52 protein-coding genes, 1 tRNA gene and 2 rRNA genes (1 of these 55 running past the window's edge) are annotated in these 57671 nt (G+C 51.6%); 26 read left to right on the forward strand and 29 right to left on the reverse strand.

The features are described from left to right. The first annotated feature begins 143 nt into the window (after window positions 1-143). The 3 genes from rrf (EHN13_RS21190) to rrf (EHN13_RS21200) all read left to right on the forward strand — a co-directional run bounded on the left by rrf (EHN13_RS21190) (window position 144) and on the right by rrf (EHN13_RS21200) (window position 503). A 5S ribosomal RNA gene (gene rrf, locus EHN13_RS21190) occupies window positions 144-259 on the forward strand. A 14-nt stretch (window positions 260-273) separates the two neighbouring features. After that, window positions 274-349 (forward strand) — tRNA-Thr (locus EHN13_RS21195). A gap of 38 nt (window positions 350-387) precedes the next feature. Further along, a 5S ribosomal RNA gene (gene rrf, locus EHN13_RS21200) occupies window positions 388-503 on the forward strand. Window positions 504-733: 230 nt separating this feature from the next. On the opposite strand, the gene EHN13_RS21205 is transcribed toward rrf (EHN13_RS21200), so the two are convergent. From EHN13_RS21205 to EHN13_RS21235, 7 genes are all read right to left on the reverse strand, one after another. Beyond that, window positions 734-1492: an amino acid ABC transporter ATP-binding protein gene (locus EHN13_RS21205; RefSeq protein WP_124022044.1), complete on the reverse strand. Its 759-nt coding sequence runs from the start codon at window positions 1490-1492 to the stop codon at window positions 734-736. Between the two features lie 7 nt (window positions 1493-1499). After that, complete coding sequence (locus tag EHN13_RS21210) at window positions 1500-2603, reverse strand: amino acid ABC transporter permease (protein WP_124022062.1); 1104 nt, start codon at window positions 2601-2603, stop codon at window positions 1500-1502. Window positions 2604-2612: 9 nt separating this feature from the next. Further along, the gene (locus tag EHN13_RS21215) at window positions 2613-3794 is read right to left on the reverse strand and encodes an amino acid ABC transporter permease (protein WP_101741933.1); all 1182 of its coding nucleotides are present in this window, start codon (window positions 3792-3794) and stop codon (window positions 2613-2615) included. A 69-nt stretch (window positions 3795-3863) separates the two neighbouring features. After that, entirely contained in the window at window positions 3864-4889 is a 1026-nt protein-coding gene (locus EHN13_RS21220; RefSeq protein ID WP_061068712.1) for an amino acid ABC transporter substrate-binding protein, read from the reverse strand. A 460-nt stretch (window positions 4890-5349) separates the two neighbouring features. Beyond that, window positions 5350-5571: a putative periplasmic lipoprotein gene (locus EHN13_RS21225; protein ID WP_048213468.1), complete on the reverse strand. Its 222-nt coding sequence runs from the start codon at window positions 5569-5571 to the stop codon at window positions 5350-5352. Between the two features lie 269 nt (window positions 5572-5840). Continuing rightward, on the reverse strand, window positions 5841-8954 hold the full coding sequence (locus EHN13_RS21230) for an efflux RND transporter permease subunit (RefSeq protein WP_124022045.1): 3114 nt from the start codon (window positions 8952-8954) through the stop codon (window positions 5841-5843). A gap of 11 nt (window positions 8955-8965) precedes the next feature. Continuing rightward, on the reverse strand, window positions 8966-10126 hold the full coding sequence (locus EHN13_RS21235) for an efflux RND transporter periplasmic adaptor subunit (RefSeq protein WP_124022046.1): 1161 nt from the start codon (window positions 10124-10126) through the stop codon (window positions 8966-8968). Window positions 10127-10538: 412 nt separating this feature from the next. Here EHN13_RS21235 and envR point away from each other — a divergent pair, with 412 nt between their 5' ends. Beyond that, window positions 10539-11195, forward strand: coding sequence for an acrEF/envCD operon transcriptional regulator (gene envR, locus EHN13_RS21240; RefSeq protein ID WP_061068709.1), 657 nt, complete (start codon window positions 10539-10541; stop codon window positions 11193-11195). Between the two features lie 53 nt (window positions 11196-11248). On the opposite strand, the gene EHN13_RS21245 is transcribed toward envR, so the two are convergent. The 12 genes from EHN13_RS21245 to acuI form a co-directional block, all read right to left on the reverse strand. Beyond that, window positions 11249-11413 carry a DUF2556 family protein gene (locus EHN13_RS21245; protein WP_048213464.1) on the reverse strand — a complete coding sequence of 55 codons (165 nt, stop codon included), beginning with the start codon at window positions 11411-11413 and terminating at the stop codon, window positions 11249-11251. An 82-nt stretch (window positions 11414-11495) separates the two neighbouring features. Beyond that, the gene (yhdJ, locus tag EHN13_RS21250) at window positions 11496-12380 is read right to left on the reverse strand and encodes an adenine-specific DNA-methyltransferase (protein ID WP_048213509.1); all 885 of its coding nucleotides are present in this window, start codon (window positions 12378-12380) and stop codon (window positions 11496-11498) included. Between the two features lie 87 nt (window positions 12381-12467). Continuing rightward, the gene (gene fis, locus EHN13_RS21255) at window positions 12468-12764 is read right to left on the reverse strand and encodes a DNA-binding transcriptional regulator Fis (protein WP_000462905.1); all 297 of its coding nucleotides are present in this window, start codon (window positions 12762-12764) and stop codon (window positions 12468-12470) included. A 25-nt stretch (window positions 12765-12789) separates the two neighbouring features. Next, window positions 12790-13755 (reverse strand): tRNA dihydrouridine synthase DusB, encoded by a 966-nt coding sequence (dusB, locus tag EHN13_RS21260; RefSeq protein ID WP_124022047.1) that lies wholly within the window; start codon window positions 13753-13755, stop codon window positions 12790-12792. A 360-nt stretch (window positions 13756-14115) separates the two neighbouring features. Beyond that, window positions 14116-14997, reverse strand: coding sequence for a 50S ribosomal protein L11 methyltransferase (prmA, locus tag EHN13_RS21265; protein WP_003025221.1), 882 nt, complete (start codon window positions 14995-14997; stop codon window positions 14116-14118). Between the two features lie 11 nt (window positions 14998-15008). Then, a complete protein-coding gene (gene panF, locus EHN13_RS21270) occupies window positions 15009-16460 on the reverse strand; it encodes a sodium/pantothenate symporter (protein ID WP_048213463.1) in 1452 nt (483 codons plus the stop codon). After that, window positions 16450-16692 (reverse strand): YhdT family protein, encoded by a 243-nt coding sequence (locus EHN13_RS21275; protein WP_124022048.1) that lies wholly within the window; start codon window positions 16690-16692, stop codon window positions 16450-16452. The genes panF and EHN13_RS21275 overlap by 11 nt, the downstream gene beginning before the upstream one ends. 107 nt (window positions 16693-16799) lie before the next feature. Beyond that, the gene (gene accC, locus EHN13_RS21280) at window positions 16800-18149 is read right to left on the reverse strand and encodes an acetyl-CoA carboxylase biotin carboxylase subunit (RefSeq protein ID WP_003025213.1); all 1350 of its coding nucleotides are present in this window, start codon (window positions 18147-18149) and stop codon (window positions 16800-16802) included. 10 nt (window positions 18150-18159) lie between these two features. Then, the gene (accB, locus tag EHN13_RS21285; RefSeq protein ID WP_005121378.1) at window positions 18160-18630 is read right to left on the reverse strand and encodes an acetyl-CoA carboxylase biotin carboxyl carrier protein; all 471 of its coding nucleotides are present in this window, start codon (window positions 18628-18630) and stop codon (window positions 18160-18162) included. A 392-nt stretch (window positions 18631-19022) separates the two neighbouring features. Continuing rightward, window positions 19023-19622 carry a protein-methionine-sulfoxide reductase heme-binding subunit MsrQ gene (gene msrQ, locus EHN13_RS21290; RefSeq protein WP_124022049.1) on the reverse strand — a complete coding sequence of 200 codons (600 nt, stop codon included), beginning with the start codon at window positions 19620-19622 and terminating at the stop codon, window positions 19023-19025. Then, complete coding sequence (gene msrP, locus EHN13_RS21295; protein WP_124022050.1) at window positions 19623-20627, reverse strand: protein-methionine-sulfoxide reductase catalytic subunit MsrP; 1005 nt, start codon at window positions 20625-20627, stop codon at window positions 19623-19625. A 119-nt stretch (window positions 20628-20746) separates the two neighbouring features. After that, the gene (gene acuI / locus EHN13_RS21300) at window positions 20747-21721 is read right to left on the reverse strand and encodes an acrylyl-CoA reductase (NADPH) (RefSeq protein WP_124022051.1); all 975 of its coding nucleotides are present in this window, start codon (window positions 21719-21721) and stop codon (window positions 20747-20749) included. Between the two features lie 225 nt (window positions 21722-21946). Here acuI and csrD point away from each other — a divergent pair, with 225 nt between their 5' ends. The 8 genes from csrD to tldD all read left to right on the forward strand — a co-directional run bounded on the left by csrD (window position 21947) and on the right by tldD (window position 34393). Next, on the forward strand, window positions 21947-23887 hold the full coding sequence (csrD, locus tag EHN13_RS21305; RefSeq protein WP_048213458.1) for an RNase E specificity factor CsrD: 1941 nt from the start codon (window positions 21947-21949) through the stop codon (window positions 23885-23887). Between the two features lie 306 nt (window positions 23888-24193). Continuing rightward, window positions 24194-25237 (forward strand): rod shape-determining protein MreB, encoded by a 1044-nt coding sequence (gene mreB, locus EHN13_RS21315; RefSeq protein WP_000913396.1) that lies wholly within the window; start codon window positions 24194-24196, stop codon window positions 25235-25237. A gap of 63 nt (window positions 25238-25300) precedes the next feature. Then, window positions 25301-26323 (forward strand): rod shape-determining protein MreC, encoded by a 1023-nt coding sequence (gene mreC, locus EHN13_RS21320; protein ID WP_040234170.1) that lies wholly within the window; start codon window positions 25301-25303, stop codon window positions 26321-26323. Then, complete coding sequence (gene mreD, locus EHN13_RS21325) at window positions 26324-26812, forward strand: rod shape-determining protein MreD (RefSeq protein ID WP_040234168.1); 489 nt, start codon at window positions 26324-26326, stop codon at window positions 26810-26812. It begins immediately after the preceding gene. 8 nt (window positions 26813-26820) lie between these two features. Next, window positions 26821-27414: a Maf family protein gene (locus tag EHN13_RS21330; protein WP_061068704.1), complete on the forward strand. Its 594-nt coding sequence runs from the start codon at window positions 26821-26823 to the stop codon at window positions 27412-27414. Continuing rightward, window positions 27404-28873: a ribonuclease G gene (gene rng / locus EHN13_RS21335; RefSeq protein ID WP_124022052.1), complete on the forward strand. Its 1470-nt coding sequence runs from the start codon at window positions 27404-27406 to the stop codon at window positions 28871-28873. Before EHN13_RS21330 ends, rng begins: the two co-directional genes overlap by 11 nt. 111 nt (window positions 28874-28984) lie before the next feature. Further along, complete coding sequence (gene yhdP / locus EHN13_RS21340) at window positions 28985-32785, forward strand: AsmA2 domain-containing protein YhdP (protein ID WP_124022053.1); 3801 nt, start codon at window positions 28985-28987, stop codon at window positions 32783-32785. 162 nt (window positions 32786-32947) lie between these two features. Beyond that, window positions 32948-34393, forward strand: coding sequence for a metalloprotease TldD (gene tldD, locus EHN13_RS21345; RefSeq protein WP_003025183.1), 1446 nt, complete (start codon window positions 32948-32950; stop codon window positions 34391-34393). Window positions 34394-34479: 86 nt separating this feature from the next. Here tldD and aaeR read toward each other — a convergent pair whose 3' ends face one another. Beyond that, entirely contained in the window at window positions 34480-35409 is a 930-nt protein-coding gene (gene aaeR / locus EHN13_RS21350) for an HTH-type transcriptional activator AaeR (RefSeq protein WP_038634351.1), read from the reverse strand. A gap of 184 nt (window positions 35410-35593) precedes the next feature. On the opposite strand from aaeR, the gene aaeX reads away from it, so the two are divergent. Genes aaeX through aaeB form a run of 3 tightly spaced genes read left to right on the forward strand, consistent with a single transcriptional unit; the run spans window position 35594 to window position 38713 of the window. Continuing rightward, entirely contained in the window at window positions 35594-35797 is a 204-nt protein-coding gene (gene aaeX, locus EHN13_RS21355) for a p-hydroxybenzoic acid efflux pump operon protein AaeX (RefSeq protein WP_003025177.1), read from the forward strand. A gap of 7 nt (window positions 35798-35804) precedes the next feature. After that, window positions 35805-36737 carry a p-hydroxybenzoic acid efflux pump subunit AaeA gene (gene aaeA / locus EHN13_RS21360; RefSeq protein WP_003025174.1) on the forward strand — a complete coding sequence of 311 codons (933 nt, stop codon included), beginning with the start codon at window positions 35805-35807 and terminating at the stop codon, window positions 36735-36737. Between the two features lie 5 nt (window positions 36738-36742). Next, a complete protein-coding gene (gene aaeB / locus EHN13_RS21365; protein ID WP_048213453.1) occupies window positions 36743-38713 on the forward strand; it encodes a p-hydroxybenzoic acid efflux pump subunit AaeB in 1971 nt (656 codons plus the stop codon). A gap of 40 nt (window positions 38714-38753) precedes the next feature. On the opposite strand, the gene EHN13_RS21370 is transcribed toward aaeB, so the two are convergent. From EHN13_RS21370 to xapA, 3 genes are read right to left on the reverse strand one after another with little or no spacing between them, the layout of a single operon-like run. Further along, on the reverse strand, window positions 38754-39656 hold the full coding sequence (locus EHN13_RS21370; protein ID WP_061068702.1) for a LysR family transcriptional regulator: 903 nt from the start codon (window positions 39654-39656) through the stop codon (window positions 38754-38756). 58 nt (window positions 39657-39714) lie between these two features. Beyond that, window positions 39715-40920: an MFS transporter TsgA gene (gene tsgA, locus EHN13_RS21375; RefSeq protein WP_061068701.1), complete on the reverse strand. Its 1206-nt coding sequence runs from the start codon at window positions 40918-40920 to the stop codon at window positions 39715-39717. A 50-nt stretch (window positions 40921-40970) separates the two neighbouring features. Next, entirely contained in the window at window positions 40971-41804 is an 834-nt protein-coding gene (gene xapA / locus EHN13_RS21380) for a xanthosine phosphorylase (protein ID WP_124022054.1), read from the reverse strand. Between the two features lie 418 nt (window positions 41805-42222). On the opposite strand from xapA, the gene EHN13_RS21385 reads away from it, so the two are divergent. Next, entirely contained in the window at window positions 42223-42507 is a 285-nt protein-coding gene (locus EHN13_RS21385; protein WP_048213449.1) for a barstar family protein, read from the forward strand. Between the two features lie 49 nt (window positions 42508-42556). Here the strand turns inward: EHN13_RS21385 and yhcN are convergent, their stop codons facing one another. Together yhcN and argR are read right to left on the reverse strand one after the other, a co-directional pair. Then, the gene (gene yhcN / locus EHN13_RS21390) at window positions 42557-42823 is read right to left on the reverse strand and encodes a peroxide/acid stress response protein YhcN (RefSeq protein ID WP_101741926.1); all 267 of its coding nucleotides are present in this window, start codon (window positions 42821-42823) and stop codon (window positions 42557-42559) included. A 377-nt stretch (window positions 42824-43200) separates the two neighbouring features. Further along, on the reverse strand, window positions 43201-43671 hold the full coding sequence (gene argR, locus EHN13_RS21395) for a transcriptional regulator ArgR (protein WP_003025162.1): 471 nt from the start codon (window positions 43669-43671) through the stop codon (window positions 43201-43203). A gap of 436 nt (window positions 43672-44107) precedes the next feature. On the opposite strand from argR, the gene mdh reads away from it, so the two are divergent. Further along, window positions 44108-45043, forward strand: a complete 936-nt coding sequence (gene mdh, locus EHN13_RS21405; RefSeq protein ID WP_040234161.1) for a malate dehydrogenase — start codon at window positions 44108-44110, stop codon at window positions 45041-45043. 142 nt (window positions 45044-45185) lie between these two features. On the opposite strand, the gene degS is transcribed toward mdh, so the two are convergent. The 3 genes from degS to zapG all read right to left on the reverse strand — a co-directional run bounded on the left by degS (window position 45186) and on the right by zapG (window position 48275). Beyond that, window positions 45186-46253, reverse strand: coding sequence for an outer membrane-stress sensor serine endopeptidase DegS (degS, locus tag EHN13_RS21410; RefSeq protein WP_005121354.1), 1068 nt, complete (start codon window positions 46251-46253; stop codon window positions 45186-45188). An 87-nt stretch (window positions 46254-46340) separates the two neighbouring features. Next, window positions 46341-47708 carry a serine endoprotease DegQ gene (gene degQ / locus EHN13_RS21415; protein WP_124022055.1) on the reverse strand — a complete coding sequence of 456 codons (1368 nt, stop codon included), beginning with the start codon at window positions 47706-47708 and terminating at the stop codon, window positions 46341-46343. Window positions 47709-47876: 168 nt separating this feature from the next. Further along, a complete protein-coding gene (zapG, locus tag EHN13_RS21420; protein WP_048213446.1) occupies window positions 47877-48275 on the reverse strand; it encodes a Z-ring associated protein ZapG in 399 nt (132 codons plus the stop codon). A 192-nt stretch (window positions 48276-48467) separates the two neighbouring features. On the opposite strand from zapG, the gene zapE reads away from it, so the two are divergent. The 5 genes from zapE (at window position 48468) to sspB (ending at window position 52108) form a co-directional block, all read left to right on the forward strand. Next, window positions 48468-49595, forward strand: a complete 1128-nt coding sequence (gene zapE, locus EHN13_RS21425) for a cell division protein ZapE (protein ID WP_124022056.1) — start codon at window positions 48468-48470, stop codon at window positions 49593-49595. A 218-nt stretch (window positions 49596-49813) separates the two neighbouring features. Beyond that, window positions 49814-50242 (forward strand): 50S ribosomal protein L13, encoded by a 429-nt coding sequence (gene rplM / locus EHN13_RS21430; RefSeq protein ID WP_003025141.1) that lies wholly within the window; start codon window positions 49814-49816, stop codon window positions 50240-50242. Window positions 50243-50257: 15 nt separating this feature from the next. Then, complete coding sequence (gene rpsI / locus EHN13_RS21435; RefSeq protein WP_003025138.1) at window positions 50258-50650, forward strand: 30S ribosomal protein S9; 393 nt, start codon at window positions 50258-50260, stop codon at window positions 50648-50650. A 316-nt stretch (window positions 50651-50966) separates the two neighbouring features. After that, window positions 50967-51605 (forward strand): stringent starvation protein SspA, encoded by a 639-nt coding sequence (gene sspA / locus EHN13_RS21445; RefSeq protein ID WP_048213444.1) that lies wholly within the window; start codon window positions 50967-50969, stop codon window positions 51603-51605. A gap of 5 nt (window positions 51606-51610) precedes the next feature. Continuing rightward, on the forward strand, window positions 51611-52108 hold the full coding sequence (gene sspB / locus EHN13_RS21450; RefSeq protein WP_124022057.1) for a ClpXP protease specificity-enhancing factor: 498 nt from the start codon (window positions 51611-51613) through the stop codon (window positions 52106-52108). 44 nt (window positions 52109-52152) lie between these two features. On the opposite strand, the gene dcuC is transcribed toward sspB, so the two are convergent. Further along, window positions 52153-53520 carry an anaerobic C4-dicarboxylate transporter DcuC gene (gene dcuC, locus EHN13_RS21455; protein WP_124022058.1) on the reverse strand — a complete coding sequence of 456 codons (1368 nt, stop codon included), beginning with the start codon at window positions 53518-53520 and terminating at the stop codon, window positions 52153-52155. 360 nt (window positions 53521-53880) lie between these two features. Between dcuC and nanR the strand changes: the two genes are divergently transcribed. The 4 genes from nanR to EHN13_RS21475 form a co-directional block, all read left to right on the forward strand. Beyond that, on the forward strand, window positions 53881-54672 hold the full coding sequence (gene nanR, locus EHN13_RS21460; protein WP_048213441.1) for a transcriptional regulator NanR: 792 nt from the start codon (window positions 53881-53883) through the stop codon (window positions 54670-54672). A gap of 134 nt (window positions 54673-54806) precedes the next feature. Then, entirely contained in the window at window positions 54807-55700 is an 894-nt protein-coding gene (nanA, locus tag EHN13_RS21465; RefSeq protein ID WP_124022059.1) for an N-acetylneuraminate lyase, read from the forward strand. 110 nt (window positions 55701-55810) lie between these two features. Beyond that, on the forward strand, window positions 55811-57301 hold the full coding sequence (gene nanT, locus EHN13_RS21470; protein ID WP_124022060.1) for a sialic acid transporter NanT: 1491 nt from the start codon (window positions 55811-55813) through the stop codon (window positions 57299-57301). A gap of 47 nt (window positions 57302-57348) precedes the next feature. Continuing rightward, a protein-coding gene (locus tag EHN13_RS21475; RefSeq protein ID WP_124022061.1) for an N-acetylmannosamine-6-phosphate 2-epimerase crosses the window boundary here: on the forward strand, window positions 57349-57671 show its 5' end (the start). Its footprint extends 367 nt past the window's final position; 323 of the gene's 690 nt are visible here — the first part of the coding sequence; its start codon is at window positions 57349-57351; the stop codon falls past the right edge of the window.

The following is a 57671-nucleotide window of genomic DNA, read 5'->3' on the forward strand; positions in this document are numbered from 1 at the left end:
AGCGATACATTGAGCTAACCGATACTAATGAACCGTGAGGCTTAACCTTACAACGCCGAAGGTGTTTTGGCGGAATTGAGACGATTTTCAGCATTGATTACAGATGACATCAGAACGCAGAAGCGGTCTGATAACAGAATTTGCCTGGCGGCTGTAGCGCGGTGGTCCCACCTGACCCCATGCCGAACTCAGAAGTGAAACGCCGTAGCGCCGATGGTAGTGTGGGGTCTCCCCATGCGAGAGTAGGGAACTGCCAGGCATCAAATTTAGTGTGCTGATATGGCTCAGTTGGTAGAGCGCACCCTTGGTAAGGGTGAGGTCCCCAGTTCGACTCTGGGTATCAGCACCAGTTTTTCGGTTAAAGTTCGGCACTTAGAAAAGAATTTGTCTGGCGGCTGTAGCGCGGTGGTCCCACCTGACCCCATGCCGAACTCAGAAGTGAAACGCCGTAGCGCCGATGGTAGTGTGGGGTCTCCCCATGCGAGAGTAGGGAACTGCCAGACATCAAATAAAAACAAAAGGCTCAGTCGAAAGACTGGGCCTTTTGTTTTATCTGTTGTTTGTCGGCGAGCGCTCTCCTGAGGAGGACAAATCCGCCGGGAGCGGATTTGAACGTTGCGCAGCAACGGCCCGGAGGGTGGCGGGCAGGACGCCCGCCATAAACTGCCAGACATCAAATCAAACAAAAAGGCCATCCGTTAGGGGGGCCTTTTTGCTTTCAGTTCGTTGAAATTTAATGGATAACCTGCGACAAGAAGGCGCGTGTGCGTTCAGATTTGGGATGAGCAAAAAACTCATCCGGTGGCGCCTGTTCAACAATCTCACCAAGATCCATAAAGATCACCCGGTCAGCCACTGTGCGGGCAAAGCCCATTTCATGGGTTACACACAGCATGGTCATGCCCGACTGCGCCAGACCTATCATGGTATCCAGCACTTCTTTTACCATTTCAGGATCTAACGCTGATGTGGGTTCATCAAACAACATGATTTTGGGTTTCATGCACAGCGAGCGTGCAATGGCCACGCGCTGTTGTTGCCCGCCAGAGATTTGCCCGGGATATTTATGCGCATGTTCAGCAATGCGAACTCGCTCAAGATAGTGCATTGCCAAAGCCTCCGCCTCTTTTTTCGGCATCTTTTGCACCCAGATAGGCGCCAGTGTGCAGTTTTGTAGGACCGTCAAATGAGGAAAGAGATTAAAGTGCTGAAAGACCATGCCAACTTCTTGTCGGACGCGCTCAATATTGCGGATGTCCTCATTGAGTTCAATTCCATCCACCACAATACGTCCTTGCTGATGCTCTTCCAGATGGTTAATACAGCGGATGGTTGTCGATTTACCTGAGCCGGAAGGCCCGCACAATACGATACGTTCTCCCTGCTTTACCTTCAGGTTGATGTTCTTCAGGACGTGAAATTGCCCGTACCATTTGTTGACGTTTTCCAGCGTAATCATCGCGTCGGTAGACGGCATTACTAGTTGGCTCATAAATTCCTCAGTGCGGTGTACGCCCGGTGTTAAAACGTTTTTCCAGATGTTGGCTGTAACGCGACATACTGAAACAGAAGATCCAGTAAATCAGTGCAGCGAAAACATATCCTTCTGTCGACATACCCAGCCACGCAGGGTCCACAGTTGCCTGCTGCACGCTACTGAAGAGATCAAACAGACCGATGATAATGACCAGACTGGTATCCTTGAACAGGGCGATAATCGTGTTAACCAGGCCAGGGATAACCAGCTTGAGGGCTTGCGGAAGAATGACCAGCCCCTGAGTTTTCCAGTATCCTAACGCCAGTGATTCGGCGGCTTCATACTGACCTTTTGGCAGGGCTTGTAGCCCCCCGCGAACCACTTCTGCGACATAGGCCGACTGGAAAAGAATAACGCCGACCAGGGCCCGGATAAGCTTGTCGATACTGGTTCCTTCGGACATAAACAGAGGAAGCATGACCGAGGACATAAACAGAACGGTAATCAACGGCACACCGCGCCAGAACTCAATGAAAATGACGGATAAAACCCGCACGACTGGCATATGGGAACGACGTCCCAGCGCCAGTAAAATGCCCCATGGAAGTGCGCCTGCAATCCCCACGGATGCGATAATTAGAGTCAGTGTTAATCCACCCCACTGCCGGGTTTCTACGCGCTCCAGCCCGAAAAAACCCCCGTACATCAGCCACCAAACCACCACTGGATAAACGACGGCCCAGACAGCGATATAGCGGCCACGATGCGGGATTGTTTTCAAGAACATGGGAACGATAGACAGCAAACCAATTATCAGGGCCAGATTTACACGCCAGCGCTGATCGTGGGGATAAAGTCCATACATGAATTGCCCAAAGCGTTCATGGATGAAAACCCAGCAGGCCCCGGCTTTGGTACAGTCTGCTCGGGTTGAACCGACCCAGTTGGCCTGAAAGAATACCCAGTTCAACAGTGGCGGAAGAAATGACCAAATCAGCCATACGCATAGCAGGGTGAGCAGGCTATTGGACCAACTGGAGAACAGGTTTTTACGCACCCAGAGTAGGCTGCGGCTTGCCGGATTACTGCGCTGGCGTGAGGGGTGAGACAGCAGGGCTTTTGTCATCATGGCTCCTTAGCGCTCAATCAGTGCAATACGGCGGTTATAAATATTCATCAGCAAAGAAATACTCAGACTAATGATCAGGTATACCGACATGGTGATGGCGATCGTTTCAATGGCTTGCCCTGTTTGATTGAGTACCGTGCCGGCAAACAGTGAAACCATGTCCGGGTAGCCAATGGCGGCCGCAAGAGAAGAGTTTTTGACGATGTTCAGATACTGGCTGGTCAGTGGGGGAATGATGACGCGCAGTGCCTGTGGGATGATTACCTGGCGTAGTGTCACCGGATTTGGCAGACCCAGCGAGCGTGCGGCTTCATGTTGGCCATAAGGAACGGCCTGAATTCCCGCCCGAATAATTTCTGCAATAAATGCCGAGGTGTACACCGAAAGCGCCAGAGTCAGTGCTGCCAGTTCGGGAATAAGCACCATACCGCCACGGAAGTTAAACCCGCGCAGTTCAGGGATATCCCAGTGCAGCGCCGCACCGAAAATCCAATGTGAAATCATCGGTAGAAACACGATTAGCATCAGGGCTGTTGGCCATGTTCGGCGCAGCTGGCCTGTTTTGGTCTGGTGCATTTTGTTGAAGCGAAATAACCCAATGGTGATGATGACGGCAAGCATGATTGCGGCACAGAAGGTAATCAGGCCTTCTCCCATCTGTGGTGCCGGAATGTAGAGCCCTCGATTGCTCAGAAAGACCAGATCCAGGGCACTAACAGCCTGCCGCGGTCCGGGCAAATTCCGCAATACGGCAAAATACCAAAAGAAGATCTGCAGCAATGGCGGGATATTGCGGAACGTTTCGATATAAATCGTAGAGAGCTTTCGTAGTAACCAGTTATCCGACAGCCGTGCCAACCCGAGAAAAAAGCCGAGAAATGATGCGAAAACAATGCACAACGCAGAGACTAATAGCGTATTAAGCAGACCGACGATAAAGACGCGGCCATATGTATCGCCTTGCTCGTAATCAATCAGATGCTGGACGATACCAAATCCGGCACTGCGTTCGAGAAAAGAAAATCCCGAGGTAATACCGCGACTGCTCAGGTTATTAATGGTGTTATGAATGAGATAGATCGCAATGCTAACGACCGCAATCACAGCGAGTATTTGAAATAACCAGGCGCGGACCGCAGGGTTAGAAAAGGATAACGATCCTTTTACGTTTGAGCGGCGATGGGACATAAGAAAACCTCGGTAACTATGACTCTGGGCTGAGCGCCGCAGTTGCGGCGCTCGTTGCATCACTGCGCATTAGCGCACGGGTGGTGCATACTGAATGCCACCGTTATTCCAGAGGTTGTTCTGCCCACGCTTGATCTTCAGCGGGCTTTCCGATCCAACGTTACGCTCAAAGATCTCCGAGTAGTTACCTACCTGCTTGATAATGTTATAAGCCCATTTGTTATCAAGTTTCAGATCCTTGCCATAATCCCCCTCTTTACCTAGCAGGTGCGCCATATCCGGTGTTGCAGGATTTGCCGCTTTTTCGTCAACATTTTTCGAGTTAACCCCCATCTCTTCGGCGTTCAGCATAGCGAACAACGTCCAGCGAACAATCGAGAACCACTCGTCGTCACCACGACGCACGACTGGCCCCAGTGGCTCTTTAGAAATAACTTCTGGCAGTACAATCCATTCAGCGGGGTTGCTCAGTTTGATCCGCAGGGCGTACAACTGAGACTGGTCGGAGGCTAGTGTATCGCAGCGCCCTGATTCGAGAGCTTTAGCGGACTCATCAGAACGGTCAAAGGTGACAGGGGTATACTTCATGTTATTGGCTTTAAAGTAGTCGGCCACATTCAGTTCAGTATCTGTTCCTGCCTGAATACAAACCGTTGCGCCATCCAGCTCTTTAGCGCTCTTCAGGCCCGCTTTATTGTGGGTAAGAAAACCGATGCCGTCGTAATACGTTACGCCAGTGAAAGACATTCCCATTCCGGCATCGCGAGAAGAGGTCCATGTGGTATTACGGGAAAGCATATCGACCTCACCAGACTGTAACGCGGTGAAGCGTTCTTTGGCGGTGAGTGGGGTATATTTTACTTTGCTGTCATCACCAAATACGGCAGCGGCAACGCCACGACATACATCGACATCAATACCTGAGAACTTACCGCTTGCATCAGCGTAAGAAAAACCAGGCAGGCCATCACTGATACCACATTGCACAAAACCCTTTTTCTGTACGGCATCGAGAGTTGCGCCGGCATGTGCCTGATTTGCAACCGCAAGCAGCACGCCGGCCGCAGCCAGGCTGGCTATTATCATCTTTTTCATAGAGCATCCTGTGTGGAGGAATTATTGTTATGGAAACGTTCTGAAAACGTCTTTTACCTGTCTGTGGCTATGGCCATACTCTTCTAAGCAAAGGTAGTGCCAGGTTTTTGCGCACGATTATTCGACGCAATATGCAGAGTGTAGACAGGAAAGAATAAATGCAGCGCCCTGAAGTGGTGCAAAATTGAAACGTAAGCCACATTTCGGCGCAAAAAATTTAAAAATAAGACAGGACGCATGATAACGATTTCGGGCGTGAATATCCGTAGCGTGAGAATAATGAAAGGGATGTGCGTTATAATGAAGAATACAGAAAATGCTAATTTGAGTTCATGGATATGTGAAGCGAATCTATAATAATTTTATTTTATGAATGATGCCATGAACTAACATTTTGTCTTATATTAAGATTTAATTCGTATTGCTAAAAGCGCGGTAACGGCCGCGCTTTTATGATTTTTTATTTCGTCAAGGCAACTATCCCAAGCGTCAAGCCGGCAACAGCGGCTGCACCACCGGCTATCGCTCCTGCAGTTTCCCAGTTATCCTGCGTGGTGCCTTTCATACAGGTATTGGTATGAACCAGACGCCCTTGATCGTCATAGACAGGCACACAAGGGGAATCGTGTGCACAGCCAGCCAGTAATGCGGTAAGCAGTGCAACGGGTATTAATCTTTTCATGGTGTTACCTCAAAAATAAGCGTTTCGCTAATTGAGCAAAGGTAAACGCTCAGCCATCTGCGAACTCGACTGCTATTTTACCACTGCTTAAAAAAAGACTGACATGAGGAATAATCTCAATTCATGTGGATTGTAAAAATAATGGATAAAATGGGGCACCTGAAAGTTTGTTCTGCAATGCTTCAGCAAAATTAAATGTCTATCTCATTAATAAATAAAGAACTCATCATCATGTAAAAAGGCGTCCGTAGACGCCTTTATTTTACAAATTAATCGTTGTGCCGACTAAAACGCCGTCTCACGACAACAAAGAAGACGGGGACGAAGAAGATAGCCAACAATGTTGCGGTCAGCATTCCTCCCATAACGCCTGTACCGACCGCATTCTGCGCACCACTACCTGCTCCGTGACTGATAACCAGAGGCATAACCCCCAGAATAAAGGCCAGGGATGTCATCAGGATAGGGCGAAGACGCATGCGCGACGCCTCCAGAGTGGCTTCTATCAATCCTTTGCCCTCTTTATCCATCAGGTCTTTGGCAAATTCGACGATCAGGATGGCGTTCTTAGCCGAGAGGCCGATAGTAGTTAGCAGACCCACCTGGAAGTAGACGTCGTTATTCATCCCGCGCAGTGATGCTGCCAACAATGCGCCTACAACACCGAGCGGTACAACCAGCATCACTGAGAAAGGAATAGACCAGCTTTCATACAATGCGGCAAGGCAAAGGAAGACAACGATTAGCGAGATGGCATACAGCGCAGGCGCCTGGTTACCCGACAGCCTTTCTTGATAGGACATTCCTGTCCAGTCATGACCAATACCATTCGGCAGTTTTTCCGCCAGACTTTCCATCAGCGCCATTGCTTCACCGGTACTTCGCCCTGGTGCCGCTTCGCCCAGTATTTCCATGGATGGCATGCCGTTGTAACGCTCCAGGCGCGGTGAGCCGTAAACCCAATGCGATGCGCTGAACGCAGAGAACGGAACCATTTCGCCATTGGCACTGCGGATATACAGATTACTGATGTCCGTTGGCAGCATGCGGTATTTAGCATCCGCCTGAACGTACACTTTCTTCACTCGGCCGTGGTCAATAAAGTCATTGACGTAATAGCCGCCCAACGATGCAGAGATGGTCTCGTTAATGTCCGACAGCGAAACGCCCAGTGCTTGTGCTTTCTCCTGATCGACATCCAGTTTGAACTGAGGGGTATCTTCCAGGCCGTTCGGACGCACGCGGACTAACAAATCTGGGTGTTTAGCCACCATACCCAGCAGTTGGTTACGGGCTTGCGTTAATGCCGTATGTCCCAGACCGCCCTGATCGATCAGCTCGAAGTCGAAGCCGGTTGCAGTACCCAATTCAACAATCGCCGGCATGTTGAAGGGGAAGACCAGGCCATCGCGGATTTGGCTGAAGGCGCGAGTGGCGCGTGCAATAACCGCTTCGGCGCTGTTTTCCTCTCCGCTACGCTCATCCCAGGGCTTGAGGCTGACGAACGCCAGACCTGAGTTTTGTCCCTGACCGCTGAAGCTAAAGCCGTTAACCGTGAAGACGCTTGCGACGTTAGCTTTCTCATTGTTCAGATAATACTGGGTGACCTGATCCAGCACTTTCTGGGTGCGCTCTTGTGTTGCCCCCGCCGGGAGCTGAATCATGGTCATAAATACGCCCTGATCTTCTTCCGGCAGGAAGGAGGTCGGTAGACGCATAAACAGCACCGCCATGCCGATCACGATGATCAGGTAGACAACCAGGTAACGCCCGGTTTTACGCACAATACCGCTGACACTATTGGTGTAGTGGTTGACGCTGTGATCGAATTTGGCATTAAACCAGCCAAAGAAACCGCTTTTTTTCTCGTGATGTTCAGCCGATACCGGCTTCAGCAGCGTTGCGCAAAGCGCGGGAGTCAGGATCAGCGCGACCAGAACAGAAAGCGCCATGGCGGAAACAATGGTGATGGAGAACTGCCGGTAGATAGCACCTGTCGACCCACCAAAGAAGGCCATCGGGATAAAGACCGCAGACAGCACCATGGCGATGCCGACCAGCGCTCCCTGAATTTGTGACATGGATTTTTCCGTCGCCTCTTTAGGCGGCAGATTATCTTCCATCATCACACGTTCGACGTTTTCCACTACCACTATCGCATCATCGACCAATAGACCGATGGCGAGCACCATCCCGAACATCGTCAGGGTGTTTATTGAGTAGCCAAACGCGGCCAGTACGGCAAATGTGCCTAACAATACGACGGGGACAGCGATGGTTGGAATAAGCGTTGCCCGGATGTTCTGCAGGAACAAATACATGACCAGGAACACCAGCACGATCGCCTCAAACAGCGTTTTTACCACTTCGTGGATGGAGATGGTCACAAACGGCGTGGTGTCGTACGGATAGACCACCTTCATTCCCTGCGGGAAGAACGGTTGCAACTCAGCCAGTTTGGCTTTGATAGCGTTAGCGGTATCCAGCGCGTTTGCCCCGGTTGCCAGCTTAATACCGAGGCCGGACGCAGGCTTACCGTTAATACGCGCCACCACGTTGTAGTTCTCACCACCCAACTCGATCCGCGCAACGTCCTTCAGGTGAACAACTGAACCATCGCTGTTTACGCGTAAAGTGACTTTGCCGAACTCTTCAGGATCTTTCAGTCGCGTTTGCGCAATGATAGAAGCGTTAAGCTGCTGGTTAGGTAATGCTGGCGTACCGCCTAACTGACCTGCGGCGATCTGATCGTTCTGGACCTTCAACTGATTGATCACATCAACCGGCGTAAGCTGGTACTTGTTCAGCAAGTTCGCATCCAGCCAGATGCGCATAGCATACTGTGCACCAAACAGCTGTACGTCACCCACGCCATTAAGACGACTGATTGAGTCTTTAACGTTAGAGGCAACGTAGTCGGAAATATCATCCTGTGTGGTTTGCGGGTTATCAGAAACAAACCCCGCGACCATTAAAAAACTGCTGCTGGATTTCTCAACGCCGATCCCCTGCTGCTGGACTTCCTGCGGCAGTAAAGGTGTGGCGAGCTGCAGTTTATTTTGCACCTGAACCTGGGCGATATCGGGGTCGGTACCGGACTGGAAGGTCAGCGTGATGGTCACACTTCCAGCGGAATCGCTGGTGGAGGACATATACATCAGGTTATCGATACCGTTCATATTCTGTTCGATAACCTGCGTAACAGTATCTTGTACCGTCTGCGCATCCGCACCTGGATAGGTTGCGGTAATAGCGACCGCAGGAGGTGCAATGGTTGGGTACTGCGCCACGGGGAGCTGCATGATTGCCAGAGCACCCGCCATCATCAGAATGATGGCCAGTACCCAGGCAAAGATAGGACGCCTGATAAAAAAGTTAGCCATGTCCGGTTACCTTATTGGGCTTTCGTGGCAGAGATTTCGGTGTCGGCAGTTGCTTTAACCTGGACGCCAGGGCGTGCTTTCTGTAAGCCGCTCACGATAACTTTGTCACCCGGTTGCAGACCTTCGCTGATGAGCCACTTGTCGCCAATGGCTTGTGCGGCAACAACGGCGCGAGACTCAACCTGACTTTTATCGTTAACGACCATCACGGTGGCATCGCCGCGAGGCGTACGTGTTACCCCCTGCTGCGGAACGAGAATGGCATTTGGCTGAACACCTTCATCAATGCGCGCACGCACGAACATGCCCGGCAGCAGCGTGTGCTGCGGGTTAGGGAAGACGGCCCTGAGGGTGATGGATCCGGTACTTTCATCAACCGTTACGTCAGAAAATTGCAAAGAGCCTTTCAGTGGGTACGACTGACCATTTTCCATTACCAGTTCGACGGTACTGCTGGCGCTGTCTTTATGCAGGCTCCCTTGCTCAACTGACTGTTTGAGGCGCATAAAGTCATTGCTGGACTGCGTTACGTCGACGTAAATAGGATCAAGCTGTTGAACGGTAGCAAGCTCAGTCGCCTGGCCATTCGTGACTAATGCGCCTTCGGTGACGTTAGATTTACCGATCCGTCCGCTAATGGGCGATGTCACTTTGGTGTAGGCCAGGTTAATACGTGCGCTTTCGACCGCGGCTTTTGCTGCGATTACGGATGCATCGGCCTGGCGGGCATCAGCAATGGCCTGATCGTACTCTTGCTGGCTGATGTACTTAGTGCCTACCAGCGGAACATAACGTTTTACCGTTAAATGCGCGATAGCTGCCGCCGCTTCACTCTTTGCCAGCTCGCCTTTGGTGCTGTCATAGTCAGCCTGGTAAGTCGCGGGGTCGATCTGATAAAGCGACTGACCTGCTTCAACATCGCTTCCCTCAGTGAAATTCCGTTTAAGTACAATCCCGCTAACCTGAGGACGGACTTCTGCGATACGAAATGCCGTTGTGCGCCCGGGTAATTCGGTCGTCACGGCTAAGGGCGCCTTTTCGACGACATGGACAGTCACCTGCGGCTCTGCGGGATGAGCTTGTGTTTCTCCCTGATCGTTACAACCGGCGAGTAATGCAGCGGAGATGATGATGAATGAGGGCAGGAGTGAAAACCTGGCATTTTTCGTCATTTCTATTCCTTAAAAAACCGAACGCTCGTTATTAACCGGGTAACGCAGAGGCGATAACGCGCACAAGAAAAATAATAGTTGGCTATCCTACAAATTATTAGCTTGCGATGTAAGCAATACTTATTTATGGGCGCGACACACGGCACATAAAAACAAAAAAAGATTAATCCTCTGCTGTTTTATTATGGTGTTAATAGCAATACTATGATGCGCATAAATACATATTGAAATAAGTATTTGGTTGGTGAATGTATTTAAGGTTTTTATATGCTTTGTTTATTCGTGTGCAATGTCAGCAATTAACGATTTTAGACCTCGTCTAAATAAACGCTAAGTGATACATTTATTTCGTTTAGCAAATATTAGATAAGAAAGTTAATCATTCTCCACTCTACTCCGGACAGTCGGAACCATGGCCAGAAGAACGAAAGCTGATGCTCTCAAAACGCGACAGCACCTGATTGAAACAGCGATAGCGCAGTTTGCCGCGCGCGGCGTAAGCAATACGACGCTCAACGACATTGCTGACGCGGCCAACGTTACGCGGGGAGCGCTCTATTGGCATTTCGAAAATAAAACGCAGCTTTTTAATGAGCTTTGGTTACAGCAACCGCCCTTGCGCGATCTTATTCAGGAGCGGCTCGTGGGTCGTTGGGGAGATAACCCACTACAGCGGCTACAAGAAAGATTAGTTGTGGGTTTGCAATATATTGCTGAGAATCCTCGACAGCAGGCATTAATGCAGATTTTATATCATAAATGTGAATTCCATAATGATATGATATCGGAACAGACTATTCGTGAAAAAATTGGTATCAACCATCTGGGTATGCGCATTGCCTTGCAGAAATGTATGGACGATGGGCTTATCGCAACCAGCCTTGATTTAGACGTTATAATAATTATTCTTCATGGGAGTTTTAGTGGCATTGTTAAGAACTGGCTCATTAATCCAATGAGTTATGATCTTTATAAACAAGCGCCAGTATTAGTTGATAATGTATTAAAAATGTTAAGCCCTGATGGCTGCATGCTGCAATTGATTCAGGGTGAGGATCAGGCTGGCTAGTTTCTGCCGCCATGGACTGACGGCAGTTGCAGAACGGTAAGTCACCGGACGTACTATTCGAGGTCGATACAGTTGACCAGCTTGAGGGGATTTACTGAGTTCATATTCCGGCACTTATCGTGCTCTGTTGTCATCAACTCTATCCACTGAATGAGTAGCGCATCAAAAAGAAAAACAAAGACAGCAAAAACAACCAGCCACCAATACTTGCGAATCATTACCAAATCCTGTGTATTCATGCCCAAGCGTGCAGGGAATATACACGAAATCTAAAAGCTGAAAAGCAGACTTACAATGCTTTTACTTTGCTGAAATTCCACCGCTCTTTTCCGGTAATCGACTCTTTTTAGACAGGTTTTTCGTCTTGCGCTTTTTCACCTTTGCAAGCTCATTCTCTGAAAAATGAGAACCAATACTCAATCTTCTGAGCCCCATTTTTACGTATTCGGCATTGATTTCAATCCCGACAAACTTGCGACCTAATTCTACGGCAGTGGCACCGGTTGTGAAGCTACCGGCAAACGGATCCAGCACTTTGTCATCTGGGTTGGAGGAAGCCAGAATGATGCGCTCCAGCAGGGCTTTGGGTTTCTGCGTGGGGTGGTTTTCGTATTCATCCATCAGGTAGCGAACACGTGGAAACTCCCAGACATTACCGGGTACTTTTTTATGATTGTAGGGCTGAGGTGGGTTTTTTCTGTAGTCTATTAGCGCGCGTTTCGCCCCGGTTTTCGCTTCAACCAAAATATCATCACGGTTAAATGTATAACTTTTTGGGTCTTTGACCATCATCAGGATCGGTTCATACATGGAGCCAAAGTACTTTTTGGCCTGTACCCCTGAGCTATCATAGGCCCACACAATACGGCTCTTGATGGTAAAAAGCTGTCGACATTTGAGGTCGATGTACGGCATGTTCTCCGTACTGTTCATGATGTACATGGTGCCTTGTGGCTTTAATATTCGATGGCATTCATCAATGCACTCGAACAGCGAGGCCAGAAAGCTCTCTTCGTCCCAGGATTCTACCAACCCGTCAAAGTCTTTCCCGATGTTATAAGGTGGGTCGGCAAAGATCAGATCGATGCTTTCAGACGGCAGCTTTTTCAGTTCAGTCAGCGCATCACCCTGGATTATCTTTTTTGATTCATCACCAAAGTAGACAGGTTCACATCTCGCTTTCATCACCAAAGCCTCCGTGTGACGCGAATAAAAAAGGCGCTTCCCCATGCCGAGTAGCGCCTTTTAAAACAAACATTTCGCTGATTAGTATCAGTTCATGCCGTATTTTTTCAGTTTTTTACGCAGCGTACCACGGTTGATGCCCATCATCAGGGCAGCACGGGTCTGGTTACCGCGGGTGTATTGCATCACCATGTCCAACAGGGGCTGTTCTACTTCAGCCAGTACCAGCTCATAGAGATCGTTAACATCCTGACCATTCAATTGAGCAAAATAGTTCTTCAGTGCCTGTTTAACCGAGTCACGCAGGGGTTTTTGAGTTACCTGATCCTGAGAGTTAACGGTAGAAACGGTCAGTACGTCAGAATTTACGCGTTGTTCGAACATAGTTCTGTCAGCTCTTTATTTCTGTTTACGCAAAATTTTCGAAGTATGCCTCCAACGCCGCCAGCTGTTCGCTGGAGTCTTCAATGGCGTTGAATGTGCGCCGAAACTGGTCATCCGGAGCGTGTTCCTGGAGATACCAGGATACGTGTTTACGCGCAATTCGGTACCCTTTTGCCTGACCATAAAAGTCGTGCAATTCCCGAACATGCGCACAAAGCAAGCGCTTCACCTCTGCCAGAGGCAGCGGGGGCAGCAGCTCCCCAGTGTCCAGATAATGCTGGATTTCCCGAAAGATCCAGGGTCTTCCCTGAGCTGCACGTCCTATCATCAGGGCATCCGCCCCCGTATAGTCGAGTACAGCTCTGGCTTTATGCGGGTCAGTAATGTCGCCATTCGCGATAATCGGAATGGAAACTTTCTGCTTAACTGCCCGAATACTGTCGTACTCAGCATCTCCATTGAACAAACAGGCGCGGGTGCGTCCATGAATGGTCAGAGCCTGAATGCCACAGTCTTCAGCCAGTTGGGCAATCTCTACGCAGTTACGGTGTTCCGGAGCCCAGCCGGTGCGAATCTTGAGTGTGACAGGAACGTCCACTGCATTGACGACCTCGGTTAGTATCGATTTCACTAAATCCGGGTACTGCAAGAGGGCTGAACCTGCGAGCTTGCGATTCACTTTTTTAGCCGGACACCCCATATTGATATCAATAATCTGGGCGCCGCTTTCCACGTTAATACGTGCGGCATCAGCCATCTCAACAGGATCGCTACCGGCAATTTGCACCGTGCGAATTCCTGGCTCATTAACGTGCACCATACGTAAACGAGATTTGTCGCTTTCCCAAACCTGCGGGTTAGAAGACATCATCTCGGATACCGTCAATCCTGCTCCCATCTCATAGCACAGCGTCCTGAATGGTCTGTCAGTGATGCCAGCCATAGGTGCTGCGATCAGGCGATTTCTGAGCTGGTATTGTCCGATGCGCATGAGTTAAGAAATGACCATACTGTGACTGCAAGGCGGCGTATATTACGCATTTTTTGCATGAGATGAAAGGCCAAACTTTGACCAATCCACTGAGGTGGATCAATGAATTGCTGACTAAGTACACAGTTTCAAATTAAAAGCTTTAATAATCATTTGGATACGTAGTTGCGCTAATTTATCATCCGTTTATAAATTCCGAAAACTTCTCTTTTTTTATTGCGCTCAGGCTCAGGACATCAGGATAAAAAGCTGTTTTTGTGTACAAATAGTGACTTTGTAATGCGATCTCGCTCTCATTTCCGCAAATAATTTTGCGAAAACGAAAGCGATTTTGGGGTTAGCGATAGTAACGCGTGACGATTATTTTTTCTGACCGGTAATACGGCACCACTCTTCTTTTTCGATGACCGGATCGAGTGTAAAGAGATCGGCATAGGCCTCACAGACGCTTTCCGCCTGGCTGGCAAGAATGCCAGAAAGCCCCAGTAGACCGCCCTCAACAGGCAGTACGCTGATTAACGGCGCCAGTTCACGTAATGGGCCCGCGAGGATGTTGGCGACCACCACGTCGGCTTTCATGGCTTCTGGCTGGTCTTTCGGCAGATAAAGCTCCAGACGCTCAGAAACGCCATTACGCTGGGCGTTATCACGGCTGGCCTGAATCGCTTGTGGATCGATATCCACGCCGATGGCTTTCGCTGCGCCCAGTTTCAATGCCGCAATGGCCAGAATGCCGGAGCCGCAGCCAAAGTCGATAACCGTTTTGCCGTTAAGATCGAGACCGTCCAGCCATTGCAGACACAGAGAAGTAGTAGGGTGAGTACCAGTACCAAACGCCAGACCCGGGTCCAGCATTACATTGACGGCGTTCTCATCCGGGACATCGCGCCAGCTCGGGCAAATCCACAGGCGTTCGCCAAAGCGCATCGGATGGAAGTTATCCATCCATTCGCGTTCCCAGTCTTTATCTTCAAGCTGTTCGATTTTATGCGCGAAGCCTTCACCCAGCAGCGGATGCTGCTCCAGAATGGCAACGACTTCTTTCATGTCGGTTTCTGCGTCGAACAAGCCGATAACATCGGTATCGCCCCACAGGCGAGTCTCGCCCGGCAGAGGCTCGAACACCGGCGTATCATGCGTATCCTGGAAAGTGATGGAAACGGAGCCCGCTTCCATCAGTGCATCGCTTAACTCTTCTGCGTTAGCACCCGTTGTGTTCAGTTTCAGTTGGATCCATGGCATGGCAAAACTCTTTATTTATCAGTAGTCAATATGGCAGCTTGCGGGACGGTAGAACCGAAACGGTTTCCGACCAGGAAAGCCAGCAAACTTATCAGCAACGAGGGCACGATCGGATGGAAGCCCAGGTACTGAACGTTAAAGGTAGCAAGTACGGCATACAACACGCCGCCGACAATCATCGCGCTCAATGCGCCAGTCGCGTTTGCTCGCTCCCAGTACAGGCCCAGCACCAGCGGCCACAGGAAGACCGCTTCCAATCCGCCAAACGCCAGCAGGTTGAGCCAGATAATCATCTCTGGCGGTTTCCAGGCGGCCAGCAGCAGTAACGCGCCGAGCAGCAGGGTAATCACGGCCGACATGCGTTTCAGCCGGGTTTCGTTTTTCAACTGTTCCGGACGAAGGTTCAGGTACAGATCCTTAATGATCGTAGCGGAACTTTGCAGCAATTGGGCATTGATCGTTGACATGATCGCGGCCATGGGTGCCGCGAGGAAGATCCCGGCAGCTACCGGTGGCAACACTTTGACCATCAGGGTCGGGATCACCAGATCCGGTACCGTCAGGTCAGGGATCACCGCACGTCCCAACGCACCCGCCAGATGCATGCCAAACATCAGGATCGCCACCACGATGGTGCCGATGATAATCCCACGATGTACCGCTTTACTGTCTTTATAGGAGATACAGCGTACCGCCGTATGCGGCAGTCCAATTACGCCAAAACACACCAGTACCCAGAATGAGGTCATAAACGTGGGTGACAGAATGTCATCCGCGCCCTGCGGTGAGACCAGTTTCGGGTCGATGGTTTGCAGGGTTACTACCGCATTGCTAAGGCCGCCGGCGGCATGAACGACGCCGACCAGCAGAACGATAGTCCCAATCAGCATTACCATGCCTTGCATGGTGTCGTTCAGTACGCTGGCGCGAAATCCGCCGAATGCCGTATATAAAGCGATACTGACGCCAAAGATCAGCAGACCGGTTTCGTAAGGAATACCCGCAGCCGTTTCCAGCAAACGTGCGCCGCCAATAAACTGTACGGTCATTGCTCCGACAAACGCGACCAGCAGGCTAAGACTTGCCAGCCACACCAGTAGACGGCTCTGGTAGCGGGCGAACAGCATGTCGTTAAGGGTAACGGCATTATAACGGCGCGCCAGAATGGCGAATTTCTTCCCGAGGATCCCCAAAGAGAGCCAGACGGCAGGCAACTGGATCATCGCCAGTAATACCCATCCCAATCCGTATTTATAAGCCGCGCCAGGGCCGCCAATAAACGAACTGGCGCTAATGTAGGTTGCCGTTAGCGTCATGGCTAACACGACCCCGCCCATCGAGCGGCTGCCGAGGAAATATTCGTTCAGGAAAGTACCGGTCGATCTCTTACGCATAGCGTAAACAGAGAGACCGAAGACCACCAACAGATAGGCGACCAGCGGCAAAATAACTTCAAGCTGCATCGTCATCCTCCAACGGAATGTCGCGATAGATAAACTTCACCATCGCCCAGCACAGTACGATGAAAACCAGCGGCGTTAGCAGGCAGGCCATTTCGAACCAGTGCGGTAAGCCGGTAAAACCGAGCGCGGAATCTGGTAAGTAAGCGGTTACTAACCATGTGGCAAGATATAAAAGGGTCAGCCACAGCGCCCAGCGCGCCTCTTTATGGGCCTGAACAAAACGAGCGTCCATTTTTTGTCCCTTGTGGATAAAGAAAGCGGGGATTGTACCTTATGGCGCGTTCGGGAGGGGAGAAAAACAAAAGGCCGGAATTTCCGGCCTTTTCGGTTAACACATGCTTACTTTTCCTGAAGTCCGAGTTTTTTCTCCAGATAGTGGATATTGGTTCCACCATGCTGGAAGTGCTCGTCATTCATGATGCGGATCTGCAGATCAACGTTGGTTTTGATACCGTCGATGATCAGTTCCTGCAATGCGTTTTTCATACGGGCGATCGCTACGTCGCGGTTTTCGCCGTAGCAAATCAGCTTACCGATCATTGAGTCATAGTACGGAGGTACTGTGTAGCCTGCGTAAATATGAGACTCCCAGCGCACACCAAAGCCACCCGGCGCGTGGAAACGCGTGATTTTACCCGGGCTTGGCAGGAAGGTGTTCGGGTCTTCGGCGTTGATACGGCATTCTACCGCATGGCCTTTAACCACAACCTCATCCTGCTTGATGGACAGCGGTTGTCCTGCCGCGATACGCAGCTGCTCTTTGATCAGGTCAACGCCGGTGATCATTTCGGTTACCGGGTGTTCAACCTGAATACGGGTGTTCATCTCAATGAAGTAGAACTCGCCGTTTTCGAACAGGAACTCGAAAGTACCTGCCCCGCGATAGCCGATATCAACGCACGCTTTGGCGCAACGCTCGCCGATGTAGCGACGCAGTTCCGGGGTAATACCCGGCGCAGGTGCTTCTTCGACGACTTTCTGGTGACGACGCTGCATGGAGCAGTCACGTTCAGCCAGATAAATCGCGTTACCCTGACCGTCAGCCAGCACCTGAATTTCGATGTGGCGTGGGTTTTCCAGGTACTTCTCCATGTAAACCATGTCGTTGTTGAAAGCCGCTTTCGCTTCCGCTTTGGTCATGGAGATGGATTGTGCCAGTTCGGCATCGCTGCGCACGACGCGCATACCGCGACCGCCGCCGCCGCCGGAGGCTTTGATGATAACCGGGTAGCCGATACGTTTAGCATGAGCGCGGTTAGCGTCCATGTCATCGCCCAGCGGGCCGTCAGAGCCTGGAACGGTCGGTACGCCAGCTTTCTTCATCGCGGTGATCGCGGACACTTTGTCGCCCATCAGGCGGATAGTGTCGGCTTTCGGGCCGATGAAGATAAAACCAGAACGTTCTACCTGTTCAGCGAAGTTGGCGTTCTCAGAGAGGAAGCCATAACCCGGGTGGATTGCCACTGCGCCGGTGATTTCAGCGGCGCTAATGATTGCCGGGATGTTCAGATAGCTTTTTACGGACGCAGCCGGGCCAATACAGACCGTCTCATCCGCCAGCAATACGTGTTTTAAATCGCGATCCGCGCTTGAGTGCACGGCGACAGTCTTGATGCCCAGTTCTTTACAGGCACGAAGAATACGCAAGGCAATCTCGCCGCGGTTAGCGATGACAATTTTATCCAACATGTTCGCCTCGTTATTCGATGACGACCAGCGGCTCGTCAAATTCTACCGGTTGACCACTTTCTACCAGAATCGCTTTCACTACGCCGGATTTGTCGGCTTCGATCTGGTTCATCATTTTCATGGCTTCAACGATGCACAGGGTATCGCCCGCATTCACTTTCTGGCCGATTTCGATGAACGCTTTAGCATCCGGGCTCGGGGTGCGGTAGAACGTACCAACCATTGGGGAGCGTACGATGTGACCACTGATTTCCGCTGCTGCCGGCGCTTCCATACTTGGAGTGGCAGTTTGTGCGACAGCGTTAGACAGAGCTGGCTGCTGCATCACTGGTGCAGCATAAGCCTGTTGCATCATTGGAAAACTTGCAGCTGGCGCTGCACGGCTGATGCGTACAGACTCTTCGCCTTCAGAAATTTCCAGTTCGGAGATGCCTGATTCTTCAACCAGCTCGATCAGTTTTTTAATCTTACGAATATCCATGAGTGGGTTCCGTACTCTTTGTTTAGTGAGATTGTGACAGGCGTTTTACCGCCGTCTGTATAGCATTTTTATAACAGTGAGTGACAAGATGCCACGCATCTCAGGCGTTGCACTGCGTGCTGCGGCCATTATATGAGATTGCCAGACTTGTTAGTCATTGTGCGGCTATCTTCTGCCATTTTCGGGTAAAAGACAAAATATACCTTCAATATGCGATTGTCACCCTTTCTGCGCTGTAAAAACGCTACCGGGGAGAGCAAAGGCGCACATTATAACTATTTCGTAGCAATTGGCAGCTAAATACTGGTCTTATCAGGGAAGATAATCAACCGCTGGCATGTAAAGAACATGGGTTCGTCTGTGTTTTGCAACGTACTGCACATATCGTGTAACTACCGCCACCACTGGCGAAACTTCTTGTAGCGGTAGGCTAACAGCACCGCTGCAAGTGCGGCATAAATAATCGGTTGCGGAGAGATAATTTTTACCGACCACAAATAATGTATGGGTGCCAGGATCGCCACAAGATAGACGAAGTTGTGCAGATACTGCCAATATTTACCCAGTTTTCGCTGGGCTGCCTGTGTAGAGGTCAAGGCGAGGGCGAATAAAATGACCCAGCTGAAAATACCCAACATCAAATAAGGTCGAGTAGTAAGTTCCCGCCCCAGCAATGCCAGGTTATTAATGCCTAATTCCAGTAGCGCATAGCTGGTTAAATGTAACGTCGCCCAGGCGAAACACCATAGCCCTAACAGGCGACGAGTGCGTATCAATAATGGCTGTTTAGCGTAGCGCGCCAACGGCGCCACCAGCAAGGTAGCCAGTAGGAATTTCAGAGCTGTCCGACCGGTAAAGTGCTGAATGTCTTTGACCGGATCGGCGCTCAGTCCCCCATGATTTACCGCCCAAAATAGCCAGAGAAACGGTAAAAGTCCGGTAAGGTGCAGGCAAACTTTCAGCCAGGTAATCTGTTTTGCAGTCAGGCGCACTTAAAAATTCTCCCGCAGATCGAGACCTCGGTACAGGGAAGCGACTTCCTTTGCATAGCCGTTAAACAGCAACGTGGGCTGGCGCTGTACATCCAGTATGCCGCCCGCGCCGATGAAGCGTTCAGTCGCTTGTGACCAGCGGGGATGATCGACATGAGGATTCACATTGGCATAAAAACCGTATTCATCGGACGCAGCCATATTCCAGGTGGTTGGCGGGCGTTCACGCGTCAGTTTAATACTGACGATCGACTTAATGCCTTTAAACCCGTATTTCCATGGCACCGTTAAGCGAATAGGGGCACCATTTTGTGGTGGAAGTGCCTTGCCATACACGCCCACTGTAAGCAGCGTGAGCGGGTGCATGGCCTCATCCAGACGTAGCCCTTCAACATAAGGATATTTTAACCCACCGCCAATAAAGCGATCTTTCTGTCCCGGCATCTCTTCAGGGGCATAACGTGTTTCGAACGCGACATATTTTGCATTGCTGGTGGGTTCAACCTGCGCCAGTAGCTTATGCAATGGAAAGCCAATCCACGGCACGACCATTGACCAGGCTTCTACACAGCGCATCCGGTAAATTCGCTCTTCCAGCGGGAAACGGCTGGTCAGCGCATCGTGATCGAGCGTGAGGGGCTTTGCGACTTCACCGCTGATTTTCAGCGTCCAGGGATCGGTTTTCAGACTGCCGGCATTGGCTGCAGGATCGGCTTTGTCGAGGCCGAATTCGTAGAAGTTGTTATAGCCAGAAACCTTATCTTCTGGTGTTAAAGGAAGTGTATTTTGCCAGGCTGCCGGCTTGGTGAAATCAAGGGGTTTACCGGCAGGCGCGGGCGGACGGTCATTGCCTTTAAACCAGCTCAGAAGATCGGCCTCGGCAGAAAAGGGCAAAGACAAAGCGGCGGCGCTGATACCCAGCGCTTTCAGCACCTGGCGGCGCTGCATAAAAAAAGCCGACTCGGCTGTTACATCGGCTTCAGTGAATGGACGTATTTTCTTCATAACGGACTCCCGACATACGCGCAAAGGCTCATACTGGCGCGTAGTTACTATGGCAGGGAGTCCGTCAATGTGCAGAGAAATTTAGTTAATTAAATGTAAATTTGTATCTGCAAATTGTTTTATTTCACTTTCACCAGCGTACGGCCCTGCACCTGGTTATTGATGATGGCATCGGCGAACTTCGGCGCATCGGCAAGCGTGATTTCTGTCGCTGCCTGGGTAAAGAACGACTCTGGCAGGTCGTTAACCAGACGTTGCCAGGCCTGTGCACGACGATCCGGAGGCGTCATCACGGAGTCGATGCCCTGTAAGCGCACGTTGCGCAGAATAAACGGCATCACCGTGGTGGGTAGCGCAAAACCGCCAGCCAGGCCACAGGCGGCAACGCAGCCGCCATAGTTCATCTGCGCCAGTACTTTTGCCAGCACTTTGTCGCCAACGGTATCAATGGCACCCGCCCACAGTTGCTTTTCCAGCGGACGAGATTCAGCAAACTCATTACGACCCAGAATGCGGTTGGCTCCCAGGCTTTTCAGGTAGTCGTGGGTGCTTTCGCGGCCCGATACTGCCGCAACCTGGTAACCCAGTTTGTGCAGCAGCGCAACGGCAGTACTGCCTACGCCACCGCTGGCACCAGTGACGACGATTTCGCCGTCTTCCGGGCGGATACCGGCATCTTCAAGCGCCATGACGCACAGCATGGCAGTAAAACCGGCGGTACCGATGACCATGGCTTTGCGACCGTCCAGTCCTTTTGGCAGCGCAACCAGCCAATCGCCTTTCACACGAGCGCGTTCGGCCAGTCCCCCCCAATGATTCTCACCCACGCCCCATCCGGTCAGTAAGACTTCCTGACCTGCATGAAAACGAGGATCTTCACTTGTGCGTACGGTACCGGCGAAATCGATACCAGGAATCATCGGAAAATTGCGGATAATTTTACCCTTACCGGTGATGGCGAGGGCATCTTTATAGTTCAGGCTCGACCAGTGAACATCCACCGTCACATCGCCTTCAGGTAGCTGATTTTCGTCGAGGGGTTGAACGGATGCGAGGGTTTTTCCGTCCTGCTGTTCTAAGATCAAAGCCTGCATAACCTGTCCTCAATTCATATAGTGGATTGGAAAATTATCTGTGAAGACTATACTCGCTAATTAAAACATGATGCCGATTCTGCGCAATAAATTGCCAGATATACCTGATTTGGTAGTATGCCCACATTATTTGTGTAAATTGACGGATTTCGCGTTCAGTTTTGCATTTTCGTGTCGCTTTTTCACTTTCACACCTGATTCATCACTGTCGGAGTTAACACAAGGATGCGATTAACGACGAAATTTTCAGCCTTTGTCACGCTGCTTACCGGGTTAACGATTTTCGTGACGCTGATAGGTTGCTCGCTGAGTTTCTATAACGCTATTCAATATAAGTTCACCACCCGCGTCCATGCCGTCGCGACGGCGATCGATACCCATCTGGTCACCAGAGATGTCGTGTCCTTAACGCCGCAAATTGATGAACTGATGATTTCGGTTGATATCGTCCGTATTGAATTGCTTCAGGATGACCGCGTTGTTTATAGCCATTCCCGAACCAGTAGCTACCGCCCGGCGGGGACGAATAACCTTTATCGCAATCTCACCGTGCCATTGGTCAAGCATCCGGGGATGTCGCTGCGCATGGTTTACCAGGATCCGATGGGCAACTATTTCCATTCGTTGATGACTACGGCACCGCTCACGCTATCGATAGGCTTTATTATCCTGATGCTGTTTTTGTCGGTGCGCTGGCTTCAACGTCAACTTTCCGGACAGGAATTACTGGAGATTCGTTCAACGCGGATCCTCAACGGTGAACGCGGGCCAAACGTGCGGGGAACGGTCTATGAGTGGCCAGCGCGTACCAGTAGTGCGCTCGACATGCTACTGACCGAAATTCAAAATGCTCGTGAGCAGCGCAGCAGGCTGGATACGCTAATTCGCTCCTATGTCGCGCAGGATACAAAAACGGGGCTGAGCAACCGCTTGTTCTTTGATAACCAACTGGCGACGCTGCTGGAAGATCAGGAAAAAGTCGGCTCGCATGGTGTGGTGATGATGGTTCGTTTGCCGGACTTTACGCTGCTACGCGAGAGCTGGGGCATTACCCAGGCGGAAGAACAAATTTCAACGCTTATCAATTTGTTGTCTACTTTTATGATGCGCTATCCGGGCGCACTGTTAGCGCGTTACCACCGAAGCGATTTTGCCATCCTGCTGCCACACCGCACGTTAAAAGAAGCGGAAAGTATCGCGGGGCAACTCTTAAAGGCGGTGGATGCACTTCCGGCTAACAAAATGATCGATCGTGCCGATATGGTTCATATTGGCATTTGTGTCTGTCGCAGCGGTCAGTCGACTGAACAAGTTATGGATCACGCTGAAGCCGCCACCCGGAATTCAGTATTACAAGGCGGGAACAGTTGGTCGGTGTATGACGACTCTCTGCCGGAAAAAGGCCGGGGCAATGTGCGCTGGCGAACGCTGATTGAACAGATGCTCAGTCGGGGCGGACCGCGAATTTATCAAAAACCTGCCGTAACGCGTGAAGGGCGGGTGCACCATCGCGAGCTGATGTGCCGTATTTTCGATGGCAGCGAAGAGGTTATTTCGGCGGAATATATGCCGATGGTGCTGCAATTTGGTCTGGCGGAAGAGTATGACCGTCTGCAAATCAGCCGTTTGATCCTGTTGTTGGGGTACTGGCCGCAGGAAAGCCTGGCGATGCAGACGACGGTTGAATCGCTCATTCGCCCACGTTTTCAGCGTTGGCTGCGAGATACGCTGATGCAGTGCGAAAAATCGCTACGTAAACGCATAATTATTGAACTTGCTGAGGCGGATGTTTGTCAACACATCAGCCGGTTACAACCGGTTATCCGATTGATGGATGCGCTTGGCGTACGTATTGCCGTTACGCAGGCCGGTTTAACGTTGGTGAGTACCAGTTGGATCAAAGAGCTGAATGTCGAATTGTTGAAGCTTCATCCCAGTCTGGTGAGAAACATTGATAAGCGAACGGAAAATCAGCTGCTGGTTCAAAGCCTGGTAGAGACGTGTACCGGAACGCCAACGCAGGTTTATGCCACGGGCGTACGTTCGCGCAGCGAGTGGCATACCCTGACAGAACGTGGAGTCGCGGGTGGGCAGGGTGATTTTTTTGCCGCATCACAGCCACTTGACACAAACGTGAAAAAATATTCGCAAAGATACTCGGTTTAACCTGCCGTTTAATTTGTTTTCACGTAGAATAACGCGCGCTGTGCCTTCTGGGGGTGTGCTTGTCTGCTCGCCAGGTTGTAACAGCAAACATGCAGGTGAATGACCTTTGACAGGTTGCAAACAAAAGCGAGGACTGCTGCTGAGTTTTTCAGCCCTGATGGACTCAGGCCGGTTTTGTAACAAAGGAAACGAACTGCACTAATTTTCACCGTAGCAGATGATTTTTGCGCCTTGTCGCTGCTGCGTGTGGTTGGTAAAGTAAGCGGATTTTGTTTTCCGCCCCAGCTTTCAGGATTATCCCTTAGTATGTTGAAAAAATTTCGTGGCATGTTTTCCAATGACCTGTCCATTGACCTGGGTACCGCGAATACCCTTATTTATGTAAAAGGACAAGGCATCGTATTGAATGAGCCTTCCGTTGTGGCCATTCGTCAGGATCGTGCCGGTTCGCCGAAAAGCGTGGCTGCAGTAGGTCATGATGCGAAGCAGATGCTGGGTCGTACGCCGGGCAATATTGCTGCAATTCGCCCAATGAAAGATGGCGTTATCGCTGACTTCTTCGTGACTGAAAAAATGCTCCAGCACTTTATTAAACAAGTGCACAGCAATAGCTTCATGCGCCCAAGCCCGCGCGTACTGGTGTGTGTACCGGTTGGAGCAACTCAGGTTGAACGCCGTGCCATCCGTGAATCCGCTCAGGGTGCAGGTGCACGTGAAGTGTTCCTGATCGAAGAGCCGATGGCGGCAGCGATCGGTGCGGGCCTGCCAGTTTCTGAAGCAACCGGCTCAATGGTTGTCGATATCGGTGGTGGTACCACAGAAGTCGCCGTTATCTCTCTGAACGGCGTAGTTTACTCCTCCTCCGTGCGTATTGGTGGTGACCGCTTCGACGAAGCCATCATTAATTATGTTCGCCGTAACTACGGCTCTCTGATCGGTGAAGCTACCGCGGAACGTATTAAGCACGAAATCGGTTCTGCTTATCCTGGCGACGAAGTGCGCGAAATCGAAGTTCGCGGTCGTAACCTGGCAGAAGGTGTTCCACGTGGCTTTACCCTGAACTCTAACGAGATCCTTGAAGCGCTGCAGGAACCCCTGACCGGTATCGTAAGCGCGGTGATGGTTGCACTGGAACAGTGTCCGCCAGAACTGGCGTCTGACATCTCAGAACGCGGTATGGTCCTGACCGGCGGCGGTGCGCTGCTGCGTAACCTTGACCGTCTGTTAATGGAAGAGACCGGTATTCCAGTTGTTGTTGCCGAAGATCCGCTGACCTGTGTGGCTCGCGGTGGCGGTAAAGCACTGGAAATGATCGATATGCACGGCGGCGACTTGTTCAGCGAAGAGTAATCGGATGCAGGAAGGGTAGCCCTGGGTTGCTCTTCCGCTCTGATGCGAGAATACGCATAGACTATGAAGCCAATTTTTAGCCGTGGCCCGTCGCTACAGATTCGCCTTATTCTGGCGGTGCTGGTGGCGCTCGGCGTTATTATTGCCGACAGCCGCCTGGGTACGTTTAGTCAAATCCGAACGTACATGGATACCGCCGTCAGTCCTTTCTACTTTATCTCTAATGGTCCCCGTGAATTACTCGACGGCGTGTCGCAAACGCTGGCTTCTCGTGACCAACTCGAACTTGAAAACCGGGCGTTGCGTCAGGAACTGCTGCTGAAAAACAGTGAACTGCTGATGCTGGGGCAATATAAACAGGAGAACGCGCGTTTGCGTGAGCTGCTGGGATCGCCGCTGCGCCAGGACGAACAAAAAATGGTGACGCAGGTCATCTCAACGGTTAACGATCCTTACAGCGATCAGGTGGTGATCGACAAAGGGAGTGTTAACGGCGTTTATGAAGGTCAGCCAGTCATCAGCGATAAAGGCGTAGTGGGCCAGGTTGTTGCGGTGGCCAAACTGACCAGCCGCGTACTGCTGATTTGTGACGCGACGCATGCACTGCCAATCCAGGTATTGCGTAACGATATTCGCGTGATCGCTGCCGGTAACGGCTGCACGGACGATCTTCAGCTTGAACACCTGCCGGCTAATACTGACATTCGCGTTGGCGATGTGCTGGTTACCTCCGGTCTGGGTGGGCGTTTCCCTGAAGGCTATCCAGTCGGTGTCGTTTCCTCTGTGAAGCTGGATACCCAGCGCGCATACACCGTGATTCAGGCGCGCCCGACGGCGGGTTTACAGCGTCTGCGCTATCTGCTGCTGCTGTGGGGAGCCGATCGTAATGGTGCTAACCCGATGACGCCAGAAGAAGTGCACCGTGTAGCTAATGAACGTCTGATGCAAATGATGCCGCAAGTCCTGCCGGCACCGGATGCCATGGGGCCTCCTGCGCCAGTTCCTGCTCCGGCGACAGGTGTAACGCCGGTTCCTGCAACAACCACGCCGTCACAACCTGCTCCGCGTAAGCCGGGAGGGCAGTAAGTGGCAAGCATCCGTCACCAGGGACGTTGGGTCATTTGGCTCTCGTTCCTAATTGCATTTCTGCTGCAAGTCATGCCCTGGCCGGACGAGATCCTCGTTTTCCGGCCGAACTGGGTGCTGCTCATTCTGCTGTACTGGATCCTGGCGCTGCCGCATCGCGTAAATGTGGGCACAGGATTTATCGTGGGTGCCATACTGGATCTCATTAGCGGCTCTACGCTTGGTGTGCGGGCATTGTCGATGAGTATCATTGCTTATCTGGTCGCACTGAAATTTCAGCTCTTCCGTAACCTCGCGCTCTGGCAGCAGGCGCTGGTAGTTATGTTGTTGTCACTGGTCGTGGATATTATTGTTTTCTGGGCCGAGTTTTTAGTGATCAACGTCTCTTTCAGACCTGAAGTGTTCTGGAGTAGTGTAGTAAATGGTGTGCTTTGGCCATGGCTATTCTTACTGATGCGTAAAGTCCGCCAGCAGTTTGCGGTGCAATAAAGGTTGATATGAATACTCTGTATCTTGCTTCAGGTTCTCCACGTCGTCAGGAGTTGCTCGCTCAGCTTGGTGTTACGTTTGAACGGCTGGTTCCTGGAATTGAAGAACAGCGGCACCCGCAGGAAAGCGCTCAGCAGTATGTTGTTCGTCTGGCGCGTGAAAAAGCGCAGGCAGGCGTAGCAATGGCTGTGCGCGATTTACCTGTGCTGGGGGCGGATACCATTGTTATCCTTAATGGCGAAGTGCTGGAAAAACCGCATGATGCCGACCATGCAGCAGCGATGCTGCACAAGCTGTCAGGCAAAACGCATCAGGTCATGACGGCTGTCGCATTAGCCGATCGCCAGCACAACCTGGACTGTCTGGTGGTGACGGAAGTGACATTCAGAACACTAACAGATGAGGACATCGCCGGTTATGTTGCCAGCGGTGAGCCTATGGATAAAGCAGGTGCATACGGTATTCAAGGGTTGGGTGGCTGTTTTGTCAGGAAGATCAATGGCAGCTATCACGCCGTAGTCGGCTTACCGCTGGTAGAAACGTATGAGTTGCTGAGCAATTTTAACGCACTGCGTGAGAAAAGGGATAAACATGACGGCTGAATTGTTGGTAAACGTAACGCCATCGGAAACGCGGGTGGCGTACATTGATGGCGGTATTCTGCAGGAAATTCATATTGAACGTGAGGCGCGACGCGGAATCGTAGGCAATATCTACAAAGGTCGTGTAAGTCGTGTACTTCCGGGTATGCAGGCGGCTTTTGTAGATATTGGGCTGGATAAAGCCGCATTTCTCCACGCATCAGACATCATGCCGCATACCGAATGCGTAGCGGGTGAAGAACAAAAACAGTTCACTGTACGCGATATCTCCGAACTTGTGCGTCAGGGGCAAGACCTGATGGTACAGGTGGTGAAAGATCCTCTGGGCACGAAGGGCGCACGCCTGACAACGGACATCACGCTACCTTCCCGTTATCTCGTCTTTATGCCGGGGGCGTCGCACGTGGGGGTTTCTCAGCGAATCGAGAGCGAAACCGAACGCGAACGCCTGAAAAAGGTGGTGGCGGATTACTGCGACGAACAGGGCGGATTCATCATTCGTACGGCGGCTGAAGGCGTTTGTGAAGAGGATCTGGCTTCGGATGCTGCCTACCTGAAGCGTGTCTGGACGAAGGTCATGGAGCGTAAGAAGCGGCCACAAACGCGCTACCAGATGTATGGTGAATTGGCACTGGCACAGCGCGTTCTGCGTGATTTTGCTGATGCTCAGTTAGACCGAATTCGCGTTGATTCCCGTCTGACTTATGAAGCGTTGCTGGAATTTACGGCGGAATACATCCCGGAGATGACCAGCAAACTGGAACATTACTGCGGACGCCAACCGATTTTCGATCTCTTCGACGTTGAGAATGAAATCCAACGCGCGCTGGAGCGCAAGGTTGAGCTGAAATCCGGCGGCTATCTGATCATCGACCAAACCGAAGCGATGACTACCGTCGACATCAACACCGGCGCATTTGTTGGGCATCGTAATCTCGACGACACTATCTTTAATACTAATATTGAAGCAACGCAGGCTATCGCACGTCAGCTGCGTCTGCGTAATCTGGGCGGCATAATCATTATCGATTTTATCGACATGAATAATGAAGATCACCGCCGCCGGGTGCTGCACTCTCTGGAGCAGGCGCTGAGCAAGGATCGCGTAAAAACCAGCATTAACGGTTTTTCACAGCTGGGTCTGGTAGAGATGACACGTAAGCGCACGCGTGAAAGCGTGGAGCATGTGCTGTGTAACGAGTGCCCAACCTGCCACGGACGTGGCACGGTGAAAACGGTCGAAACCGTATGTTATGAAATCATGCGTGAAATCGTCCGCGTGCACCATGCTTACGACTCCGATCGTTTCCTGGTGTATGCGTCTCCGGCAGTGGCTGAAACCCTGAAAGGGGAAGAGTCGCATGCGCTGGCGGAAGTGGAAATCTTTGTCGGCAAACAGGTCAAAGTACAAGTCGAACCGCTCTATAACCAGGAGCAGTTTGACGTGGTAATGATGTAAATCGTGTAGTGGCACCCGCGCATGTAGGCCGGATAAGGCACAAACGCCGCTATCCGGCAATATTCACTCAAGGGGTGTGAGTCACATTTTTTGGCAGACAAGGAGAGGCGCGTGAGGCGATTGCCGGGGATTTTACTGCTCACTGGAGCCGCATTCGTTGTCATCGCAGCGCTGCTGGTCAGTGGGCTGCGCCTTGCTCTACCGCATCTCGATAGCTGGCGTCCGACCATTCTGGGCAAGATCGAATCTGCCACCGGTATGCCCGTTTCCGCCAGCCAGCTTTCTGCTAACTGGCAAAATTTTGGCCCTACGCTCGAAGCTCGCGATATTCATGCACAGCTGAAAGACGGTGGCGAATTCTCGGTAAAGCGTGTCACGCTGGCGCTGGATGTCTGGCAAAGTTTGCTGCACATGCGCTGGCAGTTTCGCGATCTCACCTTCTGGCAACTGCAGTTGCGCACCAATACACCGATCCAGCGCGGCGATAGCGGCGACGGGATTGAAACCGGCCACATCAGCGATCTGTTCCTGCGCCAGTTTGATCATTTTGATCTTCGCGACAGCCAGGTTAGTTTTTTGACCCTGTCAGGCCAGCGTGCGGAACTGGCGATCCCTCAGCTAACCTGGTTGAACGGTAAAAACCGGCATCGTGCTGAAGGCCAGGTCAGCCTCTCCAGCCTGACCGGGCAGCACGGTGTTATGCAGGTGCGTATGGATCTGCGTGATGATGACGGCCTGCTGAATAATGGTCGAGTCTGGCTGCAGGCTGACGACATCGACGTTAAGCCGTGGTTGGGAAAATGGATGCAGGACAATGTTGCGCTGCAAACTGCGCGCTTTAGCCTGGAAGGCTGGATGACGCTCAACAAAGGCGAAATCTCTGGTGGCGATGTCTGGTTGAAAAAGGGCGGCGCAAGCTGGAAGGGAGAGAGCAACATCCACACGCTGTCCGTCGATAACCTGACTGCGCATATCAGCCGTGAGCACTCCGGTTGGTTGTTCGCTATCCCGGATACGCGCATCACGATGGATGACAAACCCTGGCCGAGTGGGGCATTAACGCTGGCCTGGTTTCCCGGGCAGGAAGTGGGGGGCGCCAATAATAAGCGCAGCGACGAATTACGTATTCGCGCCAGTAACCTGGAGCTAGCCGGGTTAGAGGGGCTACGCCCGATGGCCGCTAAGTTATCTCCGGCATTGGGTGATATCTGGCGGGCCACGCAACCGAGCGGCAAGATAAATGTGTTGGCGTTGGATATCCCATTACAGGCGACCGAAAAAACCCGTTTCCAGTCCTCGTGGACCGATCTGGCCTGGAAACAGTGGAAGCTGCTGCCGGGGGCAGAACATTTCTCCGGTACATTGTCTGGCAGCGTGGAAAATGGCGCATTAACGGCCTCCATGAAGCAGGCAAAAATGCCGTATGAAACCGTCTTTCGTGCCCCGCTGGAGATAGAAGATGGCGTGGCAACGCTCAGTTGGCTGAAGAATGAAAATGGTTTTCAGCTAGACGGGCGCAATATTGACGTTAAAGCGAAAGCGGTACATGCGCGCGGCGGTTTTCGTTATCTGCAACCAACCGGTGATGAACCGTGGCTGGGGATTCTGGCGGGGATTAGCACTCACGATGGCTCCCAGGCCTGGCGCTATTTCCCGGAAAATCTGATGGGAAAAGAGCTGGTTGATTATCTCAGTGGGGCAATTCAGGGCGGTGAGGCGGATAACGCAACACTGGTTTATGGCGGTAACCCACATCTGTTCCCGTATTTGCATAACGAAGGTCAGTTCCAGGTGCTGGTGCCGCTGCGTAATGCAAAATTTGCCTTCCAGCCGGACTGGCCCGCACTGACTGACCTCAATATTGAACTGAACTTCATTAACGATGGCCTGTGGATGAAGACGGATAGCGTCAATTTAGGGGGGGTAAAATCCACTAACCTGACGGCAAATATCCCTGACTACGCAAAAGAAAAACTGCTGATTGATGCCGACATCAACGGGCCGGGCAAAGCGGTTGGGCCTTATTTCGACGAAACACCGCTGAAAGAGTCGCTTGGTGCCACGCTGGAACAGCTGCAAATTGACGGTGATGTGAGTGCTCGCTTACATCTTGATATCCCGTTAGATGGTTCGCTGGTTACGGCCAAAGGCGACGTGAACCTGCGTAATAACAGTCTGTTTATCAAGCCGCTCGATAGCACGCTGAAGAATTTGAACGGTAAATTCAGCTTTATCAACGGCGATCTCAAGAGTGAGCCGATGACGGCGAACTGGTTTAATCAGCCGCTGAACGTCGACTTCTCCACCACCGAAGGGGCGAAAGCCTATCAGGTAGCCGTGAACCTGCAAGGCGACTGGCAGCCAACCCGCATGGGGATTTTACCAGCGCAGGTCAACGATGCCTTAAGCGGCAGTATGGCGTGGAACGGTAAGGTTGGCATTGACCTGCCATATCATGCCGGAGCGACCTACAACATTGAGCTAAAAGGCGACCTGAAAAATGTAAGCAGTCACTTACCTGCTCCGTTAAACAAAGTCGCCGGTGAGTCGCTACCGGTTAATGTTAAGGCAGATGGTAACCTGCGCAGCTTCGATCTGACCGGTAACGCCGGAAGCAAGAACCACTTTAACAGCCACTGGTTGCTGAATCAGAAACTGACGCTTGACCGCGCAATCTGGACTTCGGAAAGCCGTACCGTGCCAGCGCTTCCTGACCAGCAGGGCATCGAACTTAATCTTCCGCCCATGGACGGTGCGCAATGGCTGGCATTGTTCCAGAAAGGCGCGGCAGATAACGTCGGAAGTAATGCGAACTTCCCGCAGCGTATTGCGGTGCGCACGCCTTCTTTATCCCTGGGCGGCCAGCAGTGGAATAACCTGAGCATTGTGTCTGAACCTGGGCTTAATGGTACCAGCGTACGGGCACAGGGGCGTGAGATTAACGCCACATTGGCTATGCGCAATAATGCTCCGTGGCTTGCCAATATCAAGTATCTGTATTACAACCCGAACGCTGCAACGTCATCGCCAAATACAACGCCAGCCTCGCCGTTCTCTGCTATCAGTAACGTCAGTTTCCGTGGCTGGCCGGATGCGCAGATACGCTGCGAAGAGTGCTGGATGTGGGGGCAAAAGTATGGGCGCATTGATGCCGATGTCGCGATAAAAGGTGACACATTAACGTTGAGCAATGGTCTGTTGGATACCGGGTTTGCCCGGCTGACCGCCGATGGCGAATGGGTCAATGTGCCGGGCAAGGAGCGTACGTCACTGAAAGGAAAGCTGAATGGCAACAAGATTGATTCAGCCGCGGGTTTCTTTGGCGTATCTACCCCGATTCGTAACTCTTCCTTTAACGTCGAGTACGATCTGCACTGGCGTAATCCGCCCTGGGATCCGGATGAAGCTTCACTGAATGGGATTTTGCGCACCCGTTTGGGCAAAGGTGAATTGACTGAACTTAGCACCGGACATGCGGGACAACTGTTACGTCTGCTGAGCTTTGATGCGCTATTGCGTAAACTGCGTTTTGATTTTAGCGATACGTTCAGCGAAGGTTTTTACTTTGACTCTATCCGCAGTACGGCGTGGATCAAAGACGGTGTGATGCACACTGATGATACGCTGGTGGATGGCCTGGAAGCTGACATCGCCATGAAAGGTTCGGTGAATCTAGTGCGTCGCGAACTGGATATGGAAGCCGTTGTCGCACCTGAAATTTCTGCCACCGTTGGGGTGGCCGCGGCGTTTGCCGTCAACCCAATTGTCGGCGCGGCGGTATTTGCCGCCAGTAAAGTTTTGGGACCGCTGTGGAGCAAAGTTTCAATTCTGCGCTATCGCATTACCGGTCCGGTCGATAAGCCACAGATCAACGAAGTTCTGCGCCAGCCGCGCAAAGAAAGCCAGCAATGATTTGACGGGGGCGAGTAATTGCCCCAATCTCAACATAGAACTTCTACCGCAGTCCGTAGGCCGGATAAGGCGTTTACGCCGCCATCCGGGCATTGAAGCGCCTGATGGCGACGCTGGCGCGTCTTATCAGGCCTACAACAGTAACTAATGAGTAGCAAAACGATGAGTCTGAACCTGGTAAGTGAACAATTGCTAGCGGCGAATGGCCTGAAACATCAGGATCTGTTTGCCATCCTGGGCCAACTGGCCGAACGCCGTCTTGATTACGGCGATCTCTATTTTCAGTCGAGCTATCACGAATCCTGGGTTTTAGAAGACCGCATCATTAAAGATGGTTCTTACAATATCGATCAGGGCGTTGGCGTGCGCGCCATCAGCGGCGAAAAAACCGGGTTTGCCTATGCAGACCAGATTAGCCTGCTGGCGCTGGAGCAAAGTGCTCATGCCGCGCGTACTATCGTGCGCGACAGCGGTGATGGCAAAGTAAAAACGCTGGGGGCGGTAGAGCATCAGGCGCTTTATACCTCAGTAGATCCCCTGCAGAGCATGAGCCGCGAAGAGAAGCTGGATATTCTGCGCCGCGTAGACAGCGTGGCGCGTGCCGCCGACAAGCGTGTGCAGGAAGTGACGGCGAGCCTGACCGGTGTGTATGAACTGATTCTGGTGGCGGCGACCGACGGTACACTGGCCGCTGACGTCCGTCCTCTGGTGCGTTTGTCCGTAAGCGTACAGGTTGAAGAGGATGGCAAACGCGAGCGTGGCGCCAGCGGTGGCGGCGGTCGTTTTGGCTATGACTATTTCCTTGGCGACCTCGATGGCGAAGTTCGTGCTGACGCATGGGCGAAAGAGGCCGTACGCATGGCGCTGGTCAATCTCTCTGCGGTAGCCGCGCCTGCCGGTACGCTGCCGGTGGTACTCGGCGCTGGCTGGCCGGGCGTTCTGCTGCATGAAGCGGTCGGTCATGGTCTGGAAGGTGACTTTAACCGCCGTGGCACGTCGGTATTCAGCGGTCACATGGGTGAACTGGTGGCGTCAGAATTGTGTACAGTGGTGGATGATGGCACGATGGCGGATCGTCGTGGGTCGGTAGCTATCGATGACGAAGGTACGCCGGGTCAGTACAACGTGCTGATTGAAAACGGCATTCTGAAAGGCTACATGCAGGACAAACTCAATGCGCGCCTGATGGGCGTGGCGCCAACGGGTAACGGTCGTCGTGAATCTTACGCGCATCTGCCGATGCCGCGTATGACCAACACCTATATGCTGCCGGGGAAATCCACGCCGCAGGAAATCATCGAATCCGTTGAGTACGGTATTTATGCGCCTAACTTCGGCGGTGGCCAGGTGGATATCACCTCCGGTAAATTCGTGTTCTCTACCTCCGAAGCGTATCTGATTGAAAACGGTAAAGTGACCAAACCGGTGAAAGGCGCGACGCTGATAGGCTCCGGTATCGAAGCAATGCAGCAGATTTCGATGGTGGGTAACGACCTGAAACTGGATAACGGCGTGGGTGTTTGCGGTAAAGAAGGACAGAGTCTGCCGGTTGGCGTGGGCCAGCCGACGCTGAAGGTGGATAACCTGACCGTAGGTGGCACCGCGTAACATCATGATTCAGGCCCGATAAGCACTAGTGCTATCGGGCATCTTGCCAGATACGGCGTCAACGCCTTATCTGGCCTGGACTCTTTTTATTTCTCTTTTCCCCGACCGTACATTCCCTGAAACAGCTGCGCCACATCGACGAAATAGTCTGTCAGATAGTTAATCACCACCTGCACCTTGAGCGGCAGCTTATCCTTTTCGGTATACAGCGCATACACCGGACGCGGATCCGACTGGTAGCGGGGGAGCAGGATCTCCACTTCGCCACGATTGATCTCATTGATCACCCACATCAGCGGTACATAGGCAATGCCCGCGCCTGCGGCCAGCCAGCGCACCAATGTCATCGGATCGTTGGTCACAAAACGTCCCTCTGGGATCAGACGGGTAGAAATCCCCTCCGGGGCAATTAATTCGAACTCATTATCCGGACGAACGCTGTATTCCAGCCACGAATGATTGCTGAGATCGGCGGGTTTCTCCGGGACACCAAACTGGGCGAGATAACTTTTTGCCGCGCAGACCACCATCGGCATAGCCCCCAGACGACGCGAAAAAAGGCTGGAGTCCTGCAGGGCACCCACGCGGATAACCACGTCCAGACCGTCGGCAATCAGGTCGGGTGCCGGTATTCCCGTCACCAGATTTACCGTCAGCCCAGGATACTCTTTGAGCATTTTTGCGGTCAGTCCGGCGAGGACATTTTGTGCCATGGTTGAAGAACAACCAATGCGCAGCGTGCCAATGGGCGTGTTGTTAAAAGCATACAGTTGCTCGTGAACATCCTGCGCTTCGTGCAGCATCCGGCGGCAGCCCTGATAATAAATTTTACCGGCTTCAGTTAGCCCAATGCTACGCGTGCTGCGGTTTAGCAGCTTGACCTGTAGCTCATCTTCCAGTTTTGAGACCGTCTGGCTTATCGATGAAACGCTCATTTGTAGCTGTCTTGCGGCGGCGGTGAAGGAGCCCAGTTCGACAACTTTGGCGAACACCGACATACGTTTTAATCGTTCCATTGTTCACTCTGGCTTAAAAGTGATTTAGATCACATAATATAGATAACAGCATAACAGTTACGTTAATATATTATTATTCAAATAACGGCTATGTCGCTCTCGCCTGGCTCATCCTTGCCCTTCTCTGCGGTGACATACGCTAGAAAATCTATCATCTGCACTCTCTTACGTTACCAAGGTCAACATGAGTCTGTTTCCCGTTATCGTGGTGTTTGGTCTGTCCTTCCCACCGATTTTTTTCGAATTACTTTTGTCACTGGCGATTTTCTGGCTGGTGCGCCGGGTGCTTGTTCCGACTGGCATCTATGATTTTGTCTGGCATCCGGCTCTGTTTAACACTGCGCTGTATTGCTGTCTGTTCTATTTAATAACGCGCCTGTTCGTTTGAGGTTGAAGTGAAAACACTAACAAGAAAACTCTCCCGCACGGCCATTACCGTGATACTGGTCATTCTGGCCTTCATCGCTATTTTCCGCGCATGGGTGTTCTACACCGAGTCGCCGTGGACGCGTGATGCGCGTTTCAGCGCCGATGTCGTCGCGATTGCGCCGGATGTTGCGGGGCTTATTACCAACGTTAACATCCATGATAACCAACTGGTGAAAAAGGATCAGATCCTGTTCACCATCGACCAGCCACGCTATAAGAAAGCCCTTGAGCAGGCCGAAGCTGACGTCGCTTATTATCAGGTTCTGGCGCAGGAAAAACGCCAGGAGGCCGGTCGTCGTAACCGACTGGGCGTGCAGGCTATGTCTCGCGAAGAGATCGACCAGTCAAACAACGTCCTGCAAACCGTATTACACCAGCTTGCAAAAGCACAAGCGACCCGCGACCTGGCAAAATTAGATCTGGAACGTACCGTTATCCGTGCGCCTGCAGACGGATGGGTGACTAACCTGAACGTCTATAGCGGTGAATTTATTACGCGCGGCTCCACGGCGGTGGCACTGGTAAAACAGCACTCATTCTATGTACTGGCGTATATGGAAGAGACCAAACTGGAAGGCGTTCGCCCAGGGTATCGCGCTGAAATCACCCCGCTTGGCAGTAATAATGTGCTGAAAGGCACCGTTGATAGCGTGGCGGCTGGCGTAACGAATGCCAGCAGCACGCGGGACGCAAAGGGTATGGCGACCATTGATTCCAATCTTGAATGGGTGCGTCTGGCGCAGCGCGTGCCGGTGCGAATTCGTCTTGATGAGCAGCAGGGAACCTTGTGGCCTGCCGGGACGACGGCGACCGTCGTCATTACCGGCAAGCAGGATCGCGATGCCAGCCAGGAATCTTTCTTCCGTAAAATGGCACACCGCCTGCGCGAGTTTGGTTAATCGCGATGGGTATTTTCTCCATTGCCAACCAGCATATCCGCTTTGCGGTAAAACTGGCCTGCGCGATTGTACTGGCGCTGTTCGTTGGCTTTCACTTCCAGCTTGAGACCCCTCGCTGGGCGGTACTGACCGCAGCCATTGTGGCGGCAGGCCCGGCCTTTGCCGCTGGCGGAGAACCTTATTCAGGCGCTATCCGCTATCGCGGCATGTTGCGTATTGTCGGGACATTTATCGGCTGTATTGCCGCACTGATCATTATCATCAGCATGATCCGCGCCCCGCTATTGATGATCCTGGTGTGTTGTATCTGGGCCGGTTTTTGTACCTGGATCTCTTCACTGGTAAAGATCGAAAACTCCTATGCCTGGGGGCTTTCGGGTTACACGGCTCTGATTATCGTCATTACCATTCAGGCGGAGCCTCTGCTGACGCCACAATTTGCGCTTGAACGCTGCAGCGAGATTGTGATGGGGATTGTCTGCGCTATCATCGCCGACCTGCTCTTTTCGCCCCGTTCAGTGAAACAGGAGATAGATGTCGAGTTAGACAGTCTTCTGGTGGCGCAATATCAGCTTATGCAACTGTGTATAAAGCATGGCGATAGCGAAGAGGTGGACAAGGCCTGGGGCGCTTTAGTTCGTCGTACGGCGGCGCTGGAAGGTATGCGCAGCAACCTGAACATGGAATCCTCACGCTGGGTGCGCGCCAATCGTAGACTCAAGGCATTGAATACGCTGTCGCTCACACTCATCACGCAGTCCTGCGAAACCTATCTTATTCAGAATACGCGACCAGAACTGATTACAGATACCTTCCGCGAGTTGTTTGATACGCCGGTTGAAACGGTGCAGGACGTACATAAACAATTGAAGCGGATGCGCCGCGTGATTGTCTGGACCGGTGAGCGTGATACGCCAGTGACGATCTATAGCTGGGCCGGCGCGGCGACGCGCTACCTGCTGTTGAAACGCGGTGTGGTCAGCAATACCAAAATTAGCGCTATTGAAGAAGAGATCCTGCAAGGCGAACCGGTGGTGAAGGTGGAATCCGCCGAACATCACCATGCGCTGGTCAACTTCTGGCGTACTACGCTGTCCTGTGTGCTGGGAACCTTATTCTGGTTGTGGACCGGCTGGACATCAGGTAGCGGCGCGATGGTCATGATAGCAGTCGTCACCTCGCTGGCCATGCGTTTGCCTAACCCCCGCATGGTGGCCATCGACTTTATCTATGGCACGCTGGCAGCATTGCCGTTGGGGGCGCTCTATTTTCTGGTGATTATCCCCAATACCCAGCAAAGCATGTTGTTGCTGTGTCTGAGTCTGGCGGTGCTGGGATTCTTTCTGGGTATTGAGGTGCAGAAGCGGCGTCTGGGCTCAATGGGGGCGCTGGCGAGCACCATTAACATTATCGTGCTTGATAACCCGATGACGTTCCACTTTAGTCAGTTCCTCGACAGTGCACTGGGGCAGATTGTTGGCTGCGTATTGGCGTTTATCGTTATTCTGTTGGTGCGGGATAACTCGCGTGACAGAACAGGTCGTGTGTTGCTTAACCAGTTTGTGTCGGCAGCGGTCTCCGCAATGACCACCAATGTTGTGCGCCGTAAAGAAAACCACCTTCCGGCGTTGTATCAGCAGCTGTTTTTACTGATGAACAAATTCCCCGGCGATCTGGCAAAGTTCCGCCTGGCACTGACGATGATTATTGCTCATCAGCGTTTACGTGATGCGCCTGTACCGGTAAACGACGATTTATCGGCGTTTCATCGCCAGCTTCGCCGTACCGCCGATCAAGTTATTTCTGCAGTCAATGATGACAAACGCCGACGCTACTTTGGTCAGTTGCTGGAGGAGCTTGATATCTACCAGGAAAAATTAACGCTTTGGGAAGCCCCGCCTCAGGTGACGGAGCCAGTGAAACGACTCACGGGAATGTTGCACAAATACCAGCATGCGCTGACCAGCAATTCATAACTCATCTAACCGGAAGAGGATATCTCTTCCGGTTTCAGTTTTACCGCCCCTGTAATGTCATGATAAACGCGTTCATTAATGTGGAGAGCTGTTCGTCGAACCAGTAGGCATAAAGATCGGCTGGAATAGGGTCATTCAACGGTAAGAAACGAACGCCTGGCCAGTGGATCAATCCGCAGGTTTCTGGCAGCAAAGAGAGACCAATTCCTGCGCTAACCAGCGCCAGCGCTGTTTGCGGTTCGTTAACCTGGTGGGTAATCAGAGGATAAAATCCTACCTCAACACAGCGGTCATGTACCTGACGGGCGAAATTGCTTTGATTGAATGAAAGCGAAATGATGGGGCGTTCAGCGAGCATCGCCAGTGAGACGCTTTGGTGTTGGCAGAGAGGATCGTGTTCAGGTACGGCGAGAGCAACCGCTTCGCGGGAAATCAATTGGCTACGAATATTCGTCTCGGATTGGGGCAGTACGTTCCGGCTAATCGCAATATCAATCGTCCGGGCATGCAAGGCTTCAATTTGCTGATGTTGGGAAAGCTCCTGCAAACTCCAGTTTACGTACGGCTGTTGCTTCTTAAAGTCCTTTAGACGTGTCAGCAGCGTTCCCCACAATGCGCTACCGACTATCCCAATGTTGAAATGCTGATGTTCGCTACGGCCAATCTGCCGCACATAATTGAGGGATTGATCGGTGGTACTCAGGATACGATCGACTTCCGTTTTCAATACCTGCCCGGCTCGCGTGAGAACCACTTTACGGCTGGTACGTTCAAATAGCGTCGTTTCAAGGATCTCTTCCAGTTCTTTAATCTGCATACTCAACGGCGGTTGAGAGATGTTTAACCGGGCCGCGGCCCGGCCAAAGTGCAGCTCGTCAGCGAGAACCTGAAAATAACGCAATGTTCGAAGACGAATTCGGCTATTGGCCTGGAGATCAATCATGCTGGTTACGCGTAAGAGAGGGAGAGAAATGGCATCATGCCGTCCTCCCCAAAGCTTGTCAAACCGCAGCGGATGGCGGGCGGGCGAGACGCTCGGCCTGGCTGCAGGTGACAGCGATAACCAGCGTCAGCAGTAACACACAATAGGCGACAGTTGACGTATTCACCGCCCCCTGCAGACCAAAGTGGCTGTTTACCATGGAGGAGACGCTGGCAAACAGTAGCGTGCCCACTGTGCCGCACGTCAACAAGGCGGAGATCAAGGTTGGTGAACTGCGACTCACCTGCAGTGAACCATAGCTCATCAGGCCGGAGAATAAACCGGAGTTAAAGAAACCAAACACGCCGCACGCTATCAGAATCAGCGTGGTATTGTTGCTGTTGGCAATCAGCGCAATAGAGACCAGACCAATGCTTGCGCAGATCAGCAGGAAAGTGCGCAGTTTCATCCATTTCACGGTGAACTGATTCAGGAACAGGCCAATGGCTTTCGTCACCCAATACACAGTAGTGAATAGCGCGGCATCCTGCGCCTGAAGTGTAAAACGCGATTGCAGGTAGCCCGGTGTCCACATGGTAAAAATGGGTTCAGCCAGCAGGAAAGCAAAGAGAGTAAAACAGATCAAATAGACAGAGATCCCCCAGGGTTCTGACTCTTCCGTTTTCTCGTGTTGCTGCGGCTGCGCAGCCTCTGTCGATGGGAAGCGACAACGCAGGGTAAGTGCCAACATCAACGCGCCCAGACCGCCCATAATCCCATACATCGCAATCCAACTGGCACCCAGTTTAAACATCCAGGCTAACAGTAAGGAAAGGGTTGCTCCGGCAAAGCTGAAAAAGAAATCGGTAAAAATCAGGCTGGAAGAGCGGCTCTTTTCATCGGGATTAATACGGACCACCAGATAACTGCCGATGGTCATAAACACGCCCCCGCAGGCACCAATTCCGGCCACTGCAACGCTAAACAGCGTTAAGGTTGGTTGGATAAAAAGTACTACGCTGATAATCACGGTGAGCGTTGCAGCAATAACTAATGGTTTTTTCAGCCCCCATTTTTTCATCAGAATGCCGCCAAGCATAATAGGCACAAACATTCCGATGTTCATCAGAGTAAAGACCTGCCCGATAAAGCTGGGGTCTTTATGAAAAGCGGCACAAAGTGGCCCAAGCACAATCCCCAGTGTCGACACCAGTGCGCCAACAAAGTAATAGCTCAGGTACGAAACGGCATTGAGATTTGCGCGAGAAAACTGATTGTCTGGCATAACTTTTCTCCAGACGGAGCAGGGCGACCTGTCCGTCTACGGAACCACGATCAGGCGTACTGCTTGAGGAACTGGCTGATCAAACGAATAAAATCTTCGGTTACCATGGCAGCGCATTTCAGCGTTTGTTCATGGGAAAGCTCAACATCACTGAGACCTTCAGCCATATTTGTGATGGCTGAAACGGCCAGTACTTTCAGGCCACAGTGGCGTGCAGCTATCACTTCCGGTACCACCGACATACCGACGACATCGCCGCCCATACGCTGCATCATGCGAATCTCCGCAGCCGTCTCAAAATTAGGTCCAGGATAAGAGACAAAAGCCCCTTCATGAAGCGTGATACCCAACTGCTCTGCGGCACCGTGAAGCTGCTGGCGCAGTTCGCGATCGTATGCGTTAGCGAGGCTAAAGAAGCGAGGACCAAAGCGTTCATCGTTCGGCCCGACAAGTGGGGTAGATGGCATGGTGTTGATGTGATCGTTGAGGGCGACCAGACTACCTGCAGGAATATCTACGTTCAGCGAACCCGCGGCGTTGGTACAGAATAAAAATTCGCAGCCCAACAGTTTAAAGGTACGTACGGCATGGGTCATGATGCCCATTCCCAGCCCTTCATAAAAATGCCCACGTCCCTTCATGCAGATGAGGTCGATACCATAAAGCGTTCCCATCACCACTTCCCCGGCATGGCCGATTACGGTGCTGACCGGAAACCCAGGTAATTGTTGATATGAAAGCGTGGTTTTATTTTCCATGCGATCGGCAAGAGCCCCCAGACCTGACCCAAGTATCAGAGCGATACGTGGATGAAAATTGGGTTTTGCAGAACGCAGAATTTCAGCCGCTTCATACGGGGTATCGTTGACAACAGACATGGACATATCGACTCCAGAGACTATTCAGTTGCATGCATTTTGTGGAGGCTTCAATTACAAATCCAATATGATAAATGCGGTTATTGATATGATTTTTATATTGAAAAAATCAGATAAATATCGGATCTATTATTTTTCAGAAAGTTATGGCCAACCTGTTTCATACTGTTTCCGAAACGCAGTCATAGGATTGCACAAAAATGTGATGTATCTCTCTTTGTCTAAACGATGAACAGTTCATTCCTGACGTATTACGCACACTGAGGCAGGGCTATACTTAAGACGAGTATTTAGCTGGGGGTGGTAAACGATGCCTGGACCGCAGGAACATAAAATTTTGCTGGCGGGATAGGGGAAACAGGTTGAGGAAGACCCTGCATATCGGTGGTCTGTGGAGTAACTGGCGTCGGGATGGTGGCTATAGATGAATATCTATACGTTTGATTTTGACGAGATTGAAAATCAGAGTGATTTCTACCGTGAGTTTGCACGTACATTCGGTCTGGCCCGGGAAAAGGTGGTCGATTTAGATTCTTTGTGGGAGGTTGTGGTTGGGGAAATCTTGCCTTTACCTCTGGAAATCGAATTTGTTCATTTACCGGATAAGTTACGCAGGCGATATGGTGCGCTGATTTTACTGTTCGATGAAGCAGAAGAAGAGCTCGAAGGACAGTTACGCTTTAACGTTCGTCACTCAAAACAGGTATAAAAAAGCCCCCGGCAGGCGGGGGCAAGTCGTCGGACTAGACGACGAGGGTTTATTTGTACAATTCTGCGGTTGCATGCCAGTGAGCACCTTCACGGAGTTCAGTGACACGATAGCTGCTGGCGCCCGCTTTTTCTGCTTTAGCGGTGATTGCCTGACGCATATCCATTGGTGAGCTACCGATCTGAGATACAGAGATGGTACCCATGGATTGCAGATTCTGTGCTTCTTGCGAGTTCACCTGATTAACAGCGGCGCTTGCACCGAAAGAGAGAACTGAGAGAAGGCTTAAAGTTGCAACAGTGGTTTTGATTTTCATGATATTTACCTCGTCGAATTCTTTTACTAGGGGTCTTTGTTTCGTGACCCTCATCACAAAATCAAGTATACACTAATCACGCGATAAATTAATACCACGCTAATTGTTTCTATGGTAATCAAGTGTTAAAAAAATTATTTTTTATAACTATATGGAATTAAAAATACAGGTTAGAACTTGTTTTTAAAAATAAAATCAATAAATTCATGAGGATATGATATTTTGCAAATTGTGCGTTTTTGATTGGGATCATTCACTGTGTGAATGTATTTTGGCGGTGAAACGCACTATTTGTTAAATGTTCGGTAGTGGAAAGTTGAGAAGGGGAGCAGAAAAGAGAGATTTTTCCCCGCCACAGGGCGTGACGGGGAAGGGGATTACAGTTCTTGTTCAAACAGTTCCAGAATGGCTTCGTACAGGTCTTTGACCGTAAAACCTTTGGCCGGTGTGGTGAAGATGGTATCGTCACCAGCAATCGTTCCAAGAATACCTTCTGCTTTCCCCAGTGAATCCAGCAGGCGGGCAATTAGCTGCGCAGCGCCTGGGCTGGTATGAATAACGACAACGGCATCGTTGTAGTCGATATCCAGCACCAGATTTTTCAACGGGCTTGACGTTGTCGGGACTCCCAGCTCTGCAGGCAGACAGTACACCATTTCCATTTTCGCATTGCGGGTACGCACGGCACCAAACTTGGTCAGCATGCGTGAAACCTTGGACTGGTTGATATTATCAAAGCCCTGATCCTGCAACGCGAGGACGATTTCGCCCTGAGAGCTGAATTTTTCTTCTTTAAGCAGCGCTTTAAACGCCTTTACTAATTCTTCTTGTTTTGCCGAGCTTCGCATAAGTCACCCGTAATATGGCGGTAGAAACAACATTATTGTGCATACAGATGAATTTTTATGCAAACGGTCTGCCTCGTTCAAGGCTGAAATAATGTTATGAAAGAGCGGAATTTTATCAAATTTCGTTATCAAGAAACATGCCTGTGTCACGGCTCGCAAATAAGATTAAAAGTAAATTAAATGTTATCAAATTGATGTTGTTTTGAGATGGCTGTAGGGTATATTGTCAGCACCTGTTGGAAAGTTGCTCTACTGTGCGAGTGGTTTTGAATTACGTAACTTAGGTTTTATTTTACGTAAGTTAAATGCATAAAAGCCAAATTTGCGTGACTACGCATTCTTGACGCGTGGTTATTGAATTCGTTGGATTTGTGAATTAAGGTCGCCGCCGCGGAGCAATAGACATTTTGCTTATCAATATAATAAGGAGTTTAGGATGAAAGTTGCAGTCCTCGGCGCTGCTGGTGGTATCGGTCAGGCGCTAGCATTACTGTTAAAAACCCAACTGCCTTCAGGTTCAGAACTCTCCCTGTACGACATCGCTCCAGTAACGCCTGGTGTGGCCGTTGATTTGAGCCATATCCCTACTGCTGTGAAAATCAAAGGCTTCAGCGGTGAAGATGCGACCCCTGCACTGGAAGGTGCTGACGTGGTGCTGATTTCTGCGGGTGTTGCACGTAAACCAGGTATGGACCGTTCTGACCTGTTTAACGTGAATGCTGGCATCGTGAAGAATCTGGTGCAGCAGGTTGCTACAACTTGCCCGAAAGCGTGTATCGGTATCATCACTAACCCAGTGAACACGACCGTTGCTATTGCTGCTGAAGTGCTGAAAAAAGCAGGCGTATACGATAAGAACAAACTGTTTGGCGTAACTACGCTGGACATCATCCGCTCCAACACCTTTGTGGCGGAACTGAAAGGCAAGCAGCCTGGCGACGTTGAAGTCCCGGTTATCGGTGGACACTCTGGTGTGACCATTCTGCCGCTGCTGTCACAAATCCCTGGTGTAAGCTTCACTGAACAAGAAGCGGCCGACCTGACCAAACGTATCCAGAACGCGGGTACTGAAGTTGTGGAAGCAAAAGCCGGTGGCGGGTCTGCAACCCTGTCTATGGGTCAGGCTGCAGCACGTTTTGGTCTGTCACTGGTTCGCGCGCTGAGCGGCGAAAAAGGTGTGGTGGAATGTGCTTACGTTGAAGGCGATGGCCAGTATGCTCGCTTCTTCTCTCAGCCGCTGCTGCTGGGCAAAAATGGCGTAGAAGAACGTCAGTCCATCGGTAAACTGAGCGCGTTCGAACAAAGCTCGCTGGAAGGCATGCTGGATACGCTGAAGAAAGATATCACGCTGGGCGAAGAGTTCGTTAAATAACTCTTTTCGGTAGGCCTGATAAGACGTTTTGCGTCGCCATCAGGCATACAGATGCCGGATGCGGCGTAAACACCTTATCCGGCCTACAAGCCCATCGAAATGTTAAAAAAACCGGATGATTTCCGGTTTTTTTATATCCGCGTTAGTTCGTCGCCGGATATTCCTGAATCGTGACCTGCAGCGTCAACTGCTTGTCATCGCGCATCACGACCACGGAGATAACCGAACCGGGGCGAATCTCAGCGACCTGATCCATGGTCTCCAGCGCTGATACTGCCGGTTTATTATTTACCGAAATGATGAGGTCGTTGACCTGAATTCCGGCCTGGGCCGCCGGGCCATCCGGTGCCACTTCATTCACGACAATCCCCTGAATTTGATCCATGCCGCTACCTTGTGCATGCAGCGGTGCAATTTCACGCCCGCTGATGCCGATGTAGCCACGAATAACGCGCCCGTCGCGGATCAGCTTATCCATGATTTTCGTTGCCAACTGAAACGGAATGGCAAAGCCAATCCCTTCCGGCGTTTCACCATCATTGCTTTTATCAAACGACAGTGTGTTAATCCCCATCAACTCACCCAGAGAGTTAACCAGCGCACCGCCAGAGTTACCATGGTTAATGGAGGCATCCGTTTGCAGGAAGTTTTGCCGGCCCGTTGGGTTCAGGCCAATACGCCCCGTGGCGCTGATGATCCCCTGAGTGATGGTTTGCCCAAGGTTGTACGGGTTACCAATGGCAAGCACGACATCACCAATATGCGGTACACGTTTGTTATTAATCGGGATCGTCGGCAGCCCGCCTGCTGCGTTGATTTTCAGCACCGCAAGGTCGGTTAAGGTATCGGAGCCAACAAGCAGCGCTTCAAAGACACGCCCATCCTGCAATGCGACGATGATTTGGTCGGCATCATTAATGACGTGCTTGTTGGTAATGATATAGCCGCGCTGATCCATGATTACGCCTGAACCGAGCGTGCGGATCTCAAGCTGGTTATGCGTCGTGCTGTTCATACTGCGGTTGTACACGTTGACCACGGCAGGCGCAGCACGGCGAACTGCCGGGTTATAGCTGGCAGGTGTTTCATCTGTGCTGTCGAACTGTGGTGCGGTAAGCGTATTAATTTTGCGCAGAGAGGGCATCGCGGCCAGCAGAATGGCGCCGACGATTAAACCAATCGCGACCGAACGTAAAAGCTTCACAAACATGATGGCGGCGTCATTAAAAAGGGAACGGCAGCAGCATATCACGAGTTTACCGGACATCACACGGGGGCTGATGTCCGGTTGTCCTGGTTAACGCAAAAGCAGGTAAATACTCTCGTTTCCACGAACGACCTGCAGAGCAATGATTGACGGTTTCGTTTCCAGCACTTTACGCATTTCGGCAATCGAGTTCACCCGATCGCGGTTAACGCCAATGATAACGTCATCTTTATGCAGGCCGGCCTGCGCGGCTGGGCTGCTTTTTTCGACGTTATCAATTCGAATACCTTTGGCACCGTCTTTTAACTGCCCGTCGCTGAGCGTGGCGCCTTGCAACGCAGGGGCAATCATTTCCGCACTGGCGGAAGATGATGTACTGGTATCCAGAGTGACTTCAACCTCCAGCGGTTTACCGTTACGCAGCAGACCCAGTTTGACCTTGGTCCCTGGTTCGGTTGTCGCAATGCGTGAACGCAGTTCGGCGAAGCTGTTAAGCGGTTTGCCATTGAGGCTGGTAATAACATCACCGGATTTCACGCCCGCTTTTGCGGAACCGGAGTTGGGCAGAACCTCGCTGACAAACGCGCCACGTTGTACATCCAGTTTGAATGCTTTAGCGATGTCAGCGGTCATTTCAGTACCTTTAATACCCAGCAGACCGCGTTTGATTTCGCCAAACTGCATTAACTGCTGCGCCAGCGTACGCGCCATGTTACTGGGGATAGCAAAGCCGATCCCAATGCTGCCGCCGCCAGGCGCCAGAATGGCGGTATTGATACCAATCAGCTCACCGTTGAGGTTAAGTAATGCACCGCCGGAGTTACCGCGGTTAATAGACGCATCGGTCTGAATAAAGTTTTCCAGACCTTCCAGGTTCAACCCGCTACGACCCAAAGCCGATACGATGCCGGAGGTGGCAGTTTGCCCCAAACCAAACGGGTTACCCACGGCTACCGCGAAATCACCCACGCGGAGTTTGTCGGAGTCGGCAATGGCAATTTGCGTCAGGTTGCTGGGATGTTGAATTTGCAGCAGAGCGATGTCGCTCTGATCGTCGCTGCCGATAAGCTTAGCGTCGAACTCGCGGCCATCGTTCAGCTGAACGCTAATTTTCTGTGCCTGATTAATAACGTGGTTGTTGGTCAGAACATAGCCTTTGGCAGCGTCAATAATGACCCCGGAACCTAACCCTTCAAAAGGTTGGGAAGGTTGATCGGGCAGTTCATCACCAAAAAACTTTTTGAACTCTTCCGGGACTTTCTGCCCCTGAGTGGCGGTACCTTCGACTCTCACGCTAACCACGGCTGGTAACACTTTTTCCAGCATCGGGGCGAGGCTGGGAAGCGCTGCCTGTCCGGGGACCTGGCCGGGAATCGACGCAACGGCCTGGAATGGCGCCGAGAGAGTTAACCCGACACTTAACGCTAATGCACTCAACAGCTGGGTTTGTTTTTTCATGGATCCTGCTCTCGTACCTTGAGTAAACGGAAGATGATTCAAAACAGTTTGATGTTATTGAATTTTCGGTTTGGTCACAATGAGGCTAACGACTAAATAATAGCTGGGACGGGAAGAGAAGCGGAGGGCGCAATTGCTGCGCCCCATAAATTTCTTAACGATGTGCAGTTAGTCGCGCTTTGCGCCACTACGCAGCAGGCCGGAAGCCCCTTCGGAATAGTCACGCGGCATCTGAACCGGCGCCTGATCGTTACCCGCTTCAGACTCAGCCAGACGATTGCGGAATGGGTTATTTTCCGCTGACATGCCCGGCAGCAGGTTGCTGGAACTTTTCGCCATATGCTGGTAGATCTGACGATAATCGTCCGCCATGTTATCCAGCAATTCAGCGCTGCGGGCAAAGTGGCTCACCAGCTCTTCGCGGTACTCTTCCAGTTCAGCTTTGTTCTTTTCCAGTTCGTACTGTAATGCCTGCTGTTGGCGTAATTTACGATTACCAAAACGCATGGCTACAGCACCAATAATGATACCGACGACTAACCCAATTAGCGCATATTCCCAGGTCATGAACATCTCCCGTTGTCTTTTGTTTCCGTAGGGTGTTGGCTTTAGGCTCCATGCCTGCGCCTGATTATGCCACTATAACCGCTAATCCCGTAGAAGTGGAATCCCGTGTTTATATCACGTAATGTAGAACGGCCTTTTTTTCGTCAACCGTGAGCGACGGCACATCGATTCTCAAGGAATAACAATAACATCATGCAAAGCTTTTCCCCGACATCGCGATACCTGCAGGCCCTTAACGACGGTAGCCATCAACCCGACAACGTACAACAAGAAGCGGTGAATCGACTGGAAACGATTTACCAGGAGCTCACGACGATTACACCTCCAGCGGCGCAGGAGAGTGGACTGATGGCCCGCTTTGGTAAATTGCTGGGTAAGCGTGAGCCGAAGGAAAACACGCCGGTGCGTGGTCTGTATATGTGGGGGGGCGTAGGGCGTGGAAAAACCTGGCTGATGGATCTGTTCTACCATAGCCTGCCGGGCGGACGTAAACAGCGTTTGCACTTTCACCGTTTTATGCTGCGCGTCCATGAAGAGCTTACCGCCCTGCAGGGGCAGAGCGATCCGCTGGAAATCATTGCCGACCGTTTTAAGGCCGAAACGGACGTGCTGTGCTTTGACGAGTTTTTTGTTTCTGACATCACCGATGCCATGCTGCTCGGCGGTCTGATGAAGGCGCTGTTTGCCCGTGGCATTACGCTGGTCGCGACCTCCAATATTCCGCCAGATGAACTGTATCGTAACGGTTTGCAACGTACGCGCTTCCTTCCCGCTATCGAAGCCATTAAACAGTATTGCGACATCATGAACGTGGACGCCGGCGTTGACTACCGGTTACGTACGTTAACTCAGGCACACTTATGGCTGGCCCCGCTTAATGATGAAACGCGGCGGCAGATGGATAAGCTCTGGCTGGCCTTGGCGGGCGCGAAAGGTGATCACGCGCCGACGCTGGAGATTAACCACCGCCCGATGCAGACGCTGGCCGTTGAGAACCAGACGCTGGCGGTATCGTTCACTACGTTGTGCGTCGATGCTCGCAGTCAGCACGATTACATCGCCTTGTCGCGCCTGTTCCACACGGTGCTGCTGTCTGATGTACCGGTCATGACGACGCTGATGGAGAGTGAGGCACGACGCTTTATCGCGCTGGTGGATGAGTTCTACGAACGCCACGTTAAGCTGGTGGTCAGCGCCGCAGCGCCTTTATATGAAATCTACCAGGGCGAGCGCCTGAAGTTTGAATTCCAGCGTTGTTTGTCGCGTTTGCAGGAGATGCAAAGCGAGGAGTATCTGAAGCGGGAACATTTAGCTGGTTAAACCTGCCGCAAATCACATAAAGGGGTCGATCTTTGACCCTGACTTCTCTATAATCTTGCGACCCCACGTTACGAGAGAGTTTTTTTCCCAAAACTTTCTATGCGCCGGCATAGGCTATTCGAAGGGGTAGGTTTGCTGGACAATGTCGTGTGAACCTCAACTGACAAAACGTTTGGGTGTTCACCAACGTGTAACTTATTTATTTGGGTAAGCTTTTAATGAAAACTTTTACAGCTAAACCAGAAACCGTAAAACGCGACTGGTATGTTGTTGACGCGACCGGTAAAACTCTGGGCCGTCTGGCTTCCGAACTGGCTCTGCGCCTGCGCGGTAAGCACAAAGCGGAATACACTCCGCACGTAGATACCGGTGATTACATCATCGTTCTGAACGCTGACAAAGTTGCTGTAACCGGCAACAAGCGTACTGACAAAGTGTACTATCACCACACCGGCCACATCGGTGGTATCAAACAAGCGACCTTTGAAGAGATGATTGCTCGCCGTCCTGAGCGTGTGCTTGAAATCGCGGTTAAAGGCATGCTGCCAAAAGGCCCGCTGGGTCGTGCTATGTTCCGTAAACTGAAAGTTTACGCTGGCAACGAGCACAACCACGCGGCACAGCAACCGCAAGTTCTTGACATCTAATCGGGATTATAGGCAATGGCTGAAAATCAATACTACGGCACTGGTCGCCGCAAAAGTTCCGCAGCTCGCGTTTTCATCAAACCGGGTAGCGGTAAAATCGTAATCAACCAACGTTCTCTGGAACAGTACTTCGGTCGTGAAACTGCCCGCATGGTAGTTCGTCAGCCGCTGGAACTGGTCGACATGGTTGAGAAACTGGATCTGTACATCACTGTTAAAGGTGGTGGTATCTCTGGTCAGGCTGGTGCGATCCGTCACGGTATCACCCGCGCTCTGATGGAGTACGACGAATCCCTGCGTGGCGAACTGCGTAAAGCAGGCTTCGTTACTCGTGATGCTCGTCAGGTTGAACGTAAGAAAGTCGGTCTGCGTAAAGCACGTCGTCGTCCTCAGTTCTCCAAACGTTAATTGTACTCTGCTCCGGCAGACGACAATTTGCGAAAAAACCCGCTTCGGCGGGTTTTTTTATGGTTATTTCTCCGTGTAGAACCACGGTAATCCGCTGATTGCCACCTCTTTTTCCCCATTTCCAGAATCGACTCACCACAAAGGTCACAAAATCTGGTAAACTATCATCCAATTTTCTGCCCAAATGTCCGGTATCGCTCATTTTTTGTTTGTATTTTGAACAGTAATGGCTTTCCCGAATCTGGGTGACATCACTTCTGGCTGGTCACATAGTGGCTGGTAGCAGTAAAAATTCTGAATATACCTGGAGGTTTTCATGGCTGTCGCTGCCAACAAACGTTCGGTAATGACGCTGTTTTCTGGTCCTACTGACATCTATAGCCATCAGGTCCGCATCGTGCTGGCTGAAAAAGGTGTTAGTTTCGAGATTGAGCACGTGGAAAAGGACAATCCACCGCAGGATCTGATCGACCTCAACCCGAATCAGAGCGTCCCGACACTGGTGGATCGTGAGCTGACCCTGTGGGAATCTCGCATCATTATGGAATACCTGGATGAGCGCTTCCCGCATCCGCCGCTGATGCCGGTTTACCCGGTTGCGCGTGGTGAGAGCCGCCTGTACATGCAGCGTATTGAAAAAGACTGGTACACGCTGATGAACGTCATCGTGAACGGTTCCGCATCTGAAGCCGATGTTGCACGTAAACGTCTGCGTGAAGAGCTGCTGGCAATTGCCCCAGTCTTTGGTCAAAAACCGTATTTCCTGAGCGATGAGTTCAGCCTGGTCGATTGCTATCTGGCGCCGCTGCTGTGGCGTTTACCGCAGCTGGGTATTGAATTCAACGGTGCAGGTTCGAAAGAACTGAAAGGGTATATGACCCGCGTCTTTGAACGTGACTCTTTCCTGGCTTCTCTGACTGAGCCTGAACGTGAAATGCGTCTGGGCCGGGGTTAACCTGTATGGATTTGCCACAGTTAACGCCACGCCGTCCGTATCTGCTGCGCGCATTCTATGAGTGGTTGCTAGACAACCAGCTCACGCCGCACCTGGTGGTGGATGTGACGCTCCAGGACGTGCAGGTTCCGATGGAATATGCACGTGACGGGCAAATTGTTTTGAATATTGCGCCGCGTGCCGTGGGCAATCTGGAACTGGCAAACGACGAAGTGCGCTTTAACGCGCGCTTTGGCGGCGTGCCGCGCAACGTTTCCGTACCACTGGCGGCGGTACTCGCGATCTATGCCCGTGAAAACGGAGCAGGAACGATGTTTGAACCTGAAGCGGCCTATGACGAAGATGTCGACAGCCTCAATGATGACAATGTCGCGCCTGAGAGCGAAAACGAAACGGTGATGTCGGTGATTGATGGCGATAAACCGGATAATCACGATGACGATCCTGACGACACACCGCCGCCTCCGCGCGGTGGGCGTCCGGCGCTACGCGTAGTGAAATAATCAAACAGGCCCTTGCGGGCCTGTTTTGCATTCTGCGTCAGATATCAATAAAACAGCGCGATAGTGGCAATCATATTGACCACAAATCCTATCGCCATTGGGATGGCTGTCCGTTTTACTACCTCAAAAGGCGACACGCCAGCAATACCGGATGTCACGACAATCACAGCGGTAATCGGTGAAACCGCACGTGCCAGCGTGGTGGCGAAGTGCATCGGCATAATCATCACAACCGCAGGAATATGCAGCCCCGCAGCAATATCCGGGATCAGACTGGCGAATGACATAAACGGTGCATTCCCGGATCCCATCACAATTGCGCAGGCGGCGATAACCACGGCCATAATGATCATTACACCGATACCGCCAAGCCCGGAGTGTTCCGCACCTTTAATCACCGCATCGACGGTGCCGATAGTGGTTAAACCCTTGGCAAAGATCTCACCGGCCACCACCAGTGTGACGACGTTGGCAAACTGTGTTCCCATGCCGTCAAAAAACGCCTGCACATCATCCATAGTCTCACGCAGATTATGTTTATGAAGAAACTCCACAAACATGGTCAGCGACAAACTCATTAGCATCACCACCACCAGATTCAACTCTGCCTGCATTAATCCCATATGCGCCAGCAACAGCGAGCCCAACATCAGGAGCAGCGGCATCACCGGTAAAATGGCGTAATAGAGTGGCGGCACATCTTCCAGCGTCTTTTGTTCACTGAAGCCTGTGCTGTCTGGTTGTGTTTTTTGATCAAACCGGCGTTGAACGAAAAAGTGTGCGATGGCGACGGCGATGATGACGCAGGATGCGACAGGAAGTTGGTAGTGGAAGAAATAAGTGGCTATTTTCATCCCCGCAACCTGTGCGGCGAAAATTGAGTTAGTTTCCAGAATGCCCCATTCAATCGACATCGAAGTGGCAATGACCGCTACCGCGGATAAACGGCTCACGCCCAGGCTGACCAGCGTTGGGAAGAGCGTAACCATCAGCAGCATGCCCAATCCGGAAGCACTGGTGATGAACTGTGCCATGATTTGACCAATTACATACGTCGCGGCAAGCACAATATAGGGTGAGTGGATGTGCTTAAGTGGGCGGCTCAACAGGCTGACCATTGCCCGGCTGGCTCCCATTCTGTCCATATAGCGGGCATAACCGCCCACCGCCATGATGGATAACCCCAGTCCGGCCGCCCGGTTTGAAAGCATACGAAGAATTTCATTATAAATATCGACCAGCAGATAACCGCTGCTTTTGTCGCTGGCGACCAGTGCGCCGTACCCCAACCAGACGCCGCAGATCATCAGGAAGATCCCGGCTGCTGCCAGTACTACCTGTGGTTTGTAGTTTTTGAGGATCAGGTAACCCATCGTTAATAAAACGATGACAGAGATAATAATGCCGAACATTTTTTCACTCCATGCCAGAGAAGAAGATAAATCCGGTAATAACGCTGTTTTAAATGCGGATGTTATATTTTTTCTGGCATGTGTTTTGGAGTGGACATCGTGTTTTTATAATCGAGATTTGGTTATTTTTCGTTTTAAAATAGTGGCTTATGATTTATTTTAAAGATGATATTCGCAGATTTCATAAAGTTGGTTTTATCCCATGATAATAAAAAACTGTCCGCTCAATCATTCATATTTAAATATATGAATTTTATATATCATCGGTATGAGCATATCTCCCACAGACCACCATTTCACCCTGCTTTCGATCCTGTGTTACGATGAACTCGCTGTTATTTGTCACCACGACTTAGCTGAATGGACCCTATGAACGCATTTGATTCGCAAGCTGAAGACTCTCCATCCACCATTGGCCGTAGCTTACGCAGCCGCCCGCTGGCGCGTAAAAAACTGTCTGAAATGGTTGAGGAAGAACTTGAACAGATGATTCGCCGTCGGGAATTTGGCGAAGGGGAACAGTTGCCGTCAGAGCGAGAACTGATGGCTTTTTTCAATGTTGGCCGTCCTTCTGTACGAGAAGCGCTGGCGGCGTTAAAGCGTAAAGGTCTGGTGCAAATTAACAACGGTGAACGCGCCCGCGTTTCACGTCCTTCGGCCGATACGATTATCAGCGAACTGTCCGGCATGGCGAAAGATTTCCTCTCACATCCTGGTGGCATTTCCCATTTTGAGCAGCTGCGATTGTTCTTTGAGTCCAGCCTGGTGCGTTATGCCGCAGAGCATGCCACTGACGAGCAAATCGACAGGTTGGCGAAAGCGCTGGAGATCAACAGTCAGTCGCTGGAAGACAATGCGCTCTTCATCCGTTCAGATGTTGACTTCCACCGTGTGCTGGCAGAGATCCCGGGCAACCCCATCTTTATGGCGATCCATGTTGCGCTGTTAGACTGGTTAATAGCTGCCCGTCCGGCCGTCGCCGATCAAGAATTGTATGAGCACAATAACGTGAGTTATCAGCAGCATATCGCTATTGTCGACGCGATTCGCCAGCGCGATCCTGAAGAAGCAGACCGCGCGCTGCAAGAACATCTCAATAGCGTTTCCGCAACCTGGCACGCCTTCAGCAAAAGTAAAAAATTGCGTAAGTAATCGCGATCCTGACGATCTTTTAGTGAAGCAGATCGCACTATAAGCGTTCTGTATTGTATTGCTGCTTATTTGATCTGGTATAACAGGTATAAAGGTATGTAGTCAGACAAAACTAATCATCTTCAGAGGTCGTTATGGCAAGAAATTTAAAAGGCGTAATGCCAGCGTTATTAACTCCATTCGATAACCAGCAGAAACTGGACACCGAGAGCTTGCGCCGTCTGGTGCGTTTCAACATTGGGCAGGGCGTTAATGGGCTCTATGTCGGTGGCTCAACGGGTGAGGCCTTTGTCCAGAACCGAGCTGAAAGAGAGCAGGTGCTGGAAATTGTTGCTGAAGAAGCAAAAGGCAAAGTGACCCTGATCGCCCACGTCGGCACGGTGAGCACTGAAGAGAGCCAGCAGCTGGCGAGCGCTGCGCATCGCTACGGATTTGATGCGGTTTCGGCCGTTACGCCGTTTTACTATCCGTTCAGCTTTGAAGAGCACTGCGATCACTACCGCGCAATTATTGATTCCGCCGATGGCTTACCGATGGTGGTCTATAACATCCCGGCACTGAGCGGCGTAAAACTGACGCTGGATCAGATCAACACGTTGGTGACGTTGCCGGGCGTTGGCGCGCTGAAGCAAACCTCAGGCGATCTCTATCAAATGGAACAGGTCCGCCGCGCTCACCCCGATCTGGTGCTTTACAACGGCTATGACGAGATCTTCGCTTCTGGGTTGCTGGCCGGTGCGGATGGTGGGATTGGCAGTACTTACAACATCATGGGATGGCGTTATCAGGGAATTGTGAAAGCGCTCAAAGAAGGCGATATCCGGGCTGCACAAAAGCTGCAAACCGAGTGCAATGAGGTTATCGATCTGCTCATCAAGGTTGGCGTATTCCGCGGTCTGAAAACGGTACTGCACTATATGGATGTGGTTTCTGTACCGTTGTGCCGTAAACCGTTCGCTCCCGTAGATGAACAATATTTGCCAGAACTGAAAGCCCTGGCGAACCAACTGCTGGCGGAAAAAGCGTAACCGCGGGTAGCCGGGGACGCTTTGCTTGCCCGGCCTGGATTTTTCGACCGTAGGCCGGATCGGGCAAAGCCGCCATCCGGCACAACAACAAAGATCGTCGGGAGAGTAAAATGAGTACTTCTACCCAGAGCATCCCGTGGTATCGCCATCTCAACCGGGCACAATGGCGGGCATTTTCTGCCGCCTGGTTGGGGTATCTGCTTGATGGTTTTGATTTTGTGTTAATCGCCCTTGTGCTGACCGAAGTTCAAGGTGAATTTGGTTTGACGACGGTGCAGGCGGCGAGCCTGATTTCAGCCGCCTTCATCTCTCGCTGGTTTGGCGGGTTAATGCTGGGTGCGATGGGTGACCGTTATGGACGTCGCCTGGCAATGGTCACCAGTATCATTCTGTTCTCTGTGGGGACGCTGGCCTGTGGCTTCGCGCCAGGCTACACCACCATGTTTATCGCCCGCCTGGTAATCGGTATGGGAATGGCAGGTGAGTACGGTTCCAGCGCGACTTATGTTATTGAAAGCTGGCCTAAACACCTGCGAAATAAAGCCAGCGGCTTCCTGATTTCTGGTTTCTCCGTTGGCGCGGTGATCGCTGCGCAGGTCTACAGCCTGGTGGTTCCGGTCTGGGGATGGCGTGCGCTGTTCTTCATCGGCATTCTGCCGATTATCTTTGCCCTCTGGCTGCGTAAAAATATTCCGGAGGCAGAGGACTGGAAAGAAAAACACGCAGGTAAAGCGCCAGTGCGCACTATGGTGGATATTCTCTACCGGGGCGAGCATCGGGTAATTAATATTCTGATGACGATCGCCGCTGCAACCGCGCTGTGGTTCTGCTTTGCTGGCGACCTGCAAAATGCGACTATCGTGGCGGTCCTCGGCCTGATATGTGCGTTTATTTTCATTAGCTTTATGGTGCAAAGCAGCGGTAAACGTTGGCCGACGGGTGTGATGCTGATGGTTGTCGTGCTGTTCGCATTTCTCTACTCGTGGCCGATTCAGGCGCTGCTGCCAACGTATTTGAAAACTGAACTGATGTATGACCCTTCAACGGTTGCCAGGGTCCTGTTCTTTAGTGGCTTTGGTGCGGCGGTTGGCTGCTGCGTCGGTGGTTTCCTTGGCGACTGGCTGGGTACCCGCAAGGCTTATGTGTGCAGTCTGCTGGCCTCGCAGTTGCTGATTATCCCTGTGTTTGCGATTGGCGGGGCCAACGTCTGGGTTCTGGGTTTGCTACTGTTTTTCCAGCAAATGCTTGGGCAGGGGATCTCCGGGATCTTACCAAAACTTATTGGTGGTTATTTCGATACCGACCAACGTGCCGCGGGCCTGGGGTTCACCTACAACGTAGGGGCACTTGGTGGGGCACTGGCACCGATCATCGGGGCGCTGATTGCACAACGTCTGGATCTGGGCACAGCGCTGGGATCGCTCTCTTTCGGCCTGACATTTGTGGTGATCCTGTTGATTGGCCTTGATATGCCGTCTCGTGTACAGCGTTGGCTGCGGCCTGAAGCACTACGTACACATGATGCCATTGATGGTAAACCGTTTAGTGGAGCCGTGCCGTTTGGCGGCGATAAAAGCACCATGGTGAAATCAAAAAGTTAATCCGCTTGCCCGGCGTTGAGCCGGGCAAGATTCGAAAGGGAAGATGTATGTCGTTACTTGAGCTACTGGATAAAAAGATTGCCGCTGATGGCGGACTGATTGTCTCCTGCCAGCCCGTTCCTGACAGCCCGCTGGATAAACCTGAAATTGTCGCCGCCATGGCGCTGGCAGCCGAGCAGGCTGGTGCGGTGGCGCTGCGTATTGAAGGCGTGGAAAACCTGCAGGCGACCCGGGCGGTCGTTTCGCTGCCAATTATAGGTATTCTGAAACGCGATCTTGCTGACTCCCCTGTACGCATCACTGCATTTTTAGGTGATGTCGATGCGTTGGCGCAGGCGGGAGCTGACATTATAGCGATTGATGGTACAGA

Origin of the sequence: Citrobacter youngae (assembly GCF_003818115.1) — a bacterium.
In the GTDB taxonomy this organism is placed as follows: Bacteria; Pseudomonadota; Gammaproteobacteria; order Enterobacterales; family Enterobacteriaceae; genus Citrobacter; species Citrobacter youngae.

What these genes read in the sequence shown, in the direction of transcription:
- argR (WP_003025162.1), bottom strand. Translation starts at nt 43,671, where the DNA reads ATGCGAAGCTCGGCAAAACAAGAAGAATTAGTAAAGGCGTTTAAAGCG.
- xapA (WP_124022054.1), bottom strand. Translation starts at nt 41,804, where the DNA reads ATGTCCATGTCTGTTGTCAACGATACCCCGTATGAAGCGGCTGAAATT.
- yhcN (WP_101741926.1), bottom strand. Translation starts at nt 42,823, where the DNA reads ATGAAAATCAAAACCACTGTTGCAACTTTAAGCCTTCTCTCAGTTCTC.
- mdh (WP_040234161.1), top strand. Translation starts at nt 44,108, where the DNA reads ATGAAAGTTGCAGTCCTCGGCGCTGCTGGTGGTATCGGTCAGGCGCTA.
- nanR (WP_048213441.1), top strand. Translation starts at nt 53,881, where the DNA reads ATGGACCCTATGAACGCATTTGATTCGCAAGCTGAAGACTCTCCATCC.
- EHN13_RS21330 (WP_061068704.1), top strand. Translation starts at nt 26,821, where the DNA reads ATGAATACTCTGTATCTTGCTTCAGGTTCTCCACGTCGTCAGGAGTTG.
- EHN13_RS21205 (WP_124022044.1), bottom strand. Translation starts at nt 1,492, where the DNA reads ATGAGCCAACTAGTAATGCCGTCTACCGACGCGATGATTACGCTGGAA.
- panF (WP_048213463.1), bottom strand. Translation starts at nt 16,460, where the DNA reads ATGCAGCTTGAAGTTATTTTGCCGCTGGTCGCCTATCTGTTGGTGGTC.
- sspA (WP_048213444.1), top strand. Translation starts at nt 50,967, where the DNA reads ATGGCTGTCGCTGCCAACAAACGTTCGGTAATGACGCTGTTTTCTGGT.
- EHN13_RS21370 (WP_061068702.1), bottom strand. Translation starts at nt 39,656, where the DNA reads ATGATTGATCTCCAGGCCAATAGCCGAATTCGTCTTCGAACATTGCGT.
- prmA (WP_003025221.1), bottom strand. Translation starts at nt 14,997, where the DNA reads ATGCCATGGATCCAACTGAAACTGAACACAACGGGTGCTAACGCAGAA.
- accB (WP_005121378.1), bottom strand. Translation starts at nt 18,630, where the DNA reads ATGGATATTCGTAAGATTAAAAAACTGATCGAGCTGGTTGAAGAATCA.
- rplM (WP_003025141.1), top strand. Translation starts at nt 49,814, where the DNA reads ATGAAAACTTTTACAGCTAAACCAGAAACCGTAAAACGCGACTGGTAT.
- EHN13_RS21215 (WP_101741933.1), bottom strand. Translation starts at nt 3,794, where the DNA reads ATGTCCCATCGCCGCTCAAACGTAAAAGGATCGTTATCCTTTTCTAAC.
- aaeB (WP_048213453.1), top strand. Translation starts at nt 36,743, where the DNA reads ATGGGTATTTTCTCCATTGCCAACCAGCATATCCGCTTTGCGGTAAAA.
- mreC (WP_040234170.1), top strand. Translation starts at nt 25,301, where the DNA reads ATGAAGCCAATTTTTAGCCGTGGCCCGTCGCTACAGATTCGCCTTATT.
- envR (WP_061068709.1), top strand. Translation starts at nt 10,539, where the DNA reads ATGGCCAGAAGAACGAAAGCTGATGCTCTCAAAACGCGACAGCACCTG.
- csrD (WP_048213458.1), top strand. Translation starts at nt 21,947, where the DNA reads ATGCGATTAACGACGAAATTTTCAGCCTTTGTCACGCTGCTTACCGGG.
- degQ (WP_124022055.1), bottom strand. Translation starts at nt 47,708, where the DNA reads ATGAAAAAACAAACCCAGCTGTTGAGTGCATTAGCGTTAAGTGTCGGG.
- tldD (WP_003025183.1), top strand. Translation starts at nt 32,948, where the DNA reads ATGAGTCTGAACCTGGTAAGTGAACAATTGCTAGCGGCGAATGGCCTG.
- tsgA (WP_061068701.1), bottom strand. Translation starts at nt 40,920, where the DNA reads ATGCCAGACAATCAGTTTTCTCGCGCAAATCTCAATGCCGTTTCGTAC.
- msrP (WP_124022050.1), bottom strand. Translation starts at nt 20,627, where the DNA reads ATGAAGAAAATACGTCCATTCACTGAAGCCGATGTAACAGCCGAGTCG.
- EHN13_RS21245 (WP_048213464.1), bottom strand. Translation starts at nt 11,413, where the DNA reads ATGATTCGCAAGTATTGGTGGCTGGTTGTTTTTGCTGTCTTTGTTTTT.
- zapE (WP_124022056.1), top strand. Translation starts at nt 48,468, where the DNA reads ATGCAAAGCTTTTCCCCGACATCGCGATACCTGCAGGCCCTTAACGAC.
- dcuC (WP_124022058.1), bottom strand. Translation starts at nt 53,520, where the DNA reads ATGTTCGGCATTATTATCTCTGTCATCGTTTTATTAACGATGGGTTAC.
- EHN13_RS21225 (WP_048213468.1), bottom strand. Translation starts at nt 5,571, where the DNA reads ATGAAAAGATTAATACCCGTTGCACTGCTTACCGCATTACTGGCTGGC.
- rpsI (WP_003025138.1), top strand. Translation starts at nt 50,258, where the DNA reads ATGGCTGAAAATCAATACTACGGCACTGGTCGCCGCAAAAGTTCCGCA.
- accC (WP_003025213.1), bottom strand. Translation starts at nt 18,149, where the DNA reads ATGTTGGATAAAATTGTCATCGCTAACCGCGGCGAGATTGCCTTGCGT.
- dusB (WP_124022047.1), bottom strand. Translation starts at nt 13,755, where the DNA reads ATGCGCATCGGACAATACCAGCTCAGAAATCGCCTGATCGCAGCACCT.
- EHN13_RS21275 (WP_124022048.1), bottom strand. Translation starts at nt 16,692, where the DNA reads ATGGACGCTCGTTTTGTTCAGGCCCATAAAGAGGCGCGCTGGGCGCTG.
- nanT (WP_124022060.1), top strand. Translation starts at nt 55,811, where the DNA reads ATGAGTACTTCTACCCAGAGCATCCCGTGGTATCGCCATCTCAACCGG.
- nanA (WP_124022059.1), top strand. Translation starts at nt 54,807, where the DNA reads ATGGCAAGAAATTTAAAAGGCGTAATGCCAGCGTTATTAACTCCATTC.
- aaeX (WP_003025177.1), top strand. Translation starts at nt 35,594, where the DNA reads ATGAGTCTGTTTCCCGTTATCGTGGTGTTTGGTCTGTCCTTCCCACCG.
- fis (WP_000462905.1), bottom strand. Translation starts at nt 12,764, where the DNA reads ATGTTCGAACAACGCGTAAATTCTGACGTACTGACCGTTTCTACCGTT.
- zapG (WP_048213446.1), bottom strand. Translation starts at nt 48,275, where the DNA reads ATGACCTGGGAATATGCGCTAATTGGGTTAGTCGTCGGTATCATTATT.
- EHN13_RS21230 (WP_124022045.1), bottom strand. Translation starts at nt 8,954, where the DNA reads ATGGCTAACTTTTTTATCAGGCGTCCTATCTTTGCCTGGGTACTGGCC.
- EHN13_RS21210 (WP_124022062.1), bottom strand. Translation starts at nt 2,603, where the DNA reads ATGACAAAAGCCCTGCTGTCTCACCCCTCACGCCAGCGCAGTAATCCG.
- EHN13_RS21220 (WP_061068712.1), bottom strand. Translation starts at nt 4,889, where the DNA reads ATGAAAAAGATGATAATAGCCAGCCTGGCTGCGGCCGGCGTGCTGCTT.
- yhdJ (WP_048213509.1), bottom strand. Translation starts at nt 12,380, where the DNA reads ATGAAAGCGAGATGTGAACCTGTCTACTTTGGTGATGAATCAAAAAAG.
- EHN13_RS21235 (WP_124022046.1), bottom strand. Translation starts at nt 10,126, where the DNA reads ATGACGAAAAATGCCAGGTTTTCACTCCTGCCCTCATTCATCATCATC.
- acuI (WP_124022051.1), bottom strand. Translation starts at nt 21,721, where the DNA reads ATGCAGGCTTTGATCTTAGAACAGCAGGACGGAAAAACCCTCGCATCC.
- aaeR (WP_038634351.1), bottom strand. Translation starts at nt 35,409, where the DNA reads ATGGAACGATTAAAACGTATGTCGGTGTTCGCCAAAGTTGTCGAACTG.
- EHN13_RS21385 (WP_048213449.1), top strand. Translation starts at nt 42,223, where the DNA reads ATGAATATCTATACGTTTGATTTTGACGAGATTGAAAATCAGAGTGAT.
- rng (WP_124022052.1), top strand. Translation starts at nt 27,404, where the DNA reads ATGACGGCTGAATTGTTGGTAAACGTAACGCCATCGGAAACGCGGGTG.
- degS (WP_005121354.1), bottom strand. Translation starts at nt 46,253, where the DNA reads ATGTTTGTGAAGCTTTTACGTTCGGTCGCGATTGGTTTAATCGTCGGC.
- sspB (WP_124022057.1), top strand. Translation starts at nt 51,611, where the DNA reads ATGGATTTGCCACAGTTAACGCCACGCCGTCCGTATCTGCTGCGCGCA.
- mreB (WP_000913396.1), top strand. Translation starts at nt 24,194, where the DNA reads ATGTTGAAAAAATTTCGTGGCATGTTTTCCAATGACCTGTCCATTGAC.